Origin of the sequence: Rhodococcus sp. NPDC057529 (assembly GCF_042802055.1) — a bacterium.
GTDB lineage: Bacteria > Actinomycetota > Actinomycetes > Mycobacteriales > Mycobacteriaceae > Rhodococcus_F.
On record NZ_JBHVEY010000014.1, the window covers coordinates 188,566 to 241,838 of the forward strand.

The window sequence follows — 53,273 nt, forward strand, 5'->3', positions numbered from 1 at the left end:
TTCCCCCCCCTCCGTTTTCTGCCGGCCCCATCGCTCCCCCCCCCCCGCACGAGCCCGGAGGGCCTACCCGTGGGCGGCGATGTCCTCGATCACCGCGATCATGGTGCGCACCGGAACGCCGGTGCCGCCGCGGCCGGTGTAACCCCACGGTCCCGACGAGTTGTAGGCCGGTCCCGCGACGTCGATGTGCGCCCACTGGACGCCGTCGGCGACGAACTCCTTCAGGTACAGGGCCGCCGCGAGCATGCCGCCCCAGCGGTGATTCGTGACGTTGGCGAGGTCGGCGATCTTCGAATCGAGGTCCGAGCGCAGTTCGGCGGGCATCGGCATGGCCCACGCGTTCTCGCCGATCTCCTGGGAGATGGCGGCGACGCGGTCGCGGAACTCGTCGGTGCCCATGACGCCGGGGGTCCGGTTGCCCAGTGCCACCATCTGCGCGCCGGTGAGCGTCGCCGTGTCGATCAGGTAGTCGGGTTCGTCCTCGCAGGCGCGGACGATGGCGTCGGCGAGCACGAGTCGGCCCTCCGCGTCGGTGTTGATGACCTCCACCGTGGTTCCGCCGTACTGGGTGAGGACGTCGCCGGGGCGCTGCGCGGTGGACGACGGCATGTTCTCGGCCATCGGGACGGTGGCGGTGACGTCGACGGGCAGTCCGAGTTTGGCGGCGAGGACCACGGTCGCGACAACGGCTGCGGCACCGCCCATGTCGGACGTCATGTTCTCCATGCCTGCAGCGGGCTTGATGGAGATGCCGCCGGTGTCGAAGGTGATGCCCTTGCCGACGAGCGCGACCTTGGGAGCGTTCCGCTTCTTGCCGGAGTAGCTGAGGCGGACCAGTCGCGGCAGCCGGGACGAGCCCTTGCCCACGCCGAGGATGCCGCCGTACCCGTTCTTTTCGAGCGCCTTCTCGTCGAGGACCTCGACCTTCAGGCCCGCGTCGGTGCCGAGTGTCTTTGCGCGGTCGGCGAATTCGGCGGGGAACAGGTGGCTCGGGGGTGTGTTGACGAATTCGCGTGCGGTGGCGACGGCTTCGGCGATCGCCGACGAGCGCGCGAGGGTGTCCTTCGACTCCTTCGCCCGCGGGGACGACACCAGCAACTCGACGCGGGAGACGGGCTGTGCGTCCGGGCCGGGTGCGGACTTCGCGGACTTGAATTCGGTGAACCGGTACGCGCCGAGGGCGAAACCTTCCGCTGCCGCACCGAGATCGAGTACGGACAGCGTGGTCGCGACGGTGCCGACACCGCTGAGTGCTCGCGCCGCGGCGCCCGCGGACTTGCGGATCTGCTCGGCGTCCAGCTTCTCGGCCGAACCGAGTCCGACGGCGAGCACGCTGTCGACCGGCAGCGTGCCGGGTGCCGGGATGCGGGTGGTCTCTTCGGCCTTGCCGGAGGCGCCCACCGCGACGAGCGTGTCGAGCAGGTCGGTCAGCACCGATTCGTCGACGATGCCGTCTCCGAGCGCGATTTCGGGGCCGTCCGGGCTCGACGTCAGTCCGATCACCAACACGTCCACGCGCTTGCCGACGGTGCCGGCCAGTGCGAGTTGTGGTCCGAGGGGTCGGGCTGTGCGAGTGCTCACGGTGTCTCTCCTGCAGCGGTGGGGGATGAGTGGTGCCGGGTGGCCGACGTTCGTTCCGATGGTAGTGCTCCGCCGCCTCCGGCCACCCGGTGCGCGTCTACCCGGAGGTCCGATAGGTTGAGGCGCATGACCGAGGAGCAGTTGTCGCAGGGGCCCGTCCACGCCGTCCACGTCGAACTCGGGGCCACGTTCGCTCCGTTCGGTGGCTGGGAGATGCCCGTGTCGTATGCCGGCACCGTCGCCGAGCACACTGCGGTCCGCGAATCGGTGGGAGTGTTCGACGTCAGCCACCTCGGCAAGGCCCTCGTGCGCGGCAGCGGCGCCGCCGACTTCGTGAACTCGGCGCTGACCAACGACCTCGGCAGGATCGGTCCCGGAAAGGCGCAGTACACGCTGTGCTGCACGCCGTCGGGTGGAGTGATCGACGATCTGATCGCCTATTACGTGGGCCCCGACGAGGTATTCCTCGTCCCCAATGCGGCCAACACCGCGGACGTGGTCGCGGCGCTCGCCGCCGCGGCCCCCGAGGGCGTCACCGTCGAGGACCAGCACCGGGACTTCGGCGTGATCGCCGTGCAGGGGCCGAAGTCGGTGGAGGTGCTCACCGCGCTCGGCCTGCCCACCGACATCGACTACATGGCCTTCGCGGACGCCACCTGGGACGGCGTGCCCGTCCGTGTGTGCCGCAGCGGGTACACGGGCGAGATCGGCTTCGAGCTGCTGCCGCGCTGGGACGACAGCGAGAAGCTGTTCCGGGCGGCGGTCGAGCAGGTCCGCGCCCACGGCGGCCAGGTCGCCGGTCTCGGCGCCCGGGACACGCTGCGCACCGAGATGGGGTACCCGCTGCACGGGCACGAGCTGTCGCTGGAGATCTCCCCGCTCGAGGCGCGATGCGGCTGGGCGATCGGCTGGAAGAAGCCGAAGTTCTGGGGCAAGGAGACGCTCGTCGACGAGAAGGCGTCCGGCCCGGCCCGCGCACTGTGGGGCATCAAGGCGCTGGACCGCGGCGTGCTGCGCGCCGGTCAGACCGTGCTCCGCGACGGCAGGCCGATCGGCGAGACCACGTCGGGCACGTTCTCGCCGACGCTCAAGGTCGGGATCGCGCTGGCGCTGCTCGATTCCGGGTCCGGGGTGTCGGCCGGAGACGAGATCTCCGTGGACGTCCGGGGGCGCTCGCTGCGCGCCGAGGTGGTGTCTCCGCCGTTCGTGGAGATCAAGACCAAGTAAGCACCTGTCGCGGACGACCTGTCGGCGGCGGGGCAGCGGAAGGCGTTCGATAAGATCACGGGCATGACAGGTGTCACCGAGTTCGTTCGCGTCCCGCATCCCGCCCCCACCTCCGACGAGGTACGGCGAGAGATACTGGCGGCGCCCGGATTCGGCCGGTACTTCACGGATCACATGGTGTCGATCACCTACTCCACGGAGCTCGGCTGGCACGACGCGAAGGTGGAGCCGTACGGGCCGCTCCAGCTCGACCCCGCCGCGATGGTGCTGCACTACGGGCAGGCCATCTTCGAGGGTCTGAAGGCGTACCGGCAGCCCGACGGCGGCATCTCGACGTTCCGTATCGAGGCGAACGCCGAGCGGCTCGCGACGTCGGCTCGCCGTCTCGCGATGCCGGAGCTGCCGGAGGAGTTGTTCGTCAAGTCGATCACCGAACTGCTCGAGCTCGATCACGAGTGGGTGCCCGCGGCAGGCGGTGAGGACGCGCTGTACCTGCGCCCGTTCATGTTCTCCACCGAGGCCGGTCTCGGGGTGCGTCCGGCCGACGAGTACCGCTACCTGCTGATCGCCTCGCCTGCGGGCGCGTACTTCCCGCGTGGCGTGAAGCCGGTCAGCGTGTGGCTGTCGACGGAGTACGTCCGGGCCGCACCCGGCGGCACCGGTGCCGCCAAATTCGCGGGCAATTACGCGGCGTCGCTCCTCGCGCAGGCGCAGGCCGCCGACGAGGGTTGCGACCAGGTGGTGTGGCTCGACGCGATCGAGCGGTCGTACGTGGAGGAGATGGGCGGCATGAACCTCTTCTTCGTGTTCGGCTCCGGATCCGACGCCCGCCTCGTGACGCCGTCCCTGTCCGGTTCGCTGCTGCCGGGGATCACCCGCAATTCACTGCTGACCCTCGCGACCGACGCCGGTTTCGCTGTGGAGGAGCGGCGGATCAGCACCGACGAATGGCGCACCAAGACGAAGTCCGGCGAGATCACCGAGGTGTTCGCGTGCGGAACGGCGGCCGTCATCACGCCCGTCGGCCGGGTCAAGTCCGCCGAAGGCGAATTCACCATCGCCGACGGCGAGCCCGGCGAGGTCACCATGGCACTGCGCGACACGCTGACCGGAATCCAGCGGGGAACGTTCGCCGACACCCACGGCTGGATGACCAAACTGCGCTGAGCCGTGTCGGCGGTCGGTCAGGAAGCGAGACCGATCGCCGAGACGGTGATGGTGATCTCGAGCGCGGCTCCGAGCACGTCACCGTTCAGGCCGGCGAATCGCCGGACGCAATGGGCCACCAGCAGCGCGGTGAGTGTCAGTGCGACCGCGACGACGACGGGTCCCTGCCACCACGGCGACGTGCACCATGCCGCCGCCGCGAGGAGCGGAACGGTCCAGGCGGCACCGGTCCACGGCGACTGGGTCTCGGCGACCAGCGCGCCGAACCCTTCCGTGGCGGACGCGGGGATCCCGCGGCGGCAGGCGAACACGACCGCCACCCGCCCGGCCGCCACGGCGACGGCCACACACGCGAACTGTCCTGCGGCGGCGAGAGATCCGAACGCCAGCCCCTGCGCGCCCAGGCAGATCACCAGGGCGCACACCCCGAACGGGCCCGCGCCGCCGCTGTGCATCACGGCCCGCGCGCGCTCCGGCGACCCGTAGCAGCCGAGCCCGTCGACGGTGTCCGACAGGCCGTCGACGTGCATGCCTCGGGTGGCGAGGGCGTGCGCCCCTACCGTCACCAGGCCGGCGAGCGCGGGATCGAGTCCGGCGGACACGAGCAGCCACAGCAGTCCCGCGGCCAGGGTTCCCAGCGCGATCCCGGTCACCGGCGCCGCCCGGATCGCGCGGCCGCCTGCCGCACGGTCGACGGAATCCGGACCGCGCAGAGGGAGAACCGTCAGCCAGGAGAAGGCGAGCAGCACACCCGTCACAGTCAGCCCGCGGTGTCGGCGGCGTCGGACCCGCTGTCGGAGTCGGTCCGGGTTTCGGAACCGTCCTCGGTGTCGCGGGTGCTGACCCCGGCCTCCGCGAACGTCGCCATCTCCGCGAGCGTCGCGACGGCGCCCTGCAGGATCGGCAGCGCGGTGACGGCGCCGGACCCCTCGCCGAGTCGCATGTCGAGTTCGAGGAGCGGGTCGAGTTGCAGATGCTTCAGCGCGATCGTGTGGGCCGGTTCGGTGGAACGGTGGCCGGCCAGCCACCACGCGCGGGCGCCGGGTGCCAGTTCCTCGGCCACCATCGCGGCCGCCGTCACGACGACGCCGTCGAGGATGACCGGGGTCTTGCGCGCGGAGGCCTGCGCGAGGAACCCTGCCGTCGCGGCGAGGTCGGCGCCCGACACCGTGCGCAGCAGTGCCACCGTGTCCCGGACCACCGGCCGGGCGCGGCGCATCGCGTCGCGGATCGCCGCCGTCTTCCGGATCCAGCCGGCGTCGTCGACCCCGGTACCCCGGCCGACCGCCGCGACCGGTTCGGTGTCCGTCAGCGCGGCGATGAGAACGGTGGCCGGTGTGGTGTTGCCGATTCCCATGTCGCCGGCAATCAACAGGTCTGCGCCGGAATCGATTTCGGAGTCGGCGATCGACCGTCCGGCCTCGATGGCCTTCACGGTCTCTTCGTGCGTGAGTGCGTCCTCGCGGTCGATCGCCCCCGACGAGCGCCGAATCTTGAACGCGGACACCGACGGATCCGTGTCGCCGTCCACCGACAGGTCGACGACGCGCACGCCGGCGCCCGCCCGGTTCGCGAGAGCGTTGACGGCCGCCCCACCGTCGACGAAGTTGGCGACCATCTGCGCTGTCACCTCGGGCGGATACGCGGAGACGCCGGTCCGTGCCACGCCGTGGTCGCCGGCGAACACCACCACCCGTGCCCGTGCGAACGGGGCGGGTGGGCAGACGCCCTGGCAGGCCGCGGCCCAGCACGCCAGCGTCTCCAGACGTCCGAGCGATCCGGCCGGTTTGGTGAGCTGAAGCTGACGGGCCTCGGCCTGCGCGCGAACCCCTTCGTCGGGTGGGGTGACGGGTTCGAACCGACCGGGGTCGGTGCTCACGGACTCGCTGGTCACGCTTGGCCTCTCGCTCGAGTGGAGTCGGCCCCGCACGACGCACGTGCGGGATCGTCTTTCAGGATCATGGTCAGGCCGGCCACGACGAGGACCACACGATCGCAGACCTGCGCGAGCCGCGCGTTGAGGGCGCCGATTTCGTCGCGGAACAGGCGACCGGACCGGGTCTCGGGGATGACGCCGAGACCGACCTCGGGAGTCACCAGCACGAGTGCCCCGGGGTAGTCGCGGACGCTCGCGACGAGGTCGTCCGCGACGGGGGTGATGGTGCCCCGCGGCGAATCCCAGGCCGCGGCGCCGTCGAGTTCGACGGTCAGCCAGGTGCCGAGATCGTCGACGAGTGTGGCCGCCGCGTCGGTGGGGGAACGCAGTTGATCGGCGAGGTCGCGGCGGTGCGCGGTTTCCACGGTGACCCAGCTGTCGGGGCGCCGATCGCGGTGCTCGGCGACGCGGTGCTCCCAGTCGTGGTCGCCGGGGTCGCGGTGGCTGGTGGCGACGTAACGCACCCCGCCCGCCCCGGCCAGGGCCTGCGTCAGTTCCTCGGCGTGAGCGGATTTACCGGACCGTGCACCGCCGAGTACCAGCGTTCGCCTGGGCTGGTTCGGGCGATCCGGGAGGTCCGGGGAATCGGCGGTGGGCACGGAGGGAAACGCTACCAACCCGCCGACGTGGCAGGATTTTGACGAAGAACGTCAATTCCGCCACTGTTGGCGGAAAGTGAATGGGCGGAAAATTTCAGCCATGACCGAATTCCTCGTCCTCGTTGCACTTCTCCTGGTGCTGCAGGCGGCCGTGACGTACGCCGGGCGGCACCTGGGACCACTTCACCCGCGACTGCGGAACAGCTACCGCGACAACTTCTTCCGGCCTGCCGATCCCCTGACGGACCTGTCGCGGGACCGCGACGCCGAACTGGGGCGGCTGCTCGCCGAGACGCACCGCGCGCCCCACAACTGACCGTCAGATGGCGTCGCCGGGCCGCACCCGCGGCTTGGGGGCCCGCAGTTTGCGGATCTGCGACGCCCGCACGAACGCGTACCAGCCGAGTTTGAAACCGCCGTCGGGAGTGTCCGGGAAGCGTTCCCGCACCTGATTGTTGATCTTCCGGCCCAGCCACACGCCCTCGATGGCCATGAACATCATCATGATGAGCATGGCGAGCGTCACGATCGCCTGCAGGGCCGGGCTGACGAACATCGCCATGATGAGAATCAGTGCCAGCGGCATGAACAGGCCGACCAGATTGCGCCGGGCGTCGACGATGTCCCGGACGTACGCGCGGACGGGGCCCTTGTCGCGGGGGAGGAGGTACTTGTCTTCGCCGGCGAGCATGCGGGCGCGGCGCTCGGCGGCGGTGGCGCGTCGCTCCGCTGCGGCGACCTTGCGCTCTTCCTTGCTGCCGCGGGTGGCTTTCCTGCGGGCGCGGGCCTCTTTCGCCGTCAGGGGTGCGGGCGCGACCGGTCCGCGGCGCTTCGACTCGGCGTCGCGTCGCTTGGGGGTCGGGCGGCCCTTGCCCGCCTGCTCGACGGACTCCGCCTCCTTGGCCGTGGACGACTCGGCGACCTCGACGTCCCGCTTGTCTGAATTGTCCGAATCACCGCGGCGTAGCAATTTCACTCTTCCAGACTATGGGAAGACGCCACGGAGTGGAAAATTGCCCTCACATCGAAATGCCGGGTCGCGCCCGTCGCCATACACTTCGCCGATGCGAGTGTTGATCGCACCGGACTCCTTCGGTGAGACGCTGACCGCCGTCGAGGCGGTCGCCGCCATCGCGGCGGGATGGTCGGCCGTGCGCCCGGACGACCAGCTGATCGAGGCCCCGCAGTCCGACGGCGGCCCCGGCTTCGTGGACGTGGTCGCGGCTGCCGGCGGCACCGTCAAGACCACGGTGGTGGAAGGGCCCCTCGGCGTCGACGTTCCCGCCCGCTGGCTCCTCGACGGCACCGACGCCTACCTCGAATCCGCCCAGGCCTGCGGACTCGGACTGCTGGGCGGACCACCGACGCCCCGCACCGCCCGCGACGCGCACAGCCGAGGTGTCGGGCAGCTCGTGGTGGCGGCCCTCGACGCCGGCGCCCGCAGAATCGTCGTCGGTCTCGGCGGCAGCAGCTGCACCGACGGCGGTCGGGGCCTCGTCGAATCCCTCGCGCAGGGATTCGGCAGCGCGGACGCCGCCGTCGCCCGCCTGCGCGCAGTGGAACTGGTGGTCGCGACCGACGTCGAACACCCGCTGCTGGGTGAGCACGGTGCCGCCCGTGTGTTCGGACCGCAGAAAGGTGCCGATGCCGGCACCGTCGAGTTCCTCGAGGACCGGAACGCCGCGTGGGCCGGGCAACTGCACCGGGTGACGGCCCGGGACGTCGCGGCGGAGGCCGGTGCCGGAGCCGCGGGTGGTATCGGCGCCGCGCTGCTCGCGCTCGGCGGTACCCGCGAATCCGGTGCCCACGTGGTCGCCCAGCGCACCCGGCAAGACAGGCAACTCGCGTCCGCGCAGCTCGTGATCACCGGGGAAGGCCGCCTCGACCGGCAGTCGCTGCGCGGCAAACTCGTGAGCGCGCTCGCCGCCGCCGCCCGCAGGCGGGCCATCGCGACGCTCGTCCTGGCCGGGCAGGTGCTCCTCGACACGGACGATCTGGACCGCGCCGGCATCGACGACGCCCTGTCGCTGGTGGACCACGCCGGGTCGGTCGAACTCGCGATGTCGGACGCATACGCGCAGCTGAGAGACCTCGCCGCCGCCGCCGCCCGCGGATGGGACGGCGCAACCGCACGGCAGTAACCCGAAACCCCGACGTCGGATACCATGGACGTGGATCGATCTGCGGACGCTGCCGCAGGGAATGGAACCCGGGAATAAGTCGGGCGCGGAGTACCGTTGAAGCGTTCACGGGTTTGTTACGAACTACAGGGAGAGCCCATGACTGTGCAGAACGAGACCGCCGTCCACGGCGTCAAGATGACCGAAGCCGCGTCCGCCAAGGCGAAGGCGCTGCTCGATCAGGAAGGTCGTGACGACCTCGCACTGCGTATCGCCGTGCAACCCGGCGGCTGCGCAGGACTGCGTTACCAGCTGTTCTTCGACGACCGCAACCTGGACGGCGACCTGATCGTGGACTTCGGTGGCGTCGCCCTCGCGGTGGACCGGATGAGCGCGCCGTATGTCGAGGGTGCCTCCATCGACTTCGTCGACACCATCGAGAAGCAGGGTTTCACCATCGACAACCCCAACGCGACCGGTTCGTGCGCCTGCGGCGACTCCTTCAACTGAGTCCCGAGCCGAAGTACAACTGAATCGACAAGTCTGACGCGGCGCCGACCGGCTGCCGCGTCAGACTTTTTTCGTGCCCGACCTCGCCGTCCCCGGGTCCCCGTGCTGCCCGACCGAACATGGTGGTCCACCGGGGTACGGTGAGAAATCCCGACCGAACTCATCGAAAGGCATCCGCCCGTGACAATTGCGGTAACCGGTTCCATCGCCACCGACCACCTGATGCGGTTTCCGGGCCGGTTCGCCGAGCAACTGCTCGCCGATCAGCTCAGCCACGTCTCGTTGAGCTTCCTGGTCGACGACCTCGTAGTCCGGCGCGGGGGAGTGGGCGGCAACATCGCCTACGCCATGGGCGTCCTCGGTGGTTCCCCGCTTCTGGTGGGGGCTGTCGGAGCCGACTTCGCGGACTACCGCCAGTGGCTCGAGGGCAACGGTGTCGACTGCACCGCCGTCCGGATCTCGACCACCGCGCACACCGCGCGTTTCGTGTGCACCACCGATGAGGACATGGCGCAGATCGCCTCGTTCTATCCCGGGGCGATGAGCGAGGCCCGGGAGATCCAGCTGTCCGGCATCGCTTCGGACGCCGACACGCTCGAGCTGGTCCTGATCGGCGCCAACGACCCCGAGGCGATGATCCGCCACACCGAGGAATGCCGCCGACAGGACATCCCGTTCGCCGCCGACCCGTCGCAGCAACTCGCGCGCCTGAACGGCGAGGAGGCGGCGGCGCTGATTCGCGGTGCGAAATACCTGTTCACGAACGAGTACGAGTGGGGACTGCTGCAGCAGAAGACCGGACTGTCCGAAGCAGAGATCCGCGCACAGGTCGGTGTCCGCGTCACGACGCTCGGCTCGAAGGGCGTCGAGATCGTCGACGCCGACGGCAACTGCACCCGGGTCGCCGTCGTCCCCGAGAAGGCCAAGGTCGACCCGACCGGTGTCGGCGACGGATTCCGAGCCGGATTCCTCCTCGCGCACAGCGCAGGCCTGAGCTTCGAACGCTCCGCACAACTGGGGTCGCTGGTGGCCGTGCTGGTACTGGAGACCACCGGAACCCAGGAATGGACGTTCGACCGCGACGAGGCGGTCAAGCGCCTCGCGGATGCCTACGGCTCCACCGCCGCGGACGAGATCGCCGCGATTCTGCCGTGAGGCGGCTCCGCCGCCCGTGAGTGGTTGAGGAGTCTCTGGACTCGTCAACCACTCACGGGCGCGGAGCGCCTAGATCGAGACCGGGTACGCCGGCTCGGCGATCTCCGGGACGATCCGGTTCTCCACGAAGATGCCGTGCCAGACCATGAAGATCAGCACGGTCCACAGGCGACGGCTGTGATCGGACACGCCGTCCCGGTGATCGTTCAGCATCTTCGTGATCGCGACCTTGTCGAGCAGGTGATCGGTGCCCGAGGCCGCGATCTGCTCGTGCGCCCAGTCGAACAGTTCGGTCCCGCGCAGCCAGTGCCGCAACGGCACCGGGAAGCCCAGCTTCGCCCGATGGAGCACGTGGCCGGGGACGATCCCTTCCAGCGCCTGACGCAGCGCGTACTTGGTGGTGCTCTTGGTGATCTTCTGATCCAGCGGCACCCGCGACGCCACCTCGAAGACCTCCGGATCGAGGAACGGCACCCGCAGTTCGAGCGAATTGGCCATCGTCATCTTGTCGGCCTTGACCAGAATGTCGCCGCGCAACCACGTGAACAGGTCCAGGTGCTGCATCCGGGCCACCGGATCCCACCCCTGTGACTGCGCGTAGATCGGGTCGGTCACGTCACGGTGCGTCCACTCCGGCCGGAAGTCGCGCAGGACGGCCCGCAACTGCGCGTCGTTGAAGCTGCGCGCGTTGCCGTAGTAGCGCTCCTCCAGGGTCAGCGAACCGCGATGGAGCAGGCTCTTTCCGCGGGTGCCGTCGGGGATGCGCTCGGACAGCTTCCCGGCGGCCCTGCGCAGGCCCTTGGGCAGGTACTCGAACGGCTTCAACGAAATCGGCTCGCGGTAGATGGTGTAGCCGCCGAACAGTTCGTCGGCGCCCTCACCGGACAGCACGACCTTGACGTGCTTGCGCGCCTCCTTCGCCACGAACCACAGCGGAACCAGTGCCGGGTCGGCGACCGGGTCGTCGAGGTACCACACGATCTCGGGGATGGCGGCGGCGAACTCGGACGGGCTCACCACCTTCACCACGTGCCGTGCGCCGATCGCCTCGGCGGACTCGGCTGCGACGTCGACCTCGGAGTAGCCCTCGCGCTCGAAACCGGTCGTGAACGTGATCAGGTTCGGGTTGTGGCGCATCGCGAGCGCCGCGATCGCCGTCGAGTCGATGCCGCCCGACAGGAACGAGCCGACGGTCACGTCGGCGCGCATGTGCTTCGCGACCGAATCCTCGAGGGCCTCCGCGATCTCGCGGTACCGGGCCTGCTCGGTGCCCGCGGCGAACGGGCGCACCGGGAACGTGGGCGCGAAATAGCGGGTGATCACGGGTTCTTCGCCCGGGCGCACCCGCGCGAAGCACCCGGACTCGAGCCGGCGGATCTGCTTGTGGAGGGTTTCCGGCTCCGGCACGTACTGGAGGACGGTGTAGTGCTCGACCGCACGCGGATCGAGTTCGGTGCCGATGCCGATCAGGCTCGCCAGTTCCAGCAGGCTCTTCTTCTCGCTGCCGAACGCGGTGCCGCCGGTGCCCGTTGCCAGGAACAGCGGTTTGATGCCGAACGGATCGCGGGCGATGAACAATTCCCGCGTCTCGGTGTCCCAGATCGCGAATGCGAACATGCCGCGCAGGCGGCGGACGGCGTCCTCACCCCAGTAATGGAACGCCGCGACGATGGCCTCGCTGTCGCCCTCGGTGGCGAACTGCGCACCGAACTGCTCGGCGAGTTCGGCCCGCACCTCGAGGTAGTTGTAGATCTCGCCGTTGAACGTCAGCGCATAGCGTTCCGGGTTCTCCGCCGGACCCCACCGCAGTGGCTGGTGGGAGTGTTCGATGTCGATGATCGACAGGCGATTGAACCCGAAGACGAGGTGGTCGTCGTGCCAGGTCCCGTGCTCGTCCGGCCCACGGTGCCGCAGGCAGTGCATTGCCTGGTCGACCTGTGAGACGGCGTTGTCGCTGGTTTCTCCAGAGGTCAGTAGCCCGAGCAGTCCGCACACAGCGTCCGGTACCTCAATTCAGAATCTTGGAAGGCTCCACGAGGTGGAGGGGTCAGGGATCTCTGCCGGAAAGTATGCCGCAGATTGCCGACGCGTCCGGTTCGGGCCGCCGCAGGCACCGCTGCGGCCCGAACACCGGCACCGCCGCGGCAACGACAGCGACACATCGCCCGACCCGAGGATGGAGAGCCGCCACCTTTGGTCTACGCTGCGTAGTAATTGGGCCTTCCCATCGGGTGTGCCCTAGTGGAATTTGCGGCGATCAGGAAGGCGTGAACGTGGCGCAAGGTCGGATCCTTCGGCGGGCAGGGTTGGCAGTATCTTTGGGCATTGCTGCCTTGCTGCTGTCGGGTTGTTCAATCGACAACGAGGTGCTTCGTTTCGGGTGGCCTTCGGGCGTAACCCCGCAGGCGCACCGCATGCGTGAACTGTGGACCTGGTCGGTCATCGCCGCCCTCGTCATGGGTGTGCTGGTGTGGGGACTCACCTTCTGGGCGGTGATCTTCCACCGCAAGAAGAAGGACTCTCCCGAGTTCCCGCGTCAGACGGCATACAACGTGCCGCTGGAGCTGGCGTACACCGCAGTTCCGTTCGTCATCATCGCCGTGTTGTTCTACTTCACGGTGGTCGTGCAGAACCATGTCCTCGAGAAGGAGGACAACCCGAATGTAGTGGTGGATGTCACTGCGTACCAGTGGAACTGGAAGTTCGGCTACCGCTCCATCGATCTCGGTGAAGGTGGCGGTCTGTACGACGGTGTCGACCAGGAGGCGCAGGCCGCCGTCGAGTCCGCATCGGCGCCCGAGGCGGAGGGCGAGGGTGAGCACGCCGTGCCCGGGCCGATTCACGGCAAGACACCCCAGGACCTGTCCTACCTGCACTACGACAAGATCGAGACGATCGGCTCGAGCAACGAGATCCCGATCCTCGTCCTGCCGACCGGCAAGCGGATCCAGTTCGAACTGGCCTCGGCCGATGTCATCCACGCGTTCTGGGTGCCGGAGTTCCTGTTCAAGCGTGACGTGAACCCGAACCCCAAGGAGAACCACTCCGACAACGTCTTCCAGATCAGTGAGATCGAGAAGGAAGGTGCCTTCGTCGGGCGCTGCGCCGAGATGTGCGGCACGTTCCACGCGATGATGAACTTCGAGGTTCGTGCCGTGAGCCCGGACAAGTTCGCGCAGTACATCGAGTTGCGCAAGCCGGCGAGCGAGGGCGGCCGGGATCTGACCACGGCGGAGGCTCTGCAGGCCATCGGCGAGTCCCCCGTCGCGACGTCGACGTCTCCCTTCACCACCGACCGCGGCTACAAGCAGGCGAGCGGTGTCGAAGGTAACTGAACCTGCTGCTGATACCTCACTGACCAAGGACAAGTGCTGATATGAAGATCGAAGCCAAGCTCTTCGAGATCCTGACGGTATTCTTCATTCTCGTCGCGATCGTCTACGGCGTCTTCACCGCCGTTTCACGAACCGGTATCGAGTGGGCGGGTCTGACGGGCATCTGCCTGTCGGCGGGACTGACGCTGATCATCGGAACGTACTTCCGGTTCGTCGCCCGTCGCCTCGACACGCGTCCCGAGGACTACGAGGACGCAGAGATCGCCGACGGCGCAGGCGACCTGGGCTTCTTCAGCCCCGGTAGCTACTGGCCGATCCTGCTCGCCGCCGCGGCCGCGTTCGTCGCCGTCTCGATGGCGTTCTTCCAGCCGTGGATGATCGTGGTCGCCGTGGTTGCCGTGCTGGCCGCCGCTGCGGGTCTCGTCTTCGAGTACTACGTCGGGCCCGAGAAGCACTAGCCCACACTTTTGTGACGGCCGAAGGCGCCGAATCCCTCTGGGGTTCGGCGCCTTTTGCGTGTGTCGTCAGCCCTCGCGGTAGCGGGCGGTCGCCGCGGCGAGCCCACCGTCTACCGGGCGATCGGACGGGGCGTCTCGACCGGCACCACCGACTGATCGACGGCACCCAGCCCCTGGTCGTCGCCGTGCTGACAGGTCCACTGCTCGGTCAGCAGCCGCGTCCGGGCAGTGGTGGGGGCTTCTGCTCGGACGCCACCGCGCCCTCCGGTGTGGCGTGGTGGGCCTACCTCGTGCCGTGCGCCGGAATGCTGTCGCCGCCGGCGACCGGTCGTGTGGTTGATCGTCCTGTCCACGGTGGGCGGCTACGTCCTGTATGGCTCGTGCTGCGCAGCAGCGCAATCACGCGCGGGGTCTCAATGCCCTGATGTTCCTGATGGTGCCGGTGACGGCGATCTGGGGAGCGGCGGCGACCGTTCGGGGTCCTCACCGCGCTCGGACTTCTCCACGGCCTCGTGGCGGTCCCGCTCGCGTTCCGTGCACGGCCGCGCGGGGGAGGGGAGCGCGCACGGTCCGGACACACGAACAGAGCCCCGAACCGGAAGCGGTTCGGGGCTCTGTTCGACTACGGGGGTGAGGCTAGTGCGCCTCGCCGTTGCCGGACGATCCGTTGCCGGACGTCGACGAACCGTTGCCGTGGGCACGGTCCTGGTACTCCCGCAGCATCGTGAGCTGCTCGTGCTCGCCGTGATGCAGGGCGTGCTCGAGGGCCAGGCTCTCCTCGACCGGGTCGGCCGTGACGAGGCTGCCGGAACCGGGCTTGCCGGCGGAACCGAGCTTGTTCATCTTCTTCGGGACGGTCGCACCCTGGTACTCGAGCGGGATCGGGTGACCGTGGTCGTCGACCGGGCCGAGCGGCTGGTGGATCTCGATGTACTGACCGTTCGGCATCCGCTTGATGATGCCGGTCTCGATGCCGTGCTCGAGGACCTCACGGTCGCTGCGCTGGAGACCCAGGCAGAACCGGTAGGCGACGAAGAAGGCGATCGGAGGCAGCAGCACCATGCCGATTCGGCCGATCCACGTCATCGCGTTCAGGGAAATGCTCAGGTGGTACGCGATGATGTCGTTGATGCAGGAGATCGTCAGGACGGCGTAGAACGCGATCGCCATCGCACCGATCGCAGTGCGCACCGGAACGTCGCGCGGACGCTGAAGCAGGTTGTGGTGAGCATCGTCCTTGGTCAGGCGCTTCTCGATCCACGGGTAGGCGATCAGGACCGTGAACACCAGACCCATGATCAACGCGACGGCGAACACCGACGGGATGGTGTAGCGGTCGAACAGGTAGATGTCCCAGGCCGGCCACAGACGGGCCAGGCCGTCCGTCCACATCATGTAGATGTCGGGCTGCGAACCTGCCGACACCTGCGACGGGTTGTAGGGGCCGATGGTCCAGACCGGGTTGATCTGCAGCACGCCACCCATGACGGCGAGAACACCGAACGTGATCGCGAAGAACGCACCCGACTTGACGGCGAACACCGGGAGGATGCGCACACCGACGACGTTGTTCTCCGTGCTGCCGGGGCCGGGGAACTGCGTGTGCTTCTGGTACCAGACGAGCGCAAGGTGACCGGCGATCAGGGCGAGGATGATGCCCGGGAACAGCAGGACGTGCGCGACGTACAGGCGGGGAATGATCAGGTCGCCGGGGAAGTCCCCGCCGAAGATCACCCAGTGCAGCCAGGTGCCCGCGATCGGGATGCTCAGCGTGATGCCGGAGAACGCGGCGCGCAGGCCGGTGCCGGACAGCAGGTCGTCGGGGATCGTGTAGCCGAAGAATCCTTCGAACATCGCCAGGATCAGCAGGAGGCAGCCGATGACCCAGTTGGCCTCACGCGGACGCCGGAAGGCGCCGGTGAAGAAGATGCGCATCAGGTGCACGACGATCGACGCCGCGAACATCAGCGCAGCCCAGTGGTGGATCTGACGGACGAACAGACCGCCGCGGACCTCGAACGAAATGTTCAGCGTGGTCTCGTACGCGCGGGACATGGTGACGCCGCGCAGGGGCTCGTACGCGCCGTTGTAGACGACGTGCGCCATCGACGGGTCGAAGAACAGGGTCAGGTAGACACCGGAGATCAGCAGGATGACGAAGCTGTACAGCGCGATCTCGCCGAGCAGGAACGACCAGTGGGTGGGGAAGACCTTGTTGATCTGCCGCCGCATTCCCGCTGCGAGGTGGTAGCGCGAGTCCATCGCTTCCGCCTGGCCTGCGGCCATCGCGCTCAGTTTGGACGGTTTGTTGTCGGTCACGGTCGACGCTCCCAAAATGCCGGGCCGAGAGCTTCGATGTAGTCACCCGTTGTGACTAGGAAACCCTCTTCGTTCACTGTAATAGGCAACTGCGGAAGTGCACGAGCGGCCGGACCGAAAATCGGCTTTCCGTAGGTCAGCGCATCGAACTGCGACTGGTGGCACGGGCAGAGGATTCGGTTGGTCTGCTGCTCGTACAGGGAGGTGGGGCAGCCGAGGTGGGTGCAGATCTTCGAGAAGGCGAAGTAGTCGCCGTAGTTGAAGCTCTCCTGGCCCTTGCGCTTGGTGACGTTCGCCGCGTCCTCCGTGCGGAGGCGGATGAGCATGGTCGCGTTGCGGATGCCGCGCAGCGCCTCGAGCAGCGCGTCGTGGTCGCCGCGATCGGACTCGCGGAAGGGGAACACCGTTTCCATGGCGCCCGCGTCCAGGTCTTCCGGGCGAACCAGGACGACGTCCTCGGGACGACCGGTGTCGCGGCGCAGGTAGATGGTCTCGCCCTCGTAGCGGGGGGTCCATCCCGACACCCACAGCGGGGAGTCGTCGCGCTTGGCCCACGGGTTCTTGATCAGACCACCGAGGGGCATGACGGACATGATGCCGAGGGCACCGCCGCCGAAGATCAGGGTGCGCTTGAGGAGCTTGCGCCGTCCCAGCGTCGACGTGTCGAACGAGTCGCCGAGTTCCGCGACGATCGTCTTGCGGTCGACCTCGGACGATCCACCGTCGTGGCGGTCCTGGATGGACACCTCTTCGGGGATGAACTTCTTGGTGAACTGCACCGCGCCGACACCGAGGCCGAGGATGGCCAGACCCATGGTGAGGCCGATCAGCGGGGTGTACAGGCTGTAGGCCGAGTAGTGCTGCTCGCCGGCGCCCGCGTACTCCCAGGGCCAGAAGAGGTAGATCGCGATGAACGCGATCGCGGAGATGCCGGACAGCGCGAACCAGAACGCGACCGACCGCTCGGCGCGCTTCTCGGCCTTCGTTCCCGGAACCGCCCAGCGGTTGCGGCGGAACGCGACATCGACGTGGTCGAGGTTGGTGCCGAGCTCGACCAGTTCGTCGCGGCTCAGGTTCTCGAGTTCTGCATCCGTGTACTTCTTTGGCGTGGCGCCGCCCGGCTGGCCAGCGTCGCTCATGACCTTGCTCCGATCCACAGTGCTGCACCGACGACAGCGATGATTCCGATGACCCACATGGCCAAGCCCTCGGAGGCGGGACCGATGCCGCCGAGTCCGTAGCCACCGGGCTGCTTCGTCTCGCCCGACGACTTGATGTAGGCGATGATGTCCTTCTTCTCCTCGAGGGTCAGCTGACGGTCCGAGAACTTGGGCATGTTCTGCGGGCCGGTGACCATCGCGGTGTAGATCTGCTGCTCGCTGGCCGGGTCGAGGACCGGCGCGTACTTGCCGGACGAGAGCGCACCGCCGCGCCCGGTGAAGTTGTGGCAGGACGCGCAGTTGAGGCGGAACAGTTCGCTGCCGCGTCCGATGTCGCCGCCGCGCAGCGAGGACTGGGCGATTTCGCCGTTCTCGTCACGAATGACCGTGGGGCCGCCGCCGTTGGCCTGGACGTACGCGCCGATGGCGTCCGTCTGCTCGGCGTCGAACTTGACGGGCTTGCGCTCGACCTGGGCCTCGTTGCGCGATGCCGGCATACGTCCCGACGACACCTGGAAGTACACGGCGGCCTCGCCGACACCGATCAGGCTGGGGCCGCGGTCCTGCACACCCTGCAGGTTCGCGCCGTGGCACGTGATGCACGAGGTGTCGTACAGCTGCTTGCCTTCGCGGATCAGTGCTGCCTGATCATCGGTGGCGGTGGCCACCTGCGGGGTTGGCGTCAACGCGGACGCGAGGAAACCGGCGCTGACCAGTCCCATCATCAGGACCAGGGCGCCCGTGACGCGCCTGCGGAGCTTCCGCTGGCGGCGTGCCTTGGCGGCGGACGCTGTGGTATCGGATGCGGGAGGGGGGGATGAACTCATCTGTATCCCTTTGGTATGTCGGGACGGACTGGACGTCAGGGGGCTGCCTGGGGCGTTCAGCTGATCAACGGATGAAATAGATCGTGGCAAACAGGCCGATCCACACGATGTCGACGAAGTGCCAGTAGTACGAGACGACGATGGCGGCGGTGGCCTGGGCGGGCGTGAACTTGCTGACCTTGGTGCGGGCGATCAGGAACACGAACGCGATGAGGCCGCCGATCACGTGCATTCCGTGGAAGCCGGTGGTCATGTAGAACACCGAGCCGTACACGCTGCTGGAGATCGAGGTGCCGTGCTCTACGAGGTGGATGTACTCGTAGGCCTGGCCGAGGACGAAGAACGTGCCCATCGCCAAGGTCAGGAGGTACCACCGGCGGAGGCCGAAGACGTCGCCGCGCTCGGCCGCGAAGACACCCATCTGGCAGGTGAACGACGAGGCGATCAGCACCAGCGTCACCGGCACGGCGAGGAACAGATTCAGCTCGGTCGGCTCCGGCGGCCAGTTCCCGTTCGCCTGTGCTCGCGCCACGAAATACATGGCGAAGAGCCCTGCGAAGAACATGAGCTCACTTGACAACCACACGATGGTGCCAACGCTGACCATGTTAGGTCGGTTCAGCGAGTGCACGCGTTGGGTGATTGCTGATCCTGAAGTCCCTACTGCGCTCGTCACAGACAGAAGTATGACGCTTCGTCGTAAGAGACGACTACCCGGGTCCACCCTCGGCGCGCCGAGGCGCCCCGCTTGTCCGGTTCTCCCTGCTGACAGCCTGGTCGCGGACCGTGAAAGGGTGGAGTCATGCGCTCTGGAGACAACAGTACGGGGTGGCTGCGGCGACTGTTCGGAAGTCGGAAGCAGGCCCCTCTCGATCAGGACCGGCCCGACCTCGTGGTCGTCGCCTCGAGTTTCGACGACGTGGAGGCGTGCTCGACCGTGCTCGACCGCGCCGCCGCCGAGGAACCGCGGTGGGACGCCGACGCGGAAGCGGTGCTGCGGCACCACTTACGGCTGCCCGCGGCCTCGGTGGCCGACGCCGTGTCGATCGCCGCCCAGGACGGCTACCGACCGCAGGATCCGGACGGGCAGGCGTCCCCGGCCGAGGACGGCGCGACTGTCGAACTCGTGCTGCAACGGGTCCAGGTCCTCGACGCGCTGCACTGTTCCCAGGAGAAGTCGAGGATGGCGGGACTGGCCCAGCGGCTCGGGGGCTCGGTCGACGGATGGGACGCGACGCAACCGGCGCGCGAGTCCGGTCCGCCCGGTGACTAGGCTGCCAGGGATCGGATCCGCCACTAGTACAAGGGGACACGACGATGCAGAGCCCGACTGCTCAGGGGACCAACGACGGTGTGCTGCCTGCACGCACCTGGCCGTCGGTCCTCGGTGCGCTCACCGACGGACGTGACCTCGCGGTGGACGACGCGAAATGGGCGATGGACGAGATCATGTCGGACAACGCCACGTCCGCGCAGATCGCGGCGTTCGGCGTCGCCCTGAAGATGAAGGGCGAGACGCCGGAGGAGTTGCGCGGCCTCGCGGACTCGATGCTCGGGCACGCACGCAAGGTTCCCGTCGACGACGACGTCGTCGACATCGTCGGCACCGGCGGTGACCGATCGAACACCGTGAACATCTCGACGATGGCATCACTGGTGGTCGCGGCGGCCGGCATCCGCGTCGTCAAGCACGGCAACCGGGCGGCGTCGTCCAAGAGTGGTGGCGCGGACGTTCTCGAGGCTCTCGGCGTCAAGATCAATCTCGGCCCCGACGAGGTGGCCCGCTGCGTGCGGGAGGTCGGCATCGGATTCTGCTTCGCGCCGGTGTTCCACCCGGCGCTGCGGTTCGCGGGCGCGCCCCGTAAGGAGATCGGCATCCCGACGGTCTTCAACGTGCTCGGACCGCTCACCAACCCGGCCCGTCCGCGGGCCGGCCTCATCGGTTGCGCCTTCCCGGGCCTGATCTCGGTGGTGGCCGGTGTGCTCGCGCAGCGCGGCAATTCGGCGCTGGTGGTGCGCGGCGACGACGGCCTGGACGAACTGACGACGTCGACCACCTCGACCGTGCACATCGTCGCCGACGGAGCGGTGACCACCCGTCGGCTCGACCCCCGCGACATCGGCATCGCCCGGGTGCCGCTCGACGAACTGCGCGGCGGCGACGCCGACGTGAACGCCGCGGTGGCGCGGCGACTCCTCGCGGGTGAGACCGGACCCGTCCGCGACGCCGTTCTCCTCAACGCCGCGGCGGCGATCACGGCGTTCCGGGGTCTCGGCGCCCGCACCCTCGAGGAGGGACTGTCGGACGGGCTCTCGGCGGCGGCGCAGTCCATCGACAGCGGCGCGGCCGCGACGCTGCTCGGCCGGTGGGCCGATCTCACGTCGGGCCTGGCCACCAGCAAATAGCCGGCGGAACTATTCGCCGATGGAGAAGCCCGCTTCCACGTCGGCGCTGGAGTAGGACTGGAACGCGATGTGCGTCGCCGTCCGCGAGACGCCGTCCACCTTGTTGATTCCCTCGGTGACGACCTCCGCGATCTTCGCGTGGTCCCGGACCCGCACGATCGCGATGAGGTCGACGTCGCCTGCGCAGGAGTAGACCTTGTCGACGCCCTCGATGTCGGCGACGGCCTGAGCGGTCTCCGGGATGCGGTGGGCTTCGGCGTGGATCAGGACGATGGCGTTGATCATGATCGCCAGCCTAAGCGGTGGTCGGCGGAACCCGGTGCGGGTGGTCGGGTCTCGGCGTCCCGTGTCGACGCGCTGCCGGCGCGGGCGAGCGCACACCACTCGGACCAGGATCCGGCGCCCCGTGCGGGCTCGCACCACCCCGAGGACGCACTGACGATCCGGGTGTCGTCCTGGTCGAGCCAGCGCGCGAGCAGCCCGGCCTCCTCGGGGGACGCGCCGCGAAGCGGAGTCGTGTCGGGCACGACGGTTTCTGCGGTGAGGACGAGCGCGTCGACCACCGGCATCGGGTGGATTCCCCGCCGGGCGCAGCCCGCGGACGCGAGGCGCCCGGAACGGATCACCGCGAACTCCCAGCCGCCGGTCGCGGCGGGGCGAGCGGCGACGAGCTGATCGAGGGCGGTGAGCGCCGCCAGGCGCTGCATTCTGCGCAGCGCGAGGACGACCTCCGCGGTGCGGTCCCGCAGCCGCGCGGCGTTCTCGAACAACTCGCCCGCGGCCAGTTCCTCCACCCGTGCGCGCATCCGGTGCAGCGGCGCGTCGTCGGCGCCGCGTAGGAAGAGCCGGAAGAGTTCCGGGCCGGGACGGTAGGTGTCCTCCGTGTCGCGGCCGTGGACGGACGCGGGGCAGCGCCCGAGCTCGCGGGGCGGGCACTGCGCACCGTGCGTCCGTCCCTTCGGGATCCGGCTGGTGCAGGTACGGAGAATGCAGTACTCGGCGAGGAGGTCGGCGACGTCGGCGGCGGTCGAGCGGGACCGGAACGGTCCGAGGGAGTCGGCGGCCGGGGTCCGCACCACCGACAGCCGGGGGAAGGCCTCCGCGGTGAGCGTGATCCACCAGCCGCGCTTCGGGTACTTGGACCGCCGGTTGTACGGCGGGGTGTGGGCGGCGAGCAGCCGGAGCTCGCGCACCCCCGCCTCGAGTGCGTGCGCGCATTCGACGTGGTCGATGCGGGTGGTCAGCGCGACCATCTCCTTCATCCGGCCGCGCGTCTCGGAGCCGGTGAAGTAGTTGCGCACCCGGCGGCGCAGATCCGTCGCCGTGCCCACGTAGAGGACCTCGTCGGACGGCCCGCGGAACAGGTAGACGCCGGGAGCGTGGGGGAGATGACTGGCGAGCGTGCGTTTCGCCCGCTGGTGGGAGGAGACGTCGGGAAGGTAGTCGACGAGCTCGGTGAGACTGTGCACTCCCTGGTTGCCGACCCGCGCGATGAGGGCGTGCAGTACGTCGACGGTGGCGCGGGCATCGTCGAGGGCCCGGTGGGTCGGGGTGCTTCCGACGTCGAAGAGCCGGGCCAGCGACGACAGCTTGACCGACGGCGCCTCGTCGCGGGTGAGGACCCGGCGGGCCAGTTTGACCGTGCAGAGCACGGTGAACTTGGGCCAGGGGGTGTCGGTGGCCGACGCGGCGGCCTTGAGGAAGCCGGTGTCGAAGGGGGCGTTGTGGGCGACGAGCACCGCTCCGCGTGCGAACTCGAGGAACGCGGGCAGCACGCGTTCGATGCGGGGTGCGTCGATCACCATCGCGGTGGTGATGCCCGTGATCTCGACGATGTGCGGCGGGATGGACCGTCCCGGGTCGACGAGGGTGGCCATCTCGGCGATCACCTCGCCGCCGCGGATCTTCACCGCCCCGATCTCGGTGATGGCGTCCTCGCCCGGCCGCGCTCCGGTGGTCTCGAGGTCGACCACCACGAACGTGGTGTCCCGCAGCGGGGTGTCGAGGTCGTCGAATCTCAGCTGTTCGGGTACGCCGGGGACACTCACGGCTCAGAGCGTATGGACGGGCACCGACAGACCCGCCCGAAGAGCCTGGGGAGACGAGGATCACACTGCCCGTGTGTGGGCTGCGGTGGCGGGTGGGCCGACGGCCGAGGGCGCGCCCCGGAACGGGGATCGTGGGGTGCGGCGATCGAGGTCGGCGGGTCCGGTGCGTGTGCCGAGCGGCGCCCACGCCACCCCTGTTGAACAGCGCGAACGTGGGGCGCGGCGCGGCCGGGGAGTCGCGGCGCTCTGCGAAATGCCCACTCCCGCTGCCGAAAAGCGAACGGAAACATACCGCTTGTTATCCAGTCGTTACCGAATGTGGGTATCGCGCGCCCGCACGCCCCGAAACGGTGCAAACGGACACTTTCCGCGTGTTCCGGTCGACATCGGGGTATTCCATTTCGTAACCTTCCTGAGACCTAGCGGAGTCTCGCAGCCCCAACACCGGGGCCGCATCGCTAGTCACCGCCTAATCGGCCACTCGCGAGAGCGGTCGTACCGGGAACCCAAGTTTCTACTGGGGTGAATCCCGCCGGGACGTCCTCACGCACCGGTGGGTAGGGCTGATCTTCCCAGCCCGAACCCGTCAGCTAACTCGGTCGGCGGATGAATGGAAGAAACGGAGTACCCCTTTCGTGGCGTCACAAGTTTCCAAGCGGAATGTGCGACGGGCAGTCGTCGCCGGCGCGCTCGCAGTCGGAGCGCTCACCGCTACCGCGGCCCCCGCGGCCGCAGACCCCATCACCATCCCCGGTGTCGGAACCTTCGAGATCCCGGGTGTCGTCATCCCGCAGATCCCCGGTGTCCCGAACCTGCCCGCGCCCCCCGCGCCGGCCAGCACCGCAGGTGACAAGGCCGTTCAGGCCGCGCAGACCAAGCTCGGTTCGCCGTACGTCTACGGCGCCGCAGGTCCCAACTCGTTCGACTGCTCCGGCCTGGTGCAGTGGGCGTTCAAGCAGGCCGGACTGAACCTGCCGCGCACCAGCTACGCGCAGGCGGCCGCCGGTACCCCGGTGTCGCAGTCCGATCTCCGCCCCGGCGACGTGATCTCCTTCTACGGCGGCTCGCACTCGGGCATCTACGCCGGCAACGGCAACGTGATCCACGCCTCCACCGAGGGCCAGCCCGTCAAGTTGGCGCCCATCGCGTCGATGCCTTTCGACGGCGCACGCCGCTACTGATCCACGCACGAGGCGAGGCATCCACCGAGTCGAGGGCGGGGATGCACGGGGTAGCTTCGTAGGATCTTGCACGACCACCGAGGGTGGGTTCGAATCACGATTCGAACCCACCCTCGATGTCGTTGCGCCCCAGGCGGACAGGCTGTCGCCCGCCCGCCCGGTGGTCCCCGCCACCCCGTCGTGACATGGGTGGACACAAACGTATGCCATTCCGTAACCTATCCGAGACCTTGCGAAGTCTTGCCGCGCCAACCGGGCGGCAACGCGGGTCGCCACCTCTTCGGCACTCCGCGGTCGTCTCGGCCGGGGAAATTCCTGAGCCGCGCATCGACCCGGCTGGTGGAGATCGACGATCGGAGAACCGCATTTCCGTGGCCTCACACAAGATGAAGCGCTCCCTGGGCAGCGTGCTGACAGCCGGAGTGCTGTCGGCGGCGCTCGTGTCGCTGCCCTCCATCCCGGCGGGTGCGGACCCGGTCACCACCAACCCGACCGAGGCGCTGACGAAGCTCGGCGACCTGTCCCGGCAGTCCGAGCAGACGTCGGAGGCCCTCCACAACGCGCAGATCGATCTCGAGGCCAAACAGTCGGCGCAACGCGATGCGGACGCCCGGCTCGCGGCCGATCAAGGTGTCCTCGACGAGGCCAACGCGCGCGTCGCCGTCTTCCAGCCCGTGGTGAACAAACTCGCCACCGCCAACTATCAGGGCGCCCGGACCAATCGCCTGTTCGCCGTGATGGTGAGCGACTCGCCGCAGCAACTCCTCGACCAGATGTCCGCCCTGGACGCCATCTCCAACGACACCCGCAATCAGGTCGCGCAATTCCAGTCGGCCACGTCGGACGCCACCAGGGCGGCCGAGGCGTCGAAGCAGTCCGCGGAGTCCGCGCGGGCGGCCACCGAGCAGGCCAAGGTGGTCAGCGACGACCTGCAACGCAAGCAGAGCGACCTGCAGGCGCAGATCGCCGACGTGATCAAGGCATTCGGAGATCTCACCGGCGCCGAGCGCGACCAGTTGGCGGGAACGCCGTTCCCGCCCGGCTTCGACCCCGACACGATCCTCGCGCACCTGACCCCCGGCTCGGGCACGAGCGCGTTGCAGGCAGGCATGACCCGCATCGGCGACCCGTACGTGTGGGGCGCCACCGGGCCCGACCAGTTCGACTGCTCGGGGCTCGTCGTCTGGGCGTACAAGCAGATCGGCAAGACGCTCCCGCGGTCCAGTCAGGCTCAGGCCAGCGGCGGCACCCCGGTATCCCGCGACGAACTCCAGCCCGGCGACGTCGTCCTCTTCTACAACGACGCGTCCCACGTCGGCCTCTACGCAGGAAACGGCAACATTCTCCACGCCTCGACGTTCGGTGTGCCGGTGAAGATCGAGTCGATGGCGAAGTTCCCCTTCTACGGGGCGCGCCGCTACTGACGGCCACCGTCGGGCGACGGCACGCGGGCGTGCTCATACACTCACCGGCGTGCCCGCATCAGACCCGTCTCCCGCAACGGATACGACCTCACGCCGAAAAGCGCGCCCGTGGGAGCTGGCCGCGCTGGCCGGACTCGTCCTCGCCGTCGTCGTCGTACTCGCGCTGACCGGGTTCTCTCACGACGAACGGGGCGCCGACGGGGCGGTCGGCACCGCGCAGGCAGACACGGAGTCGCGTGCAGCGGCCGTCCAGGTGCTCCTCGACACGTGGGCGTCGGCCGTGCGGACGAACGACACGGCCCGCCTGTCCGGTCTGATGGATCGGGCGGCGTCGCCGGGCTTCCTGGCCGCCGAGACGCGCCGCGCGAGCAACGTTGCCGGGGTGGAATTCTCGGACTGGGGATACGAGATCACCGAGAGTCCCGAGACGGCGGTGCCGTCGAGTCTCGTCGACGCGCTCGGGGCCGACGAAGTGTGGGCGCCGGCCGTGCAACTCCGCTACGCGATCGCGGGAGCGGACGAGCGACCCACCCGCAAACCCGTCGCGCTCGTCGTCGCCCGGCGCGGTGACAGCTGGGCACTCGTCAGCGACAGCGCCACCGTGGACGGCGAGCGGCGGACGTGGCGTGGCCCGTGGGACTTCGGATCCGTCGTGTCGCGCCGCGTCGACACCGGCGACGGCCGGACGTCGGTGGTCCTCGGACATCTCGAGAACGTCGCGATGGTGGACCGGCTGGCGGAGGAACTCCCCGCCGCCGTCGTCAACGCGACCCAACTGTGGGGTTCGGACTGGGCGGGCCGCGCGCTCGTGTGGGTCGCCGGATCGCAGGACGAGTTCACCGCACTCGTCGGGCCCGATCACGACGGACGCGGCATCGCCGCCGTCGCCATCTCGGACGCCGTCGACCCATCCGCCGACGCGGTCACCGGGCAGCGGATCGTGTTCAGCCCCTCGTCGGCGGAGCGGCTCACCGACGTCACCCGGCGGGCGATCCTGCGACACGAACTCATCCACGTGGCGGCGCGCGCCGAGACGGTGGACCGCTCACCGATGTGGGTGCTGGAGGGCTACGCCGAGTACGCCGCCTACCGGGGAACCGGTCAGGCCGCACGGCAGATCGCGCCGGCCCTGACCGCGCAGGTGGGCGCCGAAGGCCCCCCGACCGGTTTCCCCGAGAACACCGCCTTCTCCGAATCCGGCGAACGCGGCTCGGTCGCCTACGAGACCGCGTGGTCGATCAACGCCTTCGTCGCGGAGCAGTACGGCGAAACGAGGCTGACGGAGTTGTACCGGAAGCTGGCCGTGGGAGAGGCCGATCCGGACACGGTCGACGCACGACTGTCCGACGTCCTCGGCGTCGATGCCGAGCAGTTCCGGGACCGCTGGACCGACTGGGTGGGCGCTCACCTGGGGTGACCCTGCGTCGGTGACCGCGCGGCCGACCGCCTACGGTGATCACATGCGCCGAACACTGTTGGTGACGAACGATTTTCCGCCGCGGCCCGGCGGAATTCAGTCGTACCTGCACACCTTCGTCAAGCACCTGCCCGCCGACGACCTGGTCGTCTACGCCCCGCGCTGGCGCGGTGACTCGCACATCAAGTTCGATGCGCGGCAACCGTTTCAGGTCGTCCGGCACCCCACGACCCTGATGGTGCCGACACCGTTCGTCGCGCGCCGCGCCACCAGGTTGCTCGCCGAACACGACTGCACCGGCGTCTGGTTCGGCGCGGCGGCCCCGCTCGCACTGCTGAGTTCGACGCTGCGCCGCGCCGGAGCGGAACGGGTGGTCGCGAGTACCCATGGGCACGAGGTCGGCTGGTCGATGCTCCCCGCCGCCCGCCAGGCCCTCGGCCGGATCGGCGACGGCACCGACGTCGTCACGTACGTCAGCCGCTACACCCGCGGCCGGTTCGCGTCCGCATTCGGCGCCGGCGCGGCACTCGAACACCTGCCGCCCGGAGTCGACACCGACCTGTTCACCCCGGACGGCGGGGCACGGTCCGAACTGCGGGCCCGGTACGGACTGGGCGACCGGCCGACGATCCTGTGCCTGTCCCGGCTCGTGCCGCGCAAGGGCCAGGACATCCTCATCAAGGCGCTCCCGAACATCCGCGAACACATCGACGGGGCCGTCCTCGTGATCGTCGGCGGCGGACCCTACGAGGACCGCCTGCGCTCCCTCGCCCGCTCGGCCGGCATCGAGGACCACGTCGTGTTCACGGGAACGGTGCCGTCCGCGGAGCTGGCGGCGCACCACACGATCGCCGACGTGTTCGCGATGCCCTGCCGCACGCGGGGTGCGGGACTGGATGTCGAGGGTCTCGGCATCGTGTTCCTGGAGGCGTCGGCTTCCGGGGTCCCGGTCATCGCCGGACAATCCGGCGGTGCCCCGGAAACGGTGCGGCAGAACGAAACCGGGATGGTCGTGGACGGCACGTCGGTGGCCGAGGTCGCGCGATCGGTGATCGCGGTGCTGTCCGATCGCGACCGGGCGGCGGCGATGGGTGCCGCCGGCCGGGACTGGGTCAAGGCGCAGTGGCGGTGGGACGTACTCGCCGCCAAGCTGCAGTCCCTGCTGGCGTGACCGCCCCCCGTGAGTACTTATTAACCGCGGGCGGTTGAGAAGTACTCACGAGCGCCGGAGGCGCACTATCTGGCGTAGAGGGCGGCGATGTCGTCGGCGAAGCTGTCGTGCACCACGTTGCGCTTGAGCTTCATCGTCGGCGTGAGCTCACCGGTCTCCTCCGTGAAGTCGACGGGCAGGACCCGGAACTTCTTGATGGCCTCCGCGTGCGACACGAGCTTGTTGGCCTCGGCGACGGCCTCGTCGATCTCGGCCGTGAGGTCGGCGTCGGCGAGCAGATCGGCGACCGTCGTGCCCGCGGGCTTGCCGTTGCGCTCGTTCCACGCCGGCAGTGCGTCGGCGTCGATGGTGATGAGTGCGCCGATGAACGGCTGCTGGTCGCCGACGACGATGGCCTGGCTGATCAGCGGGTGGGCACGCAGGTGATCCTCGAGCTGGGCGGGGGAGACGTTCTTGCCGCCCGCTGTGACGATGATCTCCTTCTTGCGTCCGGTGATGGTGATGTAGCCGTCCGCGTCGACCGAGCCGAGGTCGCCGGTGTGGAACCAGCCGTTCTCGATCGCGTCGGCAGTCGCGTTCTCGTTGCGCCAGTAGCCGCCGAAGACGACCGGTCCCGACAGCAGGATCTCGCCGTCGTCGGCGATGCGCACGGAATTGCCGGCGAGGGGCTTGCCGACCGACCCGACCTTCTGCTCGCCGATCGTGTTGACGGCGAATGCCGCGGATGTCTCGGTGAGGCCGTAGCCCTCGTAGATGGTGATGCCGATGCCGCGGAAGAAGTGGCCGAGGCGGGCACCGAGCGGGGCGCCGCCCGAGATCGCGAGCTGGCACCTGCCGCCGAGCGCGGCCCGCAGCTTCGAGAACACCAGCTTGTCGAACAGCGCGTGCTTGGCCTTGAGGACCAGTCCCGGGCCGCCGTCGTCCTGCGCCTCACTCCACGCGATGGCCGTCTCGGCGGCGGCGTCGAAGATCTTGCCCTTGCCCTCGCCGTGGGCCTTGGCACGGGCGCTGTTGTACACCTTCTCGAACACCCGCGGCACGGAGAGGATGAAGTCGGGACGGAACTCGCCGAACGTGGGGACGAGGTTCGGGATGTCGCTGGTGTGGCCGAGTGCGGCGCCGGCGTCGAACGACGCGATGCTGACCGCGCGCGCCAGGACGTGCGCCATCGGCAGGAACATGAGGGTGCTGACGCCGGGCGTCTTCAGCAGGGTTCCGAGGCTGGAATCGAGAATGCCCTTGGACTCGGCGATGAGGTTGGCGTGGGTGAGCTGGCAGCCCTTGGGCCTGCCGGTGGTGCCGGACGTGTAGATGAGGGTGGCCGGATCGCTCGCCTTCAGTGCGGCGACGCGGGCCCGGACCTCGGAGTCGGGAACGTCGGCGCCCCGTTCGGTCAGTTCCTCGACGACACCGCGGTCGCTTTCGGACGCCTCGATCCGGTAGACGCCGCGGAGCGCGCTGGCTTCGGCGGCCACGGCCTTGACCGTGGCGGCGTGTGCCGCGTTCTCGACGACGAGGTCGATCGCGGCGGAGTCCTCGAGAATCCAGCGGACCTGCTCGGCGGAGGACGTCTCGTAGATCGGGACGGTGACGCCGCCTGCCGCCCAGATCGCGAAGTCGACCAGCGGCCACTCGTACCGGGTCGCCGACATCAGGGCCACCCGGTCGCCCTGCTGGACGCCGATGGCGATGAGCCCCTTGGCGACCGCGGTGACCTGCGCGGCGAACTCGGCCGCCGTGACGTCGGTCCACCGTCCGTCGATCTTGCGCTTGTACACGACCAGCGTCGGGTCGGCCGCGGCATGGGCGAACACCGAGTCGACCGCGGACGCGTCCTCCGCGATCGTGAACGACTGTGGCGCGCTGAACTCGGGCACGAAAACCTCCGACACTGAAAATACTGGCGAGTAGGATTGTCTTCCCCAACTTTAGACCTACCCCCGCCGGCTCCGCCTGCTGGCTGAAACACGGGTGGTCAGAGGCCTGCCCGCGGGGCACCACGGAACCCCGCCGCCTGGCGTATGTGAAGCTTGTCGCCGTGAGCAGCATTCAGGTCGCAGACCAGACGTTCATCGCGGCCCCACCGCAGCAGGTCGCGGCGGCGATCGCCCCGCCCGCCCGCTGGCGCCGGTGGTGGCCCGATCTCACCCTCGCCGTCCGCGAGGACCGCGCCGAGAAGGGCATCCGCTGGACCGTGGCCGGACCCCTCACCGGAACGATGGAAGTGTGGCTCGAGCCGGTGCTGGACGGAGCGATCGTGCACTACTTCCTCCACGCCGAACCGGCGCGCAGCGAGCACGCCCCGGATCTGGCCGCCCTCAACCGCCGCAGGCGCGTCGAGGGCAAGGTGATGTCCTTCGAGGTGAAGAAGGAACTCGAGGCCGGTCGAGCGGCGGGAGAACCGCCGTCCTGAGCCCCTTCCGGCCGTCGCGGCGGGGTCGGCATTGTGTCCGGGCGCCGGAATCGTGTGTGATAGTCGGGCACCACACAGACATACGGAACCGGTAACGGCGTGGCCCCGCCATCGAGAGCGGGTCGGCCAGGCGAAAGGAAGCGTTCACTCCATGCCCGAGAGGACCAAGAGGTCGATCAGTATCGAGGCGCCACCCGCCCGGGTGATGGATGTGATCGCCGACTTCGACGCGTACCCCGCTTGGGTGGCGGCCGCGAAGTCCGTCGAGGTCATGGAACCCGGACAGAACGGCCGCGCCGACCGGGTGCGGTTCGTGCTCGACGCGGGCATGGTCAAGGACACGTACGTTCTCCGTTACGACTGGGCGCCCGACGGCAAGTCGGTCAGCTGGGAGCTCGAGTCCGGCGAGATCCAGAAGTCGCAGTTCGGTTCGTACGTCCTCGAGGACGAGCCCGACGGCGGCACCACCGTCACGTACGAGCTCACCGTCGACCTCACGATTCCGATGATCGGCCTGTTCAAGCGCAAGGCGGAGAAGGCGATCACCGACACCGCGCTCAAGGAACTCAAGAAGCGGGTGGAAGGCTGAGCAGCGAGGGCCGTGCCGGACCTGCGCGGGTCCAGTTCTTCGTGGGGAAGGGGGGCGTCGGCAAGACGACGCTCGCGGCCGCGACGGCACAGGCGGCGGCCGAGTCCGGGAACCGGACACTCCTCGTCTCGCTCGACCAGGCGCATTCCCTCGCCGACGTGGTCGGGATCGCCGCCGCCCGCGACGTCGTGTCCGTCACCGACACCCTCGACGTCCTCGAACTCGACACCCTCACGTTGCTCGAGAACAGATTCCGCAGCCTGGCAGCGGTTCTCGCGGCCGCGGGCACGCACGACCACGGCGCCCAGCTGTCCGCGCTCGAACCGGAGGAGCTGACCGGGCTGCCCGGCGTGCAGGACGTGCTCGGCCTGGGTGAGATCGTCCGGTTCGCCACCGAGGGCGACTACGACGCCGTCGTGGTCGACTGCCCGCCCACCGCGGATTGCCTGCGGACATTGGCCGCGCCCGCGATGACGCTGGACTACCTGGAACGGGTGTGGCCGCAGCACCGCCGCATCGCCGCGCTGCTGGGTTCCGATCCCCGCCTCGTGATGCTGGTGTCGCTGATCGAACAGGTCGTCTCGGCGGTCGGCGAGGTCCGGGAGTTGCTCGCGAATCGCGCGAAAACCACTGTGCGACTGGTGACGACACCGGAGCGGGTGGTGCTGACGGAGACCCGGCGCACCGTCGCGGTGGCCGCGCTGTCCGGGTTGCGCATCGATGCGATCCTCGTGAACAACCTTCTGCCGCACTTCGATTCGCCGACAGGACACGACGATCCCGGTGTGGCATGGTTGATCAGGCGGCGAGCCCTGCAGCAGCGGGTGCTCGCGGAGCTGACCGCCTCCGCGGGCACCACGGTGATCCTCTCGGTCACCCGGTCGGTGACGGAGCCGGTAGGGTGGGCCGATCTCGGGGGTATCGCCCGGGAGTTGTATGCCGACGACACGGACGCGGTTGCGGTGTTGGGGAAGAACCCGCCTGCGGTGCGGGTGGGGCTGGAATCGGGGGCCGGTGTGGATTCTGTGTACACGATGCGGATGTATCTGCCGCTCGTGAACCCGTCGACCCTCACGCTGGGTCGAGTGGAGGACGACTTGGTCGTGGGAGCGGAAGGGGTGCGCCGCCGGGTGCGCCTCGCCTCGGTCCTGCGCCGGTGCGTCGTCGCGGGCGCAGAACTCGACGGAAGCGATCTGGTCGTGCGCTTCACGCCCGACCCGCAGGTGTGGCCGGTATGAACGACGACCACGCGCAGTTGCTGGCGGAACTGCGGACGCTGGCCGAGACCGCCCTGGACCGTCTCGAACCGATCCTCTCGCGCGCGGCGGCGCCGCACACCGCGGCGGACGCTGCGGGAGCGGACCCCGGCGCCGGCCAGTGGTCGGGATGCACGTGGTGCCCGGTGTGCGCACTCGCGGCCCTGATCCGCGGCGAGCAGCACGACCTCGTGACCCTGCTCGCAGGCCAGGCGTCCGTGCTGATCGCTGTGCTCCGGCAGATCCTCGACGAGCACACCGATCACGACCCCCCGGGCCCCGGTGCTCCGGAACCGGGTCCGGGCGACGGCGGCGGAACGCCCGAACCGGATGGCGGCCCCGCGTTCGAACCGATCACCGTCACTGTCAAGCGCTGACGATGCCCGCCCCAGGCGGGATCGGCGGAGTCCTGCACGTCGGCGATCCGGCATGGGCACAATCATCTGCATGAGCACAGGCACGGGCAGCGATCGCACCCCCGGCTCGGCGCTGACCATCGGCATCGACGTGGGTGGAACGAGCATCCGTGCGTCGGTGGTCGACTCGGCCGGTGAGGTGCTCGACTCGCTCCAGTCGCCGACCCCGGCGTCGGCGAAGGCGCTGGAGAACGGCCTGGACCGGGCGGTGCGGGAACTGTCCGCGCGGCACGACATCGCCGCGGTGGGGCTGGCGGTCGCCGGGTTCGTCACCCCCGACCGCACCACGGTGCGGTTCGCGCCGCACCTGCCGTGGGTGGGTGCGCCCGTCGGCCGGGATCTGGGGCAGCGTCTCGGCCTGCCGGTGATCCTCGAGCACGACGTGAACGCGGCGGCCTGGGCCGAACACCGGTTCGGTGCCGCCGCAGGCGGCCGGAACGTGGTGATGCTCGCGATCGGCACGGGCATCGGGGCGGCGCTCCTCGCGGACGGCAGGCTGTACCGCGGCAGCCACGGCGTCGCACCCGAACTCGGGCACATCCAGGTCGTCCCCGGCGGCCGTCCCTGCGCGTGCGGGAAACATGGCTGCTGGGAGCGGTACTGCAGCGGGACGGCCCTCGTCGACACCGCGATCGAGCTTCTCGCCGCGGATCCTGCGACGTCGACCGTCCTCGCGCGGGAGGTGGCGGTCGATCCCGGAGTGCTGACGGGCAGGCGGATCGCCGGCGCCGCACAGGACGGCGATCCACTGGCGCAGGAGACGATGCGGAAGTTCGCCCGATGGCTCGGGGTCGGCCTGGCTCTCATCGGTGACGTGTACGACCCGGATCTCGTCGTGATCGCCGGCGGAGTCGCGAGTTCGTCGGCGCTGTTCATCGACGAGGCCCGCGAGCATTACGCGGAGCTGACGACGGGGGCCGGGCACCGGCCGCTGGCCCGGATCCGGCCGACCCAGCTGGGGGAGGCGGCGGGCATGATCGGGGCGGCGGAACTCGCGCGGGCGCTCCTGCCCGATCGGGTGGGTTGACGCCCGGTCGATCGCTGTAAACCCGCAGAGTGTGATGTTGTGCGGGCCTCCCGGCCGTGTGTAGCGACCCTCACCCGCCCGAAGTAGAGTCGAGCCGAACGAAGCTTGGGTTGTGAACGGGAGGGACGCCATGTGGTACTGGCTCTTCAAGTACGTGTTTTTGGGGCCGGTTCTCTGGGGGTTGGGCAGACCGACCGTGGAGGGTACGGAGAACATTCCGGCGGAGGGCGGCGCCATTCTGGCGAGTAACCATCAGGCCGTGCTGGATTCGTTCTTCCTGCCGTTGCGTGTGCCGCGGAGGATCACTTTTCTCGCCAAGAGCGAGTATTTCACCGGGACGGGACTCAAGGGCGCATTCCAGCGCTGGTTCTTCTCCGTGGTCGGCCAGGTGCCGATCGACCGGACGGGCGCCGACGCCGCGCAGGACGCACTGAACGCCGGCTTGCGCGTCCTCGCGCAGGGCAAGCTGCTCGGCATCTACCCGGAGGGCACCCGGTCGCCCGACGGCCGGCTGTACAAGGGCAAGACCGGTCTGGCGCGCATGGCACTCGAGTCCGGTGTGAAGGTCATTCCGGTCGCGATGATCGGAACGGAGAAGGTCAACCCGATCGGTTCCCGCGTGTGGCGTCCCGCGAAGGTCACCATCCGCGTCGGCGAGCCCATCGACTTCTCGCGTTTCGAGGGGATGGGCGGCAACCGGTTCGTCGAGCGGGCCGTCACCGACGAGGTCATGTACAAGCTGATGAAGCTGTCGGGCCAGGAATACGTCGACATCTACGCGGCCACGCTGAAGAAGAAGGCCCCCGCCGCGGACGGTTCCGCACCGGCTCCGGTGGCCGGCGTGGCACCGGAGAACGATGCGAGCACCGTCACGCGACTGCCGGACACCCGGGCGAGCTGACCGCCGCGACCTCTCAGCCGACGGGGACGGTCAGATCGTCGGAGGTCTCCGACCGATCGTCCTCGTCGGGCCGGGCGGCGCGGGTGCGGAACGCGACGATCGCGACCAGCACCACGGCGAGCCCCCACCACACGTACGACGACGCCAGGAACTGATCCCACAGATTCCAGTGGGTTCCGCTCCAGCGTCCCACTCCAAGCTTCCAGTGCGCGGCGAGCCTGACGACGACGACGCCGACCACGGCCGTGACCGCCAGGGCGACATTCTTTCGTCGGTAGGCGAGGACACCCAGCACGAGGAGCAGCGGCACCGACCACACCCAGTGGTGCGACCACGACACGGGGGAGACGAGCAACCCGAGGACGGCGTTGAGTCCCAGCGCGAGCGCCGTCTCACCGGCCCGCAGCGCCCGCACCATCGCGACGATCACCAGCGCGAGAACCGCCACGCTCAGCAGCAGCCAGATCGGGGTGCGCATCCCGTCGCTCAGACCGAGCCGGGCCAGGACACCGGTGAGGCTCTGGTTCGCGGGATACGCCGGTGTGCCGATCCGATCGGAGTCGAACAGCGTCTTCGTCCAATAGGTGACGGAATCGTTCCACGTCGCGATCGCGCCCACCGCGCTGAACGCGACGAAACCGACCGCGGTCACGACGGCGGAGCGAAAGTCCTTGCGCACCAGGAAGTACAGGATGAACACGGCCGGTGTCAGCTTCACCGCCGCCGCGAGACCGATCAGCAGTCCGCGGGGCCACGGCGTCTTCTTCGGCAGGCAGTCCGCCGCGACCAGCAGCATCAGCAGGATGTTGATCTGCCCGTAGTCCAGGGTGGACGAGACGGGTTCGAGGGCCATCGCCACCGCAAGCGCACCGAGGGCCGTCCACACGAGAGTGCTGCGGGGGGTGATGCCCAGCGAGTCGAGCGTGACGACGAGGACGCCGAACAGGGCGACCAGCGACAGCACCGTGACGACGGTCCCGGCCGTCGCCAGCGAAACCGTCGACAGCGGACTGAACACGACCGCGGCCAGCGGCGGGTACGTGAACGGCAGGAAGTTGCCCATCTGGGTGGCCGGCATAGACCCGTACAGCGTCGGGCCGTGCAGGAACACCGAACCGCCCAGTCGGTAGACGTCGAGATCGAGCCGGTAGTAGTAGCCGAAGTCCCGCAGACCGGGCAGCCCGAGCAGGTTGTAGGCGAATCCGACAGCGAGACCGGCGAGCACGAGGACGCGGATCACGAGACCGCCGACGCGCAGGTGCACGGGCACCCGCTGCCGGTCGAGCGGGTCCGCGACAGGGGCGGCGGACTGTCGACCGTCGGAGCGTGCGCTCACCGAGGCCTCCTTCACGAGGTAGGGGTGGATCCGGATGACGCCGACGGGTGAGGCATAGTGTGCGGGCGTGCGTTACTTCTACGACTGCGAGTTCATCGAGGATGGTCGCACGATCGACCTGGTGTCGATCGGGGTGGTCGCAGAGGACGGACGGGAATTCTACGCGGTGTCCACCGAGTTCGATCCCGACCGTGCGGGCAAGTGGGTGCGCAGGAACGTGCTACCGAAGCTGCCGCAGCCGTCGTCGCCGCTCTGGAAGAGCCGCGCCCGCATTCGCGACGACCTCTACGCATTCCTGATTCCCCGGCCCGGCATCGTCCCCGAACTGTGGGCGTGGGTCGCCGCCTACGACCACGTGGCGCTCTGCCAGCTGTGGGGCGACATGACGGAGCTGCCGCAGACGCTGCCCCGGTACACCCGCGAACTCCGGCAGTACTGGGAGGACCACGGCAGCCCGGAGCTCCCACCTGCACCGGGCGACGCTCACGACGCCCTCGCCGATGCCCGGCACAACCTGGCGAAGTTCGAGGCAGTTCAGGCGGCACGCTCACTCCGGTGACCTGACTCGCCATCGCTCCGGTCGAGCGAATATCCTGTATGGGTGAACTGGACTGTCGACGTGCCGATCGACCGCTTGCCCGAACTCCCGCCGCTGCCCACCGAGATGCGCGAGCGTCTCGATGCAGCGCTGGCCAAGCCCGCTGCCCAGCAGCCGCAATGGCCGGAAGGTCAGGCCGCTGCGATGCGGACCGTCCTCGAGAGCGTGCCCCCGATCACGGTGGCCAGCGAGGTCGTGGCCCTGCAGGAGAAGCTGGCCCAGGTCGCGCGCGGAGAGGCGTTCCTGCTCCAGGGCGGTGACTGCGCCGAGACGTTCGCGGACAACACCGAGCCGCACATCAAGGGCAACATCCGTACCCTGCTGCAGATGGCCGTCGTCCTGACGTACGGAGCGAGCCTGCCCGTCGTCAAGGTCGCGCGCATCGCCGGTCAGTACGCGAAGCCGCGGTCGTCGAATGTCGACGCGCTGGGCCTGCAGTCGTACCGCGGCGATATGATCAACTCCCTCGTCGCTGACGAGGCCGTGCGCGCCCACGACCCGTCGCGGCTCGTGCGGGCGTACGCGAACGCCAGCGCCGCGATGAACCTGGTCCGCGCGCTCACCGGCGCGGGCATGGCCGACCTGCACAAGGTGCACGACTGGAACCGCGAGTTCGTGTCTTCGTCGCCGGCCGGGGCCCGGTACGAGGCACTCGCCGCGGAGATCGACCGCGGGTTGCAGTTCATGAACGCCTGCGGTGTCACCGATCCCAGCCTGCACCACGCGCAGATCTTCGCCAGCCACGAGGCGCTCGTCCTCGACTACGAGCGCGCGATGCTGCGCCTCGACAACGACGACGACCACGCCAAGCTGTACGACCTGTCCGCCCACTTCCTGTGGATCGGCGACCGCACCCGTCAGCTCGACGGAGCGCACATCGCGTTCGCCGAACTCGTGTCCAACCCGATCGGCCTGAAGATCGGTCCGAGCACCACCCCGGAGATGGCGGTCGAGTACGTCGAACGCCTCGACCCCACCAACAAGCCGGGCCGGCTCACCCTCATCTCGCGCATGGGCAACAACAAGGTCCGCGACCTGCTGCCGCCCATCATCGAGAAGGTACAGGCCACCGGCCACCAGGTGATCTGGCAGTGCGACCCCATGCACGGCAACACACACGAGGCGTCCACCGGCTACAAGACCCGCCACTTCGACCGCATCGTCGACGAGGTCCAGGGATTCTTCGAGGTCCACAACGGTCTCGGCACCTACCCGGGCGGCATCCACGTCGAACTCACCGGCGAGAACGTCACCGAATGCCTCGGCGGCGCGCAGGACATCTCCGACCTCGACCTGTCCGGTCGCTACGAGACGGCGTGCGACCCCCGCCTCAACACCCAGCAGTCGCTGGAACTGGCGTTCCTCGTGGCGGAGATGCTCCGCGGCTGATCGCCCCGATCAGAGACCCTCACTGCCCTGCTCCCGCGGGGTCAGGGCAGTGAGACCAGGGTGACCGTGCTCCCGGGTTTCACGAGATCGCCGCCACCGGGGTTCTGGCTGATGACGAACGACCTGTCCGTGTCGGTCACCTGACGTACCTTCACCTCGAGTCCGAGACGGCTCAGTTCGTCCCGCGCGGATCCGACCGTCCGGCCCAGCATCGACGGCATTCGGACTGCGTTCGACACACTCAACGTCACGCTGGTGCCCGCATTCACAGTGGTGCCCGCCTTCGGGCTGGTGGCGATCGCGTCGCCGGCGGCGACGTTCCGGTCGAAGTCGGTCGTGGTGTCCTGCACCACGATGCCGACCGCCTCGAGTGAGGCGCGTGCCTCCGCCTCCGACATGCCCTTCACGTCGGGAACGTCCACCGGCGGTGCACCTTTGCTGACGATCAGCTTGACCGTGGAACCGGTCGCGAGTTCCGTGCCCGGTGCCGGGTCGAGCGCGGCCACCGCACCGATCGGGACCTTCGCGCTGAACGCCTGACCACCGTCCACCGGGGTGAACGTGCGGTTGCGCAGTTCCTGCTCGATCCCCGCGCGTTCGCCGCCCGCCGGCAGCGGTGGGACGGTCGGCCGTCCCAGGGACACGAGCAGGGCCACCGTGCCGTCGCGGGAGATCCGCGAACCACCCGTCGGATCGGTGCCCAGCACGGTGTCGAGCGCCGCCGTGTCCGAATACTGCCCGCGGATCTCCGACGACAGACCGGCCGCTTCGATCGCCGTCACCGCCGCACCCCGCGACAGGCCGTCGGTGGTCGGGACCGCGGTGAACCGGCCCGAACCCATCCACCAGCCACCGACACCCACCGCCAGGGCGAGCATCAGGATCACGAGCAGCCACACGATCGTGGTCCGGCGCGACCGCTGCCGTTCGGCGGCGAAGTCCGGATAGTGGTAGCCGTCGTCGGGCTCGTCGTCCACCGCGAACGGCGGTTCGTCCCGCGGCGGCCGCGGAGTCTGGGTGGTGACGACCCTCGTATGCTGCAGGCCGGGTTGCGCAGGGAGCGGGCTGGGCGGTGACAGCGGTGCAGCCGGCGGGAGGTGCACCGTCGGCGGTGCGACGGGACCCGGCGGCGCGGTCAGCGGAGGAGCGCTCGCGGCGGCCGCGGCGCTCAAGTGCTGCGCCGATCGCCGCGGGGCGGGCACCCGGTACGCGGGCAGGTCGAGCGCCGTCGCGATGCCGCGCAGCGCCGAACCCATCTGCTCGGCGTTGGCGAAGCGGTGCGACGGCTCCCGGTGCGTGGCCTCCGCGACGAGTTCGTCGAACTCGGGTGGTACACCCGCGATGTACGAACCCGGCCGTGGAACGTCCTGGTTGATCCGCTGATACGCCACGGACAACGACGTGTCCCCGGTGAACGGGGTCCGGCCGGTGAGGAGTTCGAACAGCAGGACGCCGGTGGAGTAGACGTCGCTGCGGGTGTCCGCGATCCCCGAGGTCACCTGTTCCGGCGACAGGTACGCCGCCGTGCCCAGGATCACACTGTTCGACGTGGTGTTCGACGCGGCAGCGGCCCGCACCAGACCGAAATCGGCGATCTTCACCTCACCGGCGTCGGAGATCAGGATGTTCTCGGGTTTGACGTCACGGTGCACGAGACCCGCCCGGTGGGCGACGGCGAGCGCGTCGAGGACCGGGCCCACGACCGCGGCCACCGCGTGCGGCGGCATCGGACCGCGTTCCCGCAGGAGCTCGCGCAGCGTTCCGCCGTCGACGAGTTCCATCACCAGGAACGCGTGATCGCGATCGTGTCCCTGGTCGTACACGGCGACCAGGGAGGGGTGCTTGAGTCGCGCGACCGAGCGGGCCTCGAACTCGAATCGGGTGACGAACGCCGGATCGGCCGCGAACTGCGGATCCATCACCTTGATGGCCACCGGACGGTCGAGTCGCGTGTCGAGCCCCCTGTAGACGGTGGACATGCCGCCACGCGCGATCGTGGCATCCACCCGATAGCGCCGGTCGAGCAGCTCGCCGATCAAACGTTGACCTCCATCGTGCACAGTGTCCGTTCCCCCGTCAGTGCGCGCAGCCCGGCCACGCGCCCCTCAATCGTAGCCAGCGACACCGACCGGTAGCGCCACGCCGGAGGCGACCAGATAACGTTAGGGGAGTGAGTGCCATCCCTTACTGTGACGATGTCCTGGACCCTTCCGTCTCGCTCCTCCAGTTGGTGGACGTCGCGAAGAATCTCGGTGTGGCCGTCACCCGTGTGCAGCAGCTTCTGCGGGATCAGCAGTTGATCGCCGTGCGCCGCGACGGCGTCCTCGGCGTCCCCGAACTCTTCTTCGACGAGTCCGGGGAGACGCTCAAATGGCTGCCCGGCCTCATCGCGGTGCTGCACGACGGCGGATTCAAGGACGAGGAAATCCTGGCGTGGTTGTTCCGGGAGGACGACAGCCTGCCCGGCACGCCCGTCCAGGCCCTGCACGGTCACCTCGCCCGCGAAGTGATCCGCCGCGCTCAGGCCATGGGGTTCTGACCGCCGGTCACCGCACCCGGCCGCGGGCGGGCACCGCGAGCCGAGCGAACTGAGGCAGGGCCGTCGCCCACCGGTTCCGCCGCGGAACGGTGGCGCGCCGGTCGAGGACCCGGTACCCGCCGCGCTCGATCTCGTCGAGGATGCGCGCGTACAGCACGAACGCCGTCCGGATGCCGGGTTGGACGCGTCGATCCAGCATCGCGATGCCCGGTTCCGCGTCCCGGTACACCGACCGGGTGACTGCGATCAGGTGGGCGAGTGCCCGCACGATCCGCGGGTCCGTCGCGCCGCGTCGGCGGCTGTGCACGAGAAGTTCGGTGTCGACGCCGAACGCGGCCAAGTCCTCGGCCGGGAGATAGACCCGGCCCCGATCGAGGTCCTCGCCGACGTCGCGGAGGAAATTGGTCAGCTGGAACGCCTCCCCGAGAGCCGCGGCGTGCGGTTCGGCGCCGGGTCCGGTGGTGCCGAGGACGGGCAGCATCTGCAAACCGATCACGACGGCCGACCCGTACATGTACGTGCGGAGATCGGTGAGCGTGCCGTACGCGGCCCGATGCTCCGCAGTGCCCGGAACGTCCATCCGCATCGAGTTCAGGAACGCGAAGAAGTAGTCGTGGGGGATGGCGAACTCCGCCACGGTGTCGAGGAACGCGGGAAGGACCCGCAGCATCTGCGGCGAGCACACGGTGTCACCGATTGCGTCCCGGTCGGTGAACCCGCGTCGCAGCACCGCGTCGATCAGGTCGAGTCCGGCGGCGCACTCCTCGGCCGTCCGGCCGGGATCGACGTCCACGAGGTCGTCGACGGTGCGGGCGAACCCGTACAGGGCGTGCACGGCGGCCCGCCGGCGCTCGGGAAGCAACCGCGTGGCGAGGTGGTACGTGCGTCCGTGCTCCGCCGTCACCGCGCCGCAGTACCGGTAACTCTCGGCCAGCGCGGTCATCGACCGGTCATTCGAGGCCGGGCGACGCCGCAGCAGCTGCGAGGCCGGAGGTGCGCTCGTCCTCGACGGGCCGCGGTGCGCGCAGCCGCAGCGGGTCGACCGTGCGCAGCGACACCGCCGCCACGACCGCGGCGAAGGTAGCGAGCACCACGTGAGCGAACGTGTAGAGCCCGATCGAACCGTCGGGCTGGAAGACCAGCATCAGCCAGGTGGACAACCCGACGAGGACCATCAGGGTCCGCGTCGACAACGCAAAGCCGGCAGCGATGGCGATCGGCCACGAGTAGTACCAGGGCAGCGCGGCGGGCGACAGGATCACGATGGCGACCAGGACGATGAGGATCCCGAGGATCGCATCCCGCTCGGTCTTCCGATACCGCCACCACGCCGCCAGCACGATCGCGACGAGGGCCACCGCACAGATCGGGCGGGTGACGGCCAGGACCTCGCCCAGCCGCAGGTCCGCGAACCACGACGTTCCGACCGTCACGATGTGCGCGAGGATCGTCGGCAGCGACAACCAGTTGATGATCTTGTTCGAGCCGGACAGCGCCGTCATCCAGCCCAGCCCGACCCCGGCGACGGCGGAGGCGGCCGCGAAGATCACCACGAACACGGCGAACCCCGAGCCCGCGGTCTTCGCGAACGACGCGAGCGGCGACGCGGGTGTGCGCCCTTCCGCCTCGGCCTTCTCTTTCTCGTGGAGCATCCAGATCCACACCATGAAGGGGAGCGCGGCGCCCGCGGTCGCCTTGATCGCGACGGCCACCGCGACGAGCGCGATGCCGGCCAGGTGGCGGCGCTCGAGGACGAGCGCGATGCCGGCGATCATCAGGCCGACCATCAGCAGTTCGTTGTGGACACCACCGATGAGGTGGACGAGGACAAGGGGGTTGAGCACGGCGAGCCACAGCGCAATGGCCGGATTGCCGCCGAGGTGCCGTGCGAGGTGCGGGACGCCCCAGACCATCAGCGCGAGCCCCGGCAGCATCGTCACGCGCAGGAGCATAGTCCCGGCGATCACGTTGTCGCCGGTGATCGCCGTGATCCCCTGACTGAGGAGCAGGAACAGCGGACCGTACGGCGCGGTGGTGGTGGTCCACACGTTGCTGACGTTGTCGAGGAGGATCCCGGGGTTGACCACCGGCCCGACCGCGTAGGGGTCGAACCCGTCCCGCAGCAGCGCGCCCTGCGCGAGGTAGGAGTACGCGTCCCGGCTGAACATCGGCACGGCCAGCAGCAGCGGCGCCGTCCACACCGGCACGACCGTCCGCAACTGCCGGAGCGTGACGTCGCCGCCGAGGGTGGCGCGGCCCAGCCGCACCCACGCGGTGATCATCGCGACGACACCCACCCAGACGATGACGGTCGACAGGATCTGCCCGTGACCGAACCGGAGCCACGACAGGTGCATCGCCTCGAGCAGTGGGTCCTCGCGGCGGACGCTGCCCGCACCGAAACCGCCGAACGTGATCATCACGGCGCCCACGAAACCGAGGAGCGCGGCGTGCCCCTCCGGGCTGCGGAGGAAGTCGGCCGTGGCCTGGGGCCACGGCCGCTGCGGCGTGGTCGTCGCAGCGGCGACGGTCGCCTGCCGGGCAGAGGACGTCATGAGTGCAGATTCCTCCCCCGAGGTGAGTTCGGTTGCGGTCGGTGCGTTCGTCGTCGCGCGCTTCGCATGGTCGAGGAACCAGTTTAATTGCTGCCGGCACCAGTTCTCGCCACGCCTCGCCCTATCCTCCCGCACTTCGTGCTTTCGACTGCAATTGCGCACTTCGTGCCGTGGTGGGCCCGGTGATGCGCGCGGCCGCGAGTTTCCCCGACAGCAGGACGGTCGGAACCCCGACACCGGGCACGGTCCCGGAACCGGCGAGGACGACGTTGTCGAGGCCCCCGACCAGGTTGGGGCGCCGGAACGGTCCGGTCTGCCGGAACACGTGCGCCGCCGCGAAGGGACTGCCCGCCGCCATGCCCTTCCCGAGCCAGGTCAGGGGAGTGTCGACGTGGTCGATGGTGAAATGCTCCGCGATCCCGTGGTACCCGCGCTTCTCGAGTTCGCGCAGCAGTTCGGTCACGTACGGGCCGGTCAGCGAGGACCACTCCAACGGTGCGCTGTGCAGGTTCGGGCACGGAGCCAGCACCGACAGCGGTTCCGAGGCGGTGCCCGCGCGGTCCACGGCGAGGCCCGGGTCCGACACGGCAGGCCGGGTGATCAGCAGCGACGGGTCGGTCATCAGCCGTCCGCGTCCCCGGCGTGCGGTGATCTCCGCGAACGTCCGCTTCCACGCGTGGCCGAAGTCGATGGTGTGGTGCCGCTGGGCGGCCCACCCCGATGCGACCGCGGTGGGGACTGTTCCGTGCAGGACCACGGCGGACGGCGATACCCGCACCCGGCGGGGGGTCCGGTGGGTCACCGGGCGCAGCAGCGCGTCGACGACGGCCGTGTCGGGGGTGAGCACCAGCGCGTCGCAGTCGATGCGGTCACCCGTAGACGTGACGACGGCGCCGACGCGATCACCGGTTCGCTCGAGCGCCGCGACCTCCGTACCGAACCGGATCTCCCCGCCCGCGGTGGTGAGGGCGTCGGCGAGGGCGCGCGCGATCGAACGCATCCCGCCCCGGGGGAAGTAGACGCCGAGCGAGGTGTCCATGTGGGCGATCGCGCCGTACACCGCGAGGGCGTCGGCGGGGGCGACGCCGGCGTACAGCGCCTGGAACGTGAAGATCCGGCGCAGTCGCGGATCCGTGACGGTCCGGTCGACCCGGGCGCCGAGCCGGCCGAATCCGCCCAGCGCGGTGAGCGTCAGCAGATCCTTCGCGGCCCCGCGGGACGAGACGAGATCCAGCGGCGAGTCGAAGTTCGCGTCCATGAAGCGGTGGTACTCGGCGTCGAAGATCCGGCCGAGCCAGCGCCGCAACCGCAGGTACCGGGCCGATTCCTCCGGCCCGCACACCCGGCCGACCTCCGCGGCCATCGCGTCGGGATCGGAGTGGACGTCGAGCGACGAACCGTCCGCGAACCGGGCGTGGTACGCCGGGGCCAGCCGTTCCAGGACCAGCGGCGGGCGGGTCGACCCGAAATCCGCGCCGACGGCGGCGAGGGCCTCGCCGACCAGGTCGGGCATCGTGAGGACGGTCGCGCCGTTGTCGATGTCGTAGCCGGGACCGCGGTAGGTGCCGACCCGGCCGCCCGGTGACGACTCCCGTTCGAGGACGGTGACGCGGCGGCCCGATCCGGTGAGGTGCAGGGCGGCGGAGAGGCCTGCGAGGCCGGCGCCGACGATCACGACGTGATCGGTGCGGCCGGGAACCGTCCGGAGCGCGCGAGCCACCGCCGACCTCAGTAGTCGCGGCGCGTCGCGGCGACGGCCATCTCGGTGAGCTGCTGCTTCGCCGCGGCGGTGGCGGTGCTCGTCTCCAGCGTGGACAGCGCGTTCGCGACGAGATCCTCGATCTGCTTCTCCACGTCCGCGACCGCACCGAGCGAGGTGATCGTGCTCCGGAGGGTGTCCACGTCCGAATCGGACAGATCGGTGCCGATGCCCTCGCGGAGCAGGGCGGCCGCCGCGGGGTCGCCGGCATCGGCGCGCTGCAGCGACATCGCGAACAGGACGGTGCGCTTGCCCGCCCGCAGGTCGTCGCCCGACGGCTTGCCGGTCACGGCCGGATCCCCGAACACGCCCAGCAGGTCGTCGCGGAGCTGGAAGGCGATGCCGATGTCGGTGCCGAATCGGCGGTACGCCGAGACCAGGGTGTCGTCGGCGCCGGCGAGCGCCGCGCCGAGGTGCAGCGGCCGCTCGATGGTGTACGCCGCGGTCTTGTACCGGTTCACCTTCATGGCGGCGTCGATCGACTCGTCCGCCCGGGCCTCGTTGCTGATGTCGAGGAACTGCCCGCCGAGCACCTCGGTGCGCATCGCCGACCACACGGGGGAGATGCGGGCCGACGCGTCCGCGGTGATGCCCGATTCGCGGATCATGTCGTCGGCCCAGGCCAGCGCGAGATCGCCGAGGAGGATTGCGACGCCCTCGCCGAAGTGAGCGGAATCACCGCTCCACCCCCCGGCGCGGTGCTGTTCGTCGAACTCGACGTGGACGGTGGGGAACCCGCGGCGCGTCGTGGAGGCGTCGATGATGTCGTCGTGCACCAGCGCGCAGGCCTGCACCAGCTCCAACGCGGAGCAGGCGCGGAGCACGGGAGCGGCCTCGGGGCCCCGGGCGTCGCCGCCCGCCCCGAGCCAGCCCGTCCACGCGAAAGCCGGACGGACCCGCTTGCCTCCGCGCAGGACGAAGTCCTCGAGCGTCGTCACCGCCTCGCGGTAGCCGCCGCCCACGGCGTCGACCAGGTCCTGCCGGCTGGTGAAGAAGTCGCGCAGCGCATTCTCGACCTCGGCCGCGAGGGCGGAGGGGCGCGTTCCAACGGACAGTGTTGCCTCCAGGATCGAAATTTCGCGCGCGCCGAGACCGGCGGCAGACGTGGACACCACCATAGTGGGCGCTCGTCCGGGCGGCCCGCTGCCCGGATCCCGGGTGCCTGCGGAGACGCAGTGGATGCAGTGCGGCGGTCACTACCTATGCTGGACGGGTGACATTCGATTCCGTCAGGGGGCGGGCCAGCGAAGGCTGGGTGACCCGCACCCCGTCCATCGTCGACCGGATCCGGTCGTCCGGCGACGGTCGGGTGCCCTTTTCCGTCGAGTTCTCGCCGCCGCGGGACGAGGCCGCCGAGGCCCGTCTGTGGCGCGCCGTCCGCGAGTTCGAGCGGATGGGTCCGGCCTTCGTCTCCATGACCTACGGTGCAGGCGGGTCGACGCGCGACCGCACGGTCCGCGTCACCGGCCAGCTCGCCGAGGAGACCACGCTCCTGCCGGTCGCGCACCTCACCGCCGTGTCCCACAGCGTCGACGAACTGCGGTCGATGGTGGGCGCCTACGCCGACCGCGGAATCAGCAACATCCTGGTCCTGCGCGGCGACCCGCCCGGTGACCCGCTGGGCGAATGGGAGAAGCACCCCCAGGGCGTCGAATACGCCGAGGAACTCGTCCGGCTGGTCCGCGACCTCGGTGACTTCCACGTCGGTGTGGCGTCGTTCCCGGAAGGCCACTACCGCGCGCCCGATCTCGCGCACGACACCCGGTACCTGGTGTCGAAGCTGCGGGCCGGCGCCGAGTACTCGATCACCCAGATGTTCTTCGACGTCGACGACTACCTGCGTCTGCGCGACCGGGTGACGGCGTACGACGCCGAGCAGGGCGCGAAGCCGATCATCCCCGAGATCATGCCGATCACGTCGCTCGGATCGGTCCGCCGCATGCTCGAACTGTCGGGGTCGCGTCTGCCGGCGCACCTCGAGAAGCGGCTGGCGACGGCCGCAGGCGACGGTCCCGAAGAGAACCGCGCCGCCGTGCGCGAGATCGGCATCGACCTCGCCACCGAAATGAGTGAACGCCTCATCGCGGAGGGTGCGCCCGGTCTGCACTTCATCACGCTCAACTTCGCGCGCGCCACCAGCGAGGTGCTCGCCCGGCTCGGCGACAAGGTCGGTTCGGGTGTGGCGGATCCGGCCCCGGTCACCTCGGCCCCGGTCAGCTGAGCGTCCGGCCTTTCCACCGGGTGCGTCCGCGCCGATGACTGCGGTGTGACGACACGGTCAGCGCCGCCACCGCGGCAACGGACAGGGGGTGCGTGAGCGCGCCGGCCACGTCCCCGGCGGTGAGGCGACCGCCGCGTTCGAGTGCCCGGGCGCACAGCCGGGACGTCGCGGCCGCGAGATACCCCACCGAGCCCCACCGGCGGACGCGTCCCCGTCCCGCAGCGAGGGCCACCGGCGGCACCAGGTACGCCACGGTCGCGACACCGAGGACCGCGGCGGCGCCGAGGCGGGAGCCGAACGCCGTCCACAGCCAGCGGTCGTAGCCGCGGCGCAGCGCTCGGGCGTCCTCGTACATCCGGCACGACGCCGATCGGCCGGCCACGACCAGTGCGGTCGACCGCCCCCGCCGGCGAAGCAGGCGTGCGATGTCGAGGTCCTCGGTGACGCTGTCCGCGACGGCCCGGTGACCCCCGACGTCGCGGTACGCGGCGGCGTCGAAGACCATGAACTGCCCGCAGGCCACGGCGGTGGACGGTCGCCGCGACCGGTTGGCCGCGCGGACGGGCAGCGTCGCTGCCCACGACCAGCCGAGCAGCGGCTGCACGAGTGTCTCGCCTGCCGACTCCGCCTGCTGGAACGGCCACGCGCAGACCAGGGCGGCATCGGACGCGCGCAGGGCGGTGCAGGCGCCGTTCAGCGCGTCCGAACGCAACCGCACGTCGGCGTCGAGAAACACGAGTACCCCGGTTCCTGCCCGGCCCTGCGCGAGAGCGTGCTCGCTCACCCGGTAACAGGCTGCGGGTTTACCCACCCACCCCGGTGGCGGTTCCGCGGTTCCCCGCACCACCGAGAAGCGGGTGTCACCGCCGGCCGCCGCCTCCGCGGCCCCGGCCGTCCCGTCGGTGGAGGCGTCGTCGTAGACAAGTACCCGGAGATCGTCGACTCCGCGCTGTTCCCGCAGGTCTCGGATCAGACCCGGCAACCGGTCGCGCTCGTCCCGGGCCGGGATGCAGACCGTGACGGGTTCGGTGACCCGGCGGGCCGGAGTGGGCAGCCGCGGCGCGGAGCGCAGGTTGGCGACGGCGACGGCGAGACCGAGTACCGAGACCAGGGAGCCGAACCGGACCACCCGCTCGATCGGCGCAGCGGTCACACCTCCGAGTGGTCCCGTCCGCGACGGCCGCCGAGCACCGGTTCCTTGTTGCGGGCCATCCACGCCAGCGCACCGACGATGACGGCGACACCCAGCGTCACACCGGCCATGATGCCCGCCCAGCCCGCGAAACTGCGGGTGCTGGGATCCGAATACCGCACCTCGGCCCGGATCGTCGACGTGTCGCCGGCGGGCAACTTCCACGACACGATCGAATCGCCCTCGCGGGTGCCGTTGGTGGTGGCGACGCGGGCCGGGAACGCGATCGTGAACTGCACGTCGGTGCCCTGGGCGGGGACCGAACTGAGATCGGCCTTCCCGTCGAGGGTCACGAGGTCGCCGGTCCGCTGGAGCGAGATCTGGAAACTTCCCGTCGCCTGCTCCGACATGGTGCCGAGCTGCTGCACGTCGCCGAACGTGAGGTCGCTGAAGAACGCCTGGCTGCCCACGTAGCCGTCCTTCTTGTATTCCTGGATGCGCACCTTGTCCGACAGCGAACCGGGCGGAGTGAGCTGGGGGCCCTTGTCCTGATCGTTCGCCGGCACGGCGGCGGCCACGATCTGTCCGGAGACCCGGTCGTCGGCGGACACCCCCATCGACACCTGAACCCGCAGGCATCCCGCGAGGAACGGTACGAGGAGAAGGCCGAGGACGGCGAGGGACACGGCCCTCCGCGAGCGGGTCGAGGTCGGAACCGAAGGCAGCTGCACAGTCGTATCGTGCCAGGGGACCGGTTCGGTGTCAGGCGTGAGGGTGCGTGTCGCGGGCCCCGGGGCGCCGGGCGCCCCGCCGCAGCAGCGAGACCAGCAGGGGAACTCCGAGGATTCCCATCGCGCACCACCCGTAGACCGCCGAATACCGCAACTCGGGGGCGTCCAGGAAGACGGAGTGGGCCAGCGCCGAACCCAGCCACGTCCACAGGAACAACCCGACCGGGACGCCGTCGCGGTGCCGGGTTCCCGTGCCGAAGCGACGGTCGATCCGATCGACCGCGACCGCCATCACCGCGGCGACGACGAACCACCCCGCGTAGTTCGTCAGCGGAATGTGCTCGACCCCGGGCAGACCGGCGTCGGTGATGCACCAGCGCCACTGGCCGTCGGCCACCATCTGCGGGTCCAGGTACAGGTCCCAGCCGACGACACCGACGGTCGTCAGCGCGATGCGGACCGACCGCCGGCGCGGGCCGCGGGCGAGCGCCGACGCCACACACCACACCGGATAGAACCCGGCGGTCCAGGCGAACGGCACCACCAGCGGCACCCCGGCGAGCGCGGGGCCGAGCCGGTCGACGCTGTAGTCGTAGCAGCCGTAGGGAAAACCGGTCGCCGTCCCGGCGACCTCGGAGACCAGACCCAGCCCCGCCGTCACGACCACGAGTCCCACCGCCCAGCGTCCGCCCCGGGTCACGGCCGCGTGGCTGATCGAGGCGGCGGCGAGCAGGACGACGACGAACACGGTGACGACGTCGCGGGCCCCGCCGTGCACCAGCGGGTAGAGGATCTGCGCCGCGATCGCCGCCCCCGCGAGAACGACGGGAACGCGGGAGGTCATCGCCGGCGCCACACGCGGGCCAGACCCTTTCGGTCGTCGCGGAGCGCGATCCGGGCGGCGCTCCGGCCGCTCGCACCGGACACCCCGCCACCCGGATGTGTCGAGGCCCCCGTCAGGTACAGGCGGTCCGCTCCCGGAACCCGGTGCCCCGACAACTCGGGGAGGGGACGCCACATCATCATCTGGTCCAGCGACATCTCCACGTGCATGACGTTGCCGCCGAGCAAACCCATCTCGTCTTCGAGGTCCAGCGGCGACTGCACGTGCCGGTCGAGGACGGACTCCTCGAAACCGGGTGCCAGCGCGTCCATCTCCGCCACGATCCGATCGGCCTCCGGCGCGGCGAGGTCGGTCCACCGCCTGCCGCCGGACAGCCGGTAGGGCTGCCACTGCGACCACAGGGTCACCTGGTGCCTGCCCTCGGGCGCGATGGTCGGGTCCAGGCCGCTGAAGCTCATCCCCAGCACCGCGGGCCGCGGCGGGAGCTCCCCGGCGAGCGCCGCGCCGTGCGCGAGCCGCAGCTGCGCGCGATCCGAGACCAGCAGCTGGAGTCCGTGGGCCACGGAGGCGTCGGGCGCACTCGGATAGTCGGGGAGGGCGTCGGTCGCCAGCCGCACCACCATCCCGATCCCCGGGCCGACGCGGATCCGGCGACGCCACCGGGCGAGGGTCTGTGGGTCGTAGCCGCCGCGTTCGAGCAGGCCGAGGGTGGTCAGCACGTGGCAGCCCGCGACCACCGCGCGGGAGCGGATCTCGCGGCCCGACGACGTCCGGGTCGTCCAGGTTCCGCCGTCCCGGCTCAGCGACACCACGGACTCGCCGAGCGTGACCGTCCCGGCGTCCGACCGCAGCCGAGAGGCGAGCGCCGCGGTCAGGGCTCCGCTGCCGCCGACGGCCCGTCCGGGCGGAACGGTGTGCATCAGGGCCGCGAACCCGACCATCGGCGCCGTGCCCGGCTCCGACATCGGCGGACCGGACTGGGTGCCGAACCACGCGAGCGCCGCCTTGAGCCGTTCGTCGTCGAAGTACTCGTCGAGCAGTGCGTCGCCGGAACCGAGGAACTGCCGGGACAGGTCGCTGCCGCCGCCGCCCGTGTCGAGCCCCCAGAACGACGAGAGCAGCGCGGGTGCGGTCGGCGGATGCGAGAACGCGCGCATGACGCGGGCGCTGCGCGGGCCCCACACGTCCACGAACCGGCGGTACGCGTCGGCGTCCGCGGCCCCGCAGGACTCCTCGATGGACCGGCACGTCGCCTCGAGGCTGCGGCGGAACACGATCCCGGGCCGCGCCGTCCCGGCAGGGGCGGGGGCGAACGCCCACGGATCGCAGTCGAGGTACCGCAGACCGTGTGCGCCGAGGTCGAGTTCCTCGACGATTCCCGTGTGCCGGACCATGATGTGCGCGGACGACCCACGGTCGACCTTGTACCCGGGGAAACGTTCCACCGTGGACACCGCGCCGCCGAGCACCGTGTCGCGTTCGATCACCTCGACCGACCACCCGGACCGCGCGAGGTAACACGCCGACACCAGCGCGTTGTGTCCCGACCCGACGACCACCGCGTCGATCACAGGGGAAGCCCGCGTCCCAGCACCGCGAACGGCCGGTTGTCCCCGGCGAATCGGAAGTGGCGCAGAACATCCCGGAAGCCGAGGCGGCGGTACAGCCGCCATGCGCGGTTGTCCTCGTCCGCCACTTCCGGCGTGGAGAGCAGCACCCCGCGTTCGGGTCTGCGTTCGAGGAGGCGCAGGAGCAGGGTCTCGCCGAGCCGGTGTCCCTGGGCGTCCGGGTGGACGTGGAGTTCGGTGAGTTCGAAGTAGTTGCCGAGGATCACGTCGATCTGGTCGCGGGTCCACCCCGTGTGGCGCAGACCGGAACGGACCTGCTGGTGCCACCACTGCTCGGGGGATCCGCGGTAGCCGTAGGCGACGGCGACGAGGCGGGCGTCCGCGCCGTCGGCGGATCCGTCCCCGGCCGGGACGAGCGCGCCGACGCCACGCCACCCCGAACGCTGGAGGTGCTCGTTCCACATCGGCGCCCGGTGGTATTCGGTGCCGTGGGGATAGCCCATGGCGGCGACGTAGATCGACAGCGCCTCGTGCAGGCGGTCGCGAAACTCGGCGGCCGAGAGTTCGACCACGAGCGGAGTCTGGTCAGCGTTCGGTTCGACCGGTCTCACCTTTCTCTTGACGACGTGTCGGTGGGTCCAGCTATATTGAATAGGTCGAACAGATGTTCGATGGCGGGGATCCGGTGATGCTCGAGGGAAGCGAGCATCACCGGCCCCCGCACTCAGGACCTGTCTACGCCCGGCGGGGTGGTTGCACCGGGGTTTTGGAGGTGTTCGAAGTGATGACGAACCCGGTCACGGGACCGACCTCTGGGAACTCGCACCGGCGGGGTGACGTACGCCACCCGGCCACGAGGCGCGGTTCGGTGCTGCTCGATCGCGCCGACGCACTCCTCGCCCAGTCGGTGGGGGCGGGCGGTCCGGCGGATCGGTTCCACAGCGCGTACCTGGCCGCGTTGCGCGGCGCGGGCGCGGTGCTGGCCGCCGCGGAAGGGCCCGCGACGGGGAGCAGGAGGACACGAACACGTAACGCCTGGGTGCTCATGGCCCGCGCGGCGCCGGAATTCGGGAACTGGGCCGACTACTTCGCCGGTCACTCGGGCACCCGCGCTGCCATCGAGGCGGGAATGTCGCGAACCCTCACCGATCTCGAGGCCGACGAGTTCTTCGTCGAGGTCGGGCGCTTTCTCCAGGCCGTCGAAGATCACATCGGACGTGGCCCAGGTCTCGATTTGCAGGCCTCCTGAGCGGCGGGCGCCCGGAAACGGCGGGAAAACGGTGAGGCGTCCGCGACATTGCGGTGCCCCGAACGTCGTTCGGTGCGGGAGTCCGTAAGGTTGGTGGGGAACTCGTACGTGGAGTAGGTGGTACGGGGATCGAACTGCTCGTATTATTAAATCTAGGTAGCCGCCAAAGTCGGTTACCCACCGTCTCGCACCGTGAGGCGGTGGCCAACACTCCAGTGCCGGGGGAGGTACCGTGCCACTCTCCGAGCACGAGCAGCGCATGCTCGACCAGATCGAGAGCGCTCTCTACGCCGAGGATCCCAAGTTCGCCTCCACTGTGCGAGGCGGTCGCATGCGTGCGGCATCGAGTCGTCGTCGATTGCAGGCGGTGGCCCTGTTCGTTCTGGGGCTGGTCCTGCTCATCGCCGGCGTCGCCCTTCCGATCAAGCCGGGCGGGTTTCCCGTCATCAGCCTGATCGGCTTCATCGTCATGTTCGGTGCCGGAGTCCTCCTCCTGTGGGGTGGAGGAAAGAGCAAGTCCGGACAGTCCTCGCGTGGTGGCTCGACCACGCAGGGTGAGACCGGCCGTGCCGAACGCGGTAAGCCCCGAAGCGGGCGCAAGAGTGGCGGATTCTCGTCGCGAATGGAAGACCGCTTCAAGAAGAGATTCGAGCAGGAGTAGTACGACCCGCTCAGCAGTTCCGTGGGGGGGGGGGGGTGTGGGGGGGGG

50 protein-coding genes and 1 riboswitch are annotated in these 53,273 nt (G+C 69.5%); of the genes, 26 read left to right on the forward strand and 24 right to left on the reverse strand.

Translation table 11 applies throughout. The features are described from left to right. Positions 1-63: 63 nt before the first annotated feature. Positions 64-1,581 carry a leucyl aminopeptidase gene (locus ACFU5V_RS26715; protein WP_378702984.1) on the reverse strand — a complete coding sequence of 506 codons (1,518 nt, stop codon included), beginning with the start codon at positions 1,579-1,581 and terminating at the stop codon, positions 64-66. Positions 1,582-1,707: 126 nt separating this feature from the next. Here ACFU5V_RS26715 and gcvT point away from each other — a divergent pair, with 126 nt between their 5' ends. Beyond that, positions 1,708-2,808: a glycine cleavage system aminomethyltransferase GcvT gene (gcvT, locus tag ACFU5V_RS26720; protein WP_378702985.1), complete on the forward strand. Its 1,101-nt coding sequence runs from the start codon at positions 1,708-1,710 to the stop codon at positions 2,806-2,808. 63 nt (positions 2,809-2,871) lie between these two features. Next, a complete protein-coding gene (locus ACFU5V_RS26725; RefSeq protein WP_378440300.1) occupies positions 2,872-3,975 on the forward strand; it encodes a branched-chain amino acid aminotransferase in 1,104 nt (367 codons plus the stop codon). Between the two features lie 17 nt (positions 3,976-3,992). Here the strand turns inward: ACFU5V_RS26725 and ACFU5V_RS26730 are convergent, their stop codons facing one another. The 3 genes from ACFU5V_RS26730 to ACFU5V_RS26740 are packed head-to-tail and all read right to left on the reverse strand — an operon-like array spanning position 3,993 to position 6,510. Further along, entirely contained in the window at positions 3,993-4,733 is a 741-nt protein-coding gene (locus tag ACFU5V_RS26730) for an adenosylcobinamide-GDP ribazoletransferase (RefSeq protein WP_378702986.1), read from the reverse strand. A 2-nt stretch (positions 4,734-4,735) separates the two neighbouring features. Then, complete coding sequence (gene cobT, locus ACFU5V_RS26735) at positions 4,736-5,869, reverse strand: nicotinate-nucleotide--dimethylbenzimidazole phosphoribosyltransferase (RefSeq protein WP_378702987.1); 1,134 nt, start codon at positions 5,867-5,869, stop codon at positions 4,736-4,738. Beyond that, positions 5,866-6,510 carry a bifunctional adenosylcobinamide kinase/adenosylcobinamide-phosphate guanylyltransferase gene (locus tag ACFU5V_RS26740; RefSeq protein WP_378702988.1) on the reverse strand — a complete coding sequence of 215 codons (645 nt, stop codon included), beginning with the start codon at positions 6,508-6,510 and terminating at the stop codon, positions 5,866-5,868. Before ACFU5V_RS26740 ends, cobT begins: the two co-directional genes overlap by 4 nt. Positions 6,511-6,610: 100 nt before the next feature. Between ACFU5V_RS26740 and ACFU5V_RS26745 the strand changes: the two genes are divergently transcribed. Further along, the gene (locus ACFU5V_RS26745; RefSeq protein ID WP_087556203.1) at positions 6,611-6,826 is read left to right on the forward strand and encodes a hypothetical protein; all 216 of its coding nucleotides are present in this window, start codon (positions 6,611-6,613) and stop codon (positions 6,824-6,826) included. Between the two features lie 3 nt (positions 6,827-6,829). Here ACFU5V_RS26745 and ACFU5V_RS26750 read toward each other — a convergent pair whose 3' ends face one another. Then, positions 6,830-7,486 carry a DUF3043 domain-containing protein gene (locus tag ACFU5V_RS26750; protein ID WP_378702989.1) on the reverse strand — a complete coding sequence of 219 codons (657 nt, stop codon included), beginning with the start codon at positions 7,484-7,486 and terminating at the stop codon, positions 6,830-6,832. A gap of 88 nt (positions 7,487-7,574) precedes the next feature. On the opposite strand from ACFU5V_RS26750, the gene ACFU5V_RS26755 reads away from it, so the two are divergent. The 3 genes from ACFU5V_RS26755 (at position 7,575) to ACFU5V_RS26765 (ending at position 10,295) form a co-directional block, all read left to right on the forward strand. After that, positions 7,575-8,651, forward strand: a complete 1,077-nt coding sequence (locus tag ACFU5V_RS26755) for a glycerate kinase (protein WP_378440310.1) — start codon at positions 7,575-7,577, stop codon at positions 8,649-8,651. A gap of 138 nt (positions 8,652-8,789) precedes the next feature. Next, positions 8,790-9,140: an iron-sulfur cluster assembly accessory protein gene (locus tag ACFU5V_RS26760; RefSeq protein WP_005247725.1), complete on the forward strand. Its 351-nt coding sequence runs from the start codon at positions 8,790-8,792 to the stop codon at positions 9,138-9,140. Positions 9,141-9,320: 180 nt separating this feature from the next. Next, positions 9,321-10,295, forward strand: coding sequence for a carbohydrate kinase family protein (locus tag ACFU5V_RS26765; RefSeq protein WP_378702990.1), 975 nt, complete (start codon positions 9,321-9,323; stop codon positions 10,293-10,295). Between the two features lie 69 nt (positions 10,296-10,364). On the opposite strand, the gene asnB is transcribed toward ACFU5V_RS26765, so the two are convergent. Next, a complete protein-coding gene (asnB, locus tag ACFU5V_RS26770) occupies positions 10,365-12,290 on the reverse strand; it encodes an asparagine synthase (glutamine-hydrolyzing) (protein ID WP_378441888.1) in 1,926 nt (641 codons plus the stop codon). 272 nt (positions 12,291-12,562) lie between these two features. Between asnB and ACFU5V_RS26775 the strand changes: the two genes are divergently transcribed. Together ACFU5V_RS26775 and ACFU5V_RS26780 are read left to right on the forward strand one after the other, a co-directional pair. Then, positions 12,563-13,630 (forward strand): cytochrome c oxidase subunit II, encoded by a 1,068-nt coding sequence (locus ACFU5V_RS26775; protein ID WP_378441890.1) that lies wholly within the window; start codon positions 12,563-12,565, stop codon positions 13,628-13,630. 41 nt (positions 13,631-13,671) lie between these two features. Further along, positions 13,672-14,088, forward strand: coding sequence for a cytochrome c oxidase subunit 4 (locus tag ACFU5V_RS26780; protein WP_012688105.1), 417 nt, complete (start codon positions 13,672-13,674; stop codon positions 14,086-14,088). A gap of 636 nt (positions 14,089-14,724) precedes the next feature. Here ACFU5V_RS26780 and ACFU5V_RS26785 read toward each other — a convergent pair. The 4 genes from ACFU5V_RS26785 to ACFU5V_RS26800 all read right to left on the reverse strand — a co-directional run bounded on the left by ACFU5V_RS26785 (position 14,725) and on the right by ACFU5V_RS26800 (position 19,070). Continuing rightward, a complete protein-coding gene (locus tag ACFU5V_RS26785; RefSeq protein ID WP_378703007.1) occupies positions 14,725-16,374 on the reverse strand; it encodes a cytochrome bc complex cytochrome b subunit in 1,650 nt (549 codons plus the stop codon). Positions 16,375-16,403: 29 nt separating this feature from the next. After that, complete coding sequence (locus tag ACFU5V_RS26790; protein ID WP_378440085.1) at positions 16,404-17,546, reverse strand: ubiquinol-cytochrome c reductase iron-sulfur subunit; 1,143 nt, start codon at positions 17,544-17,546, stop codon at positions 16,404-16,406. After that, a complete protein-coding gene (locus ACFU5V_RS26795) occupies positions 17,543-18,394 on the reverse strand; it encodes a c-type cytochrome (RefSeq protein ID WP_378440087.1) in 852 nt (283 codons plus the stop codon). The genes ACFU5V_RS26790 and ACFU5V_RS26795 overlap by 4 nt, the downstream gene beginning before the upstream one ends. 64 nt (positions 18,395-18,458) lie before the next feature. Then, on the reverse strand, positions 18,459-19,070 hold the full coding sequence (locus ACFU5V_RS26800; protein ID WP_005260123.1) for a heme-copper oxidase subunit III: 612 nt from the start codon (positions 19,068-19,070) through the stop codon (positions 18,459-18,461). A 126-nt stretch (positions 19,071-19,196) separates the two neighbouring features. Here ACFU5V_RS26800 and ACFU5V_RS26805 point away from each other — a divergent pair, with 126 nt between their 5' ends. Next, positions 19,197-19,667 carry a ribonuclease E inhibitor RraB gene (locus ACFU5V_RS26805; RefSeq protein WP_378440089.1) on the forward strand — a complete coding sequence of 157 codons (471 nt, stop codon included), beginning with the start codon at positions 19,197-19,199 and terminating at the stop codon, positions 19,665-19,667. Positions 19,668-19,711: 44 nt separating this feature from the next. Beyond that, positions 19,712-20,800 (forward strand): anthranilate phosphoribosyltransferase, encoded by a 1,089-nt coding sequence (gene trpD / locus ACFU5V_RS26810; RefSeq protein WP_378440091.1) that lies wholly within the window; start codon positions 19,712-19,714, stop codon positions 20,798-20,800. A gap of 9 nt (positions 20,801-20,809) precedes the next feature. On the opposite strand, the gene ACFU5V_RS26815 is transcribed toward trpD, so the two are convergent. Beyond that, complete coding sequence (locus tag ACFU5V_RS26815) at positions 20,810-21,085, reverse strand: Lrp/AsnC family transcriptional regulator (protein WP_005247708.1); 276 nt, start codon at positions 21,083-21,085, stop codon at positions 20,810-20,812. Continuing rightward, a complete protein-coding gene (locus tag ACFU5V_RS26820) occupies positions 21,082-22,848 on the reverse strand; it encodes a DEDD exonuclease domain-containing protein (RefSeq protein ID WP_378440093.1) in 1,767 nt (588 codons plus the stop codon). Before ACFU5V_RS26820 ends, ACFU5V_RS26815 begins: the two co-directional genes overlap by 4 nt. 456 nt (positions 22,849-23,304) lie before the next feature. Further along, positions 23,305-23,469, forward strand: a riboswitch (cyclic di-AMP (ydaO/yuaA leader). 14 nt (positions 23,470-23,483) lie between these two features. Between ACFU5V_RS26820 and ACFU5V_RS26825 the strand changes: the two genes are divergently transcribed. The 4 genes from ACFU5V_RS26825 (at position 23,484) to ACFU5V_RS26840 (ending at position 28,041) form a co-directional block, all read left to right on the forward strand. Further along, entirely contained in the window at positions 23,484-24,029 is a 546-nt protein-coding gene (locus ACFU5V_RS26825) for an NlpC/P60 family protein (protein WP_378440095.1), read from the forward strand. A gap of 371 nt (positions 24,030-24,400) precedes the next feature. Beyond that, positions 24,401-25,453: an NlpC/P60 family protein gene (locus ACFU5V_RS26830; RefSeq protein WP_378702991.1), complete on the forward strand. Its 1,053-nt coding sequence runs from the start codon at positions 24,401-24,403 to the stop codon at positions 25,451-25,453. Positions 25,454-25,502: 49 nt separating this feature from the next. Beyond that, positions 25,503-26,870: a hypothetical protein gene (locus ACFU5V_RS26835; protein WP_378702992.1), complete on the forward strand. Its 1,368-nt coding sequence runs from the start codon at positions 25,503-25,505 to the stop codon at positions 26,868-26,870. Positions 26,871-26,913: 43 nt separating this feature from the next. Then, positions 26,914-28,041: a glycosyltransferase family 4 protein gene (locus ACFU5V_RS26840; RefSeq protein ID WP_378702993.1), complete on the forward strand. Its 1,128-nt coding sequence runs from the start codon at positions 26,914-26,916 to the stop codon at positions 28,039-28,041. A 65-nt stretch (positions 28,042-28,106) separates the two neighbouring features. Here the strand turns inward: ACFU5V_RS26840 and ACFU5V_RS26845 are convergent, their stop codons facing one another. Beyond that, complete coding sequence (locus ACFU5V_RS26845; RefSeq protein WP_378702994.1) at positions 28,107-29,918, reverse strand: AMP-dependent synthetase/ligase; 1,812 nt, start codon at positions 29,916-29,918, stop codon at positions 28,107-28,109. A gap of 161 nt (positions 29,919-30,079) precedes the next feature. On the opposite strand from ACFU5V_RS26845, the gene ACFU5V_RS26850 reads away from it, so the two are divergent. The 6 genes from ACFU5V_RS26850 (at position 30,080) to ACFU5V_RS26875 (ending at position 34,643) form a co-directional block, all read left to right on the forward strand. Beyond that, a complete protein-coding gene (locus tag ACFU5V_RS26850) occupies positions 30,080-30,454 on the forward strand; it encodes a polyketide cyclase / dehydrase and lipid transport (protein ID WP_378433509.1) in 375 nt (124 codons plus the stop codon). A gap of 151 nt (positions 30,455-30,605) precedes the next feature. Continuing rightward, positions 30,606-31,043, forward strand: a complete 438-nt coding sequence (locus ACFU5V_RS26855; protein ID WP_073365899.1) for an SRPBCC family protein — start codon at positions 30,606-30,608, stop codon at positions 31,041-31,043. Next, a complete protein-coding gene (locus ACFU5V_RS26860) occupies positions 31,040-32,281 on the forward strand; it encodes an ArsA family ATPase (protein ID WP_378433516.1) in 1,242 nt (413 codons plus the stop codon). The genes ACFU5V_RS26855 and ACFU5V_RS26860 overlap by 4 nt, the downstream gene beginning before the upstream one ends. Further along, positions 32,278-32,676, forward strand: coding sequence for a hypothetical protein (locus ACFU5V_RS26865; protein WP_378433508.1), 399 nt, complete (start codon positions 32,278-32,280; stop codon positions 32,674-32,676). Before ACFU5V_RS26860 ends, ACFU5V_RS26865 begins: the two co-directional genes overlap by 4 nt. 52 nt (positions 32,677-32,728) lie before the next feature. Continuing rightward, the gene (locus ACFU5V_RS26870; RefSeq protein WP_378433507.1) at positions 32,729-33,742 is read left to right on the forward strand and encodes an ROK family protein; all 1,014 of its coding nucleotides are present in this window, start codon (positions 32,729-32,731) and stop codon (positions 33,740-33,742) included. 130 nt (positions 33,743-33,872) lie between these two features. Beyond that, entirely contained in the window at positions 33,873-34,643 is a 771-nt protein-coding gene (locus ACFU5V_RS26875) for a lysophospholipid acyltransferase family protein (RefSeq protein WP_378433515.1), read from the forward strand. Between the two features lie 13 nt (positions 34,644-34,656). On the opposite strand, the gene ACFU5V_RS26880 is transcribed toward ACFU5V_RS26875, so the two are convergent. Further along, complete coding sequence (locus tag ACFU5V_RS26880) at positions 34,657-35,979, reverse strand: glycosyltransferase 87 family protein (RefSeq protein ID WP_378702995.1); 1,323 nt, start codon at positions 35,977-35,979, stop codon at positions 34,657-34,659. A 67-nt stretch (positions 35,980-36,046) separates the two neighbouring features. Here ACFU5V_RS26880 and ACFU5V_RS26885 point away from each other — a divergent pair, with 67 nt between their 5' ends. After that, a complete protein-coding gene (locus tag ACFU5V_RS26885; RefSeq protein ID WP_378433505.1) occupies positions 36,047-36,538 on the forward strand; it encodes a polyadenylate-specific 3'-exoribonuclease AS in 492 nt (163 codons plus the stop codon). A 42-nt stretch (positions 36,539-36,580) separates the two neighbouring features. Then, complete coding sequence (locus ACFU5V_RS26890; protein ID WP_012688082.1) at positions 36,581-37,966, forward strand: class II 3-deoxy-7-phosphoheptulonate synthase; 1,386 nt, start codon at positions 36,581-36,583, stop codon at positions 37,964-37,966. A 41-nt stretch (positions 37,967-38,007) separates the two neighbouring features. On the opposite strand, the gene pknB is transcribed toward ACFU5V_RS26890, so the two are convergent. Further along, positions 38,008-40,026, reverse strand: a complete 2,019-nt coding sequence (pknB, locus tag ACFU5V_RS26895) for a Stk1 family PASTA domain-containing Ser/Thr kinase (protein WP_378702996.1) — start codon at positions 40,024-40,026, stop codon at positions 38,008-38,010. Between the two features lie 110 nt (positions 40,027-40,136). On the opposite strand from pknB, the gene ACFU5V_RS26900 reads away from it, so the two are divergent. Then, positions 40,137-40,505 (forward strand): Rv2175c family DNA-binding protein, encoded by a 369-nt coding sequence (locus ACFU5V_RS26900; protein ID WP_378433503.1) that lies wholly within the window; start codon positions 40,137-40,139, stop codon positions 40,503-40,505. Between the two features lie 7 nt (positions 40,506-40,512). Here ACFU5V_RS26900 and ACFU5V_RS26905 read toward each other — a convergent pair whose 3' ends face one another. The 4 genes from ACFU5V_RS26905 to ACFU5V_RS26920 all read right to left on the reverse strand — a co-directional run bounded on the left by ACFU5V_RS26905 (position 40,513) and on the right by ACFU5V_RS26920 (position 45,937). Beyond that, positions 40,513-41,448, reverse strand: a complete 936-nt coding sequence (locus tag ACFU5V_RS26905) for a phytoene/squalene synthase family protein (RefSeq protein WP_378702997.1) — start codon at positions 41,446-41,448, stop codon at positions 40,513-40,515. A 7-nt stretch (positions 41,449-41,455) separates the two neighbouring features. Beyond that, on the reverse strand, positions 41,456-43,060 hold the full coding sequence (locus ACFU5V_RS26910; protein ID WP_378702998.1) for an alpha-(1->6)-mannopyranosyltransferase A: 1,605 nt from the start codon (positions 43,058-43,060) through the stop codon (positions 41,456-41,458). A 121-nt stretch (positions 43,061-43,181) separates the two neighbouring features. Then, positions 43,182-44,780 (reverse strand): phytoene desaturase family protein, encoded by a 1,599-nt coding sequence (gene crtI / locus ACFU5V_RS26915; protein WP_378433500.1) that lies wholly within the window; start codon positions 44,778-44,780, stop codon positions 43,182-43,184. A gap of 8 nt (positions 44,781-44,788) precedes the next feature. Further along, entirely contained in the window at positions 44,789-45,937 is a 1,149-nt protein-coding gene (locus ACFU5V_RS26920) for a polyprenyl synthetase family protein (RefSeq protein ID WP_378702999.1), read from the reverse strand. A 95-nt stretch (positions 45,938-46,032) separates the two neighbouring features. Here ACFU5V_RS26920 and metF point away from each other — a divergent pair, with 95 nt between their 5' ends. Beyond that, positions 46,033-47,040: a methylenetetrahydrofolate reductase [NAD(P)H] gene (gene metF / locus ACFU5V_RS26925; RefSeq protein WP_378433499.1), complete on the forward strand. Its 1,008-nt coding sequence runs from the start codon at positions 46,033-46,035 to the stop codon at positions 47,038-47,040. On the opposite strand, the gene ACFU5V_RS26930 is transcribed toward metF, so the two are convergent. From ACFU5V_RS26930 to ACFU5V_RS26950, 5 genes are read right to left on the reverse strand one after another with little or no spacing between them, the layout of a single operon-like run. Further along, entirely contained in the window at positions 47,033-48,193 is a 1,161-nt protein-coding gene (locus ACFU5V_RS26930) for a glycosyltransferase (RefSeq protein WP_378703000.1), read from the reverse strand. The genes metF and ACFU5V_RS26930 overlap by 8 nt on opposite strands. Further along, positions 48,190-48,903, reverse strand: coding sequence for an LppM family (lipo)protein (locus tag ACFU5V_RS26935; protein ID WP_378703001.1), 714 nt, complete (start codon positions 48,901-48,903; stop codon positions 48,190-48,192). The genes ACFU5V_RS26930 and ACFU5V_RS26935 overlap by 4 nt, the downstream gene beginning before the upstream one ends. A gap of 31 nt (positions 48,904-48,934) precedes the next feature. Next, positions 48,935-49,747 carry a carotenoid biosynthesis protein gene (locus ACFU5V_RS26940; RefSeq protein WP_378703002.1) on the reverse strand — a complete coding sequence of 271 codons (813 nt, stop codon included), beginning with the start codon at positions 49,745-49,747 and terminating at the stop codon, positions 48,935-48,937. Next, entirely contained in the window at positions 49,744-51,318 is a 1,575-nt protein-coding gene (locus ACFU5V_RS26945; RefSeq protein ID WP_378703003.1) for a phytoene desaturase family protein, read from the reverse strand. The genes ACFU5V_RS26940 and ACFU5V_RS26945 overlap by 4 nt, the downstream gene beginning before the upstream one ends. After that, positions 51,315-51,926 (reverse strand): GNAT family N-acetyltransferase, encoded by a 612-nt coding sequence (locus ACFU5V_RS26950; protein WP_378703004.1) that lies wholly within the window; start codon positions 51,924-51,926, stop codon positions 51,315-51,317. Before ACFU5V_RS26950 ends, ACFU5V_RS26945 begins: the two co-directional genes overlap by 4 nt. A gap of 257 nt (positions 51,927-52,183) precedes the next feature. Between ACFU5V_RS26950 and ACFU5V_RS26955 the strand changes: the two genes are divergently transcribed. Continuing rightward, positions 52,184-52,564 carry an SAV_6107 family HEPN domain-containing protein gene (locus ACFU5V_RS26955; protein ID WP_378703005.1) on the forward strand — a complete coding sequence of 127 codons (381 nt, stop codon included), beginning with the start codon at positions 52,184-52,186 and terminating at the stop codon, positions 52,562-52,564. 232 nt (positions 52,565-52,796) lie between these two features. Then, the gene (locus tag ACFU5V_RS26960; protein ID WP_012688068.1) at positions 52,797-53,225 is read left to right on the forward strand and encodes a DUF3040 domain-containing protein; all 429 of its coding nucleotides are present in this window, start codon (positions 52,797-52,799) and stop codon (positions 53,223-53,225) included. Positions 53,226-53,273 lie beyond the last annotated feature (48 nt).

Bases quoted from the DNA above. Each gene is read 5' to 3' on its own strand.
- gcvT (WP_378702985.1), top strand. From the start codon at position 1,708: ATGACCGAGGAGCAGTTGTCGCAGGGGCCCGTCCACGCCGTCCACGTC.
- ACFU5V_RS26725 (WP_378440300.1), top strand. From the start codon at position 2,872: ATGACAGGTGTCACCGAGTTCGTTCGCGTCCCGCATCCCGCCCCCACC.
- ACFU5V_RS26745 (WP_087556203.1), top strand. From the start codon at position 6,611: ATGACCGAATTCCTCGTCCTCGTTGCACTTCTCCTGGTGCTGCAGGCG.
- ACFU5V_RS26755 (WP_378440310.1), top strand. From the start codon at position 7,575: ATGCGAGTGTTGATCGCACCGGACTCCTTCGGTGAGACGCTGACCGCC.
- ACFU5V_RS26760 (WP_005247725.1), top strand. From the start codon at position 8,790: ATGACTGTGCAGAACGAGACCGCCGTCCACGGCGTCAAGATGACCGAA.
- ACFU5V_RS26780 (WP_012688105.1), top strand. From the start codon at position 13,672: ATGAAGATCGAAGCCAAGCTCTTCGAGATCCTGACGGTATTCTTCATT.
- ACFU5V_RS26785 (WP_378703007.1), bottom strand. From the start codon at position 16,374: ATGGCCGCAGGCCAGGCGGAAGCGATGGACTCGCGCTACCACCTCGCA.
- ACFU5V_RS26790 (WP_378440085.1), bottom strand. From the start codon at position 17,546: ATGAGCGACGCTGGCCAGCCGGGCGGCGCCACGCCAAAGAAGTACACG.
- ACFU5V_RS26795 (WP_378440087.1), bottom strand. From the start codon at position 18,394: ATGAGTTCATCCCCCCCTCCCGCATCCGATACCACAGCGTCCGCCGCC.
- ACFU5V_RS26805 (WP_378440089.1), top strand. From the start codon at position 19,197: ATGCGCTCTGGAGACAACAGTACGGGGTGGCTGCGGCGACTGTTCGGA.
- trpD (WP_378440091.1), top strand. From the start codon at position 19,712: ATGCAGAGCCCGACTGCTCAGGGGACCAACGACGGTGTGCTGCCTGCA.
- ACFU5V_RS26815 (WP_005247708.1), bottom strand. From the start codon at position 21,085: ATGATCAACGCCATCGTCCTGATCCACGCCGAAGCCCACCGCATCCCG.
- ACFU5V_RS26840 (WP_378702993.1), top strand. From the start codon at position 26,914: ATGCGCCGAACACTGTTGGTGACGAACGATTTTCCGCCGCGGCCCGGC.
- ACFU5V_RS26855 (WP_073365899.1), top strand. From the start codon at position 30,606: ATGCCCGAGAGGACCAAGAGGTCGATCAGTATCGAGGCGCCACCCGCC.
- ACFU5V_RS26865 (WP_378433508.1), top strand. From the start codon at position 32,278: ATGAACGACGACCACGCGCAGTTGCTGGCGGAACTGCGGACGCTGGCC.
- ACFU5V_RS26870 (WP_378433507.1), top strand. From the start codon at position 32,729: ATGGGCACAATCATCTGCATGAGCACAGGCACGGGCAGCGATCGCACC.
- ACFU5V_RS26875 (WP_378433515.1), top strand. From the start codon at position 33,873: ATGTGGTACTGGCTCTTCAAGTACGTGTTTTTGGGGCCGGTTCTCTGG.
- ACFU5V_RS26905 (WP_378702997.1), bottom strand. From the start codon at position 41,448: ATGACCGCGCTGGCCGAGAGTTACCGGTACTGCGGCGCGGTGACGGCG.
- ACFU5V_RS26910 (WP_378702998.1), bottom strand. From the start codon at position 43,060: ATGACGTCCTCTGCCCGGCAGGCGACCGTCGCCGCTGCGACGACCACG.
- ACFU5V_RS26920 (WP_378702999.1), bottom strand. From the start codon at position 45,937: ATGGTGGTGTCCACGTCTGCCGCCGGTCTCGGCGCGCGCGAAATTTCG.
- ACFU5V_RS26940 (WP_378703002.1), bottom strand. From the start codon at position 49,747: ATGACCTCCCGCGTTCCCGTCGTTCTCGCGGGGGCGGCGATCGCGGCG.